This window comes from Magnetococcus sp. PR-3 (genome assembly GCF_036689865.1).
Taxonomy (GTDB): Bacteria; Pseudomonadota; Magnetococcia; order Magnetococcales; family Magnetococcaceae; genus Magnetococcus.
In genome coordinates this window covers 1-57671 of sequence record NZ_JBAHUQ010000036.1, presented here as the reverse complement: position 1 = coordinate 57671, position 57671 = coordinate 1, and the positions used below count along the sequence as shown (strand labels likewise).

The 57671-nt window shown below is 51.2% G+C and carries 37 protein-coding genes (1 of these 37 running past the window's edge); 28 read left to right on the top strand and 9 right to left on the bottom strand.

Annotation, left to right across the window (positions count from 1 at the left end; translation table 11 throughout):
- The 5 genes from V5T57_RS17380 to argS all read right to left on the bottom strand — a co-directional run.
- Positions 1 to 79, bottom strand: the 5' portion of a protein-coding gene (locus V5T57_RS17380) for a tetratricopeptide repeat protein (RefSeq protein ID WP_332892521.1). It extends 812 nt beyond the left edge of the window; only the first 79 of its 891 coding nucleotides appear in the window; it begins with the start codon at positions 77 to 79; the stop codon falls past the left edge of the window.
- A gap of 132 nt (positions 80 to 211) precedes the next feature.
- Complete coding sequence (locus V5T57_RS17375; protein WP_332892520.1) at positions 212 to 1660, bottom strand: glutamate synthase subunit beta; 1449 nt, start codon at positions 1658 to 1660, stop codon at positions 212 to 214.
- Entirely contained in the window at positions 1653 to 6191 is a 4539-nt protein-coding gene (gene gltB, locus V5T57_RS17370) for a glutamate synthase large subunit (protein ID WP_332892519.1), read from the bottom strand. The genes V5T57_RS17375 and gltB overlap by 8 nt, the downstream gene beginning before the upstream one ends.
- 860 nt (positions 6192 to 7051) lie before the next feature.
- The gene (locus V5T57_RS17365) at positions 7052 to 8113 is read right to left on the bottom strand and encodes an SPOR domain-containing protein (protein ID WP_332892518.1); all 1062 of its coding nucleotides are present in this window, start codon (positions 8111 to 8113) and stop codon (positions 7052 to 7054) included.
- Entirely contained in the window at positions 8110 to 9837 is a 1728-nt protein-coding gene (argS, locus tag V5T57_RS17360; RefSeq protein ID WP_332892517.1) for an arginine--tRNA ligase, read from the bottom strand. The genes V5T57_RS17365 and argS overlap by 4 nt, the downstream gene beginning before the upstream one ends.
- A 187-nt stretch (positions 9838 to 10024) precedes the next feature.
- On the opposite strand from argS, the gene V5T57_RS17355 reads away from it, so the two are divergent.
- Positions 10025 to 10651: a histidine phosphatase family protein gene (locus V5T57_RS17355; protein ID WP_332892516.1), complete on the top strand. Its 627-nt coding sequence runs from the start codon at positions 10025 to 10027 to the stop codon at positions 10649 to 10651.
- Positions 10652 to 10663: 12 nt separating this feature from the next.
- Here V5T57_RS17355 and V5T57_RS17350 read toward each other — a convergent pair whose 3' ends face one another.
- Positions 10664 to 13867 (bottom strand): PAS domain S-box protein, encoded by a 3204-nt coding sequence (locus V5T57_RS17350; RefSeq protein WP_332892515.1) that lies wholly within the window; start codon positions 13865 to 13867, stop codon positions 10664 to 10666.
- A 320-nt stretch (positions 13868 to 14187) separates the two neighbouring features.
- On the opposite strand from V5T57_RS17350, the gene metX reads away from it, so the two are divergent.
- The 17 genes from metX to V5T57_RS17265 all read left to right on the top strand — a co-directional run bounded on the left by metX (position 14188) and on the right by V5T57_RS17265 (position 37792).
- Positions 14188 to 15372, top strand: a complete 1185-nt coding sequence (gene metX, locus V5T57_RS17345; RefSeq protein WP_332892514.1) for a homoserine O-acetyltransferase MetX — start codon at positions 14188 to 14190, stop codon at positions 15370 to 15372.
- On the top strand, positions 15369 to 16001 hold the full coding sequence (metW, locus tag V5T57_RS17340; RefSeq protein ID WP_332892513.1) for a methionine biosynthesis protein MetW: 633 nt from the start codon (positions 15369 to 15371) through the stop codon (positions 15999 to 16001). The genes metX and metW overlap by 4 nt, the downstream gene beginning before the upstream one ends.
- A 3-nt stretch (positions 16002 to 16004) precedes the next feature.
- Positions 16005 to 16559 (top strand): hypoxanthine phosphoribosyltransferase, encoded by a 555-nt coding sequence (gene hpt / locus V5T57_RS17335; RefSeq protein ID WP_332892512.1) that lies wholly within the window; start codon positions 16005 to 16007, stop codon positions 16557 to 16559.
- Between the two features lie 29 nt (positions 16560 to 16588).
- On the top strand, positions 16589 to 17338 hold the full coding sequence (locus V5T57_RS17330; protein ID WP_332892511.1) for a phosphoglycolate phosphatase: 750 nt from the start codon (positions 16589 to 16591) through the stop codon (positions 17336 to 17338).
- A gap of 44 nt (positions 17339 to 17382) precedes the next feature.
- Positions 17383 to 18264 (top strand): ATP phosphoribosyltransferase, encoded by an 882-nt coding sequence (gene hisG, locus V5T57_RS17325; protein ID WP_332892510.1) that lies wholly within the window; start codon positions 17383 to 17385, stop codon positions 18262 to 18264.
- A 136-nt stretch (positions 18265 to 18400) separates the two neighbouring features.
- Positions 18401 to 18640: an OadG family protein gene (locus V5T57_RS17320; protein ID WP_332892509.1), complete on the top strand. Its 240-nt coding sequence runs from the start codon at positions 18401 to 18403 to the stop codon at positions 18638 to 18640.
- A gap of 150 nt (positions 18641 to 18790) precedes the next feature.
- A complete protein-coding gene (oadA, locus tag V5T57_RS17315) occupies positions 18791 to 20593 on the top strand; it encodes a sodium-extruding oxaloacetate decarboxylase subunit alpha (RefSeq protein WP_332892508.1) in 1803 nt (600 codons plus the stop codon).
- A 136-nt stretch (positions 20594 to 20729) separates the two neighbouring features.
- On the top strand, positions 20730 to 21863 hold the full coding sequence (locus tag V5T57_RS17310) for a sodium ion-translocating decarboxylase subunit beta (protein WP_332892528.1): 1134 nt from the start codon (positions 20730 to 20732) through the stop codon (positions 21861 to 21863).
- A gap of 28 nt (positions 21864 to 21891) precedes the next feature.
- A complete protein-coding gene (gene hpf, locus V5T57_RS17305) occupies positions 21892 to 22203 on the top strand; it encodes a ribosome hibernation-promoting factor, HPF/YfiA family (RefSeq protein WP_332892507.1) in 312 nt (103 codons plus the stop codon).
- A gap of 348 nt (positions 22204 to 22551) precedes the next feature.
- On the top strand, positions 22552 to 23382 hold the full coding sequence (locus V5T57_RS17300) for an SEL1-like repeat protein (protein WP_332892506.1): 831 nt from the start codon (positions 22552 to 22554) through the stop codon (positions 23380 to 23382).
- Between the two features lie 154 nt (positions 23383 to 23536).
- Positions 23537 to 24649 (top strand): permease, encoded by a 1113-nt coding sequence (locus V5T57_RS17295; RefSeq protein WP_332892505.1) that lies wholly within the window; start codon positions 23537 to 23539, stop codon positions 24647 to 24649.
- Positions 24646 to 25464, top strand: a complete 819-nt coding sequence (locus V5T57_RS17290; protein ID WP_332892504.1) for a TIGR03943 family putative permease subunit — start codon at positions 24646 to 24648, stop codon at positions 25462 to 25464. The genes V5T57_RS17295 and V5T57_RS17290 overlap by 4 nt, the downstream gene beginning before the upstream one ends.
- Before the next feature lie 126 nt (positions 25465 to 25590).
- A complete protein-coding gene (locus V5T57_RS17285) occupies positions 25591 to 30324 on the top strand; it encodes an alpha-2-macroglobulin family protein (protein ID WP_332892503.1) in 4734 nt (1577 codons plus the stop codon).
- 44 nt (positions 30325 to 30368) lie between these two features.
- A complete protein-coding gene (gene pbpC / locus V5T57_RS17280) occupies positions 30369 to 32651 on the top strand; it encodes a penicillin-binding protein 1C (RefSeq protein WP_332892502.1) in 2283 nt (760 codons plus the stop codon).
- A 187-nt stretch (positions 32652 to 32838) separates the two neighbouring features.
- Complete coding sequence (locus tag V5T57_RS17275; protein WP_332892501.1) at positions 32839 to 36594, top strand: methyl-accepting chemotaxis protein; 3756 nt, start codon at positions 32839 to 32841, stop codon at positions 36592 to 36594.
- Positions 36595 to 36851: 257 nt separating this feature from the next.
- A complete protein-coding gene (locus tag V5T57_RS17270; RefSeq protein WP_332892500.1) occupies positions 36852 to 37514 on the top strand; it encodes a Crp/Fnr family transcriptional regulator in 663 nt (220 codons plus the stop codon).
- Between the two features lie 86 nt (positions 37515 to 37600).
- Positions 37601 to 37792 carry a YgaP family membrane protein gene (locus V5T57_RS17265; protein ID WP_332892499.1) on the top strand — a complete coding sequence of 64 codons (192 nt, stop codon included), beginning with the start codon at positions 37601 to 37603 and terminating at the stop codon, positions 37790 to 37792.
- A gap of 123 nt (positions 37793 to 37915) precedes the next feature.
- On the opposite strand, the gene V5T57_RS17260 is transcribed toward V5T57_RS17265, so the two are convergent.
- Genes V5T57_RS17260 through nirB form a run of 3 tightly spaced genes read right to left on the bottom strand, consistent with a single transcriptional unit; the run spans position 37916 to position 43376 of the window.
- Entirely contained in the window at positions 37916 to 40603 is a 2688-nt protein-coding gene (locus V5T57_RS17260) for a nitrate reductase (RefSeq protein WP_332892498.1), read from the bottom strand.
- Positions 40600 to 40923, bottom strand: coding sequence for a nitrite reductase small subunit NirD (nirD, locus tag V5T57_RS17255; protein ID WP_332892497.1), 324 nt, complete (start codon positions 40921 to 40923; stop codon positions 40600 to 40602). The genes V5T57_RS17260 and nirD overlap by 4 nt, the downstream gene beginning before the upstream one ends.
- A complete protein-coding gene (nirB, locus tag V5T57_RS17250) occupies positions 40920 to 43376 on the bottom strand; it encodes a nitrite reductase large subunit NirB (RefSeq protein WP_332892496.1) in 2457 nt (818 codons plus the stop codon). Before nirB ends, nirD begins: the two co-directional genes overlap by 4 nt.
- A 990-nt stretch (positions 43377 to 44366) precedes the next feature.
- Here nirB and V5T57_RS17245 point away from each other — a divergent pair.
- The 10 genes from V5T57_RS17245 to V5T57_RS17200 all read left to right on the top strand — a co-directional run bounded on the left by V5T57_RS17245 (position 44367) and on the right by V5T57_RS17200 (position 57358).
- A complete protein-coding gene (locus V5T57_RS17245) occupies positions 44367 to 45707 on the top strand; it encodes a CmpA/NrtA family ABC transporter substrate-binding protein (RefSeq protein WP_442918236.1) in 1341 nt (446 codons plus the stop codon).
- Between the two features lie 83 nt (positions 45708 to 45790).
- Complete coding sequence (locus V5T57_RS17240) at positions 45791 to 46891, top strand: ABC transporter permease (protein ID WP_332892494.1); 1101 nt, start codon at positions 45791 to 45793, stop codon at positions 46889 to 46891.
- 77 nt (positions 46892 to 46968) lie between these two features.
- Positions 46969 to 48684 carry an ABC transporter ATP-binding protein gene (locus tag V5T57_RS17235; protein ID WP_332892493.1) on the top strand — a complete coding sequence of 572 codons (1716 nt, stop codon included), beginning with the start codon at positions 46969 to 46971 and terminating at the stop codon, positions 48682 to 48684.
- Positions 48685 to 48702: 18 nt separating this feature from the next.
- Positions 48703 to 49293, top strand: coding sequence for an ANTAR domain-containing response regulator (locus tag V5T57_RS17230; protein WP_332892492.1), 591 nt, complete (start codon positions 48703 to 48705; stop codon positions 49291 to 49293).
- Positions 49294 to 49297: 4 nt separating this feature from the next.
- The gene (locus V5T57_RS17225) at positions 49298 to 50473 is read left to right on the top strand and encodes a CmpA/NrtA family ABC transporter substrate-binding protein (RefSeq protein ID WP_332892491.1); all 1176 of its coding nucleotides are present in this window, start codon (positions 49298 to 49300) and stop codon (positions 50471 to 50473) included.
- Between the two features lie 167 nt (positions 50474 to 50640).
- Positions 50641 to 51135, top strand: coding sequence for a chemotaxis protein CheW (locus V5T57_RS17220; protein WP_332892490.1), 495 nt, complete (start codon positions 50641 to 50643; stop codon positions 51133 to 51135).
- A gap of 179 nt (positions 51136 to 51314) precedes the next feature.
- Positions 51315 to 52157, top strand: a complete 843-nt coding sequence (locus tag V5T57_RS17215) for a transglycosylase SLT domain-containing protein (protein ID WP_332892489.1) — start codon at positions 51315 to 51317, stop codon at positions 52155 to 52157.
- Between the two features lie 3 nt (positions 52158 to 52160).
- Complete coding sequence (locus V5T57_RS17210) at positions 52161 to 54917, top strand: ATP-binding protein (RefSeq protein ID WP_332892488.1); 2757 nt, start codon at positions 52161 to 52163, stop codon at positions 54915 to 54917.
- A 466-nt stretch (positions 54918 to 55383) separates the two neighbouring features.
- Positions 55384 to 56757: an HD domain-containing phosphohydrolase gene (locus V5T57_RS17205; RefSeq protein ID WP_332892487.1), complete on the top strand. Its 1374-nt coding sequence runs from the start codon at positions 55384 to 55386 to the stop codon at positions 56755 to 56757.
- A 328-nt stretch (positions 56758 to 57085) separates the two neighbouring features.
- The gene (locus tag V5T57_RS17200) at positions 57086 to 57358 is read left to right on the top strand and encodes a hypothetical protein (protein WP_332892486.1); all 273 of its coding nucleotides are present in this window, start codon (positions 57086 to 57088) and stop codon (positions 57356 to 57358) included.
- Positions 57359 to 57671 lie beyond the last annotated feature (313 nt).

Here is a 57671-nt window from a genome sequence, read left to right as displayed (position 1 = left end):
CATCGCGCATGGTGGTTACATTCGCGGCATGCAGTGCAGGGGATAAGAGCAACAGGAGTAAAAACAAAAATAGACGCACCAACATCCCCCCAAAAATGAGTACAATAAAAACTACCTTACTCTGTTTTGACCATATCCACCCTGTTTCTATTGCAAAAAAAACGGCCCACAAGGGGCCGTTTTTTTTTTAAAGATCACTTCTAATGGAAGATTAATCTTCCAAAATGGATTCCCCACCGCGTAAGAAAGCGTCCACGCTACGGGCCGCTTTACGGCCACCGGAAATACATCTGAGCACTAAGGATTGACCCGTTGCCATGTCACCAGCGGCAAAAACACCCGCCTCACTGGTCTGGAAATCTTCTCCAACTTTGACATTACCACGTGCATCCAGATCCACACCCAAGGCATCCACCAAGCCTGACTTTACCGGGCCAAGAAAACCCATGGCCAGCAAGACCAAGTCAGCTTCCAGTACAAATTCGCTGCCAGGGATCTCTTCCATCTGTGGGCGGCTGCCATCTTCCTGCTCAATCCAGCGCAGTTTGACGCAGTGCAAACGCTTAAGGTTACCCTCAGCATCCCCCTCAAACTTCTTGGTAAGGATCGACCACATGCGGTCACACCCCTCTTCATGAGAGGTTGAGGTACGCAGCATATGTGGCCAATTGGGCCAAGGCGTCTCATCCGCACGGTCACGAGGCGGCTTAGGGAGTAACTCCAACTGTGTCACACTTACCGCACCGTGGCGGTTTGAGGTACCCACACAGTCAGAACCGGTATCACCACCACCAATCACCACCACGCGTTTACCCGCGGCATGGATGACAGAATCGGCCTCAATGGAACGACCCGCAACACGACGGTTTTGCTGAGCCAAGAAATCCATCGCAAAATGGATCCCGTTAAGCTCCCGCCCTTCAATGGGAAGATTACGAGGTTGTTCAGCACCACCGGTGAGTACAACCGCGTCGTTCTCTTTACGCAGCTGCTCAACCGTCAGATCAACACCAACATTGACACCGGTTTTAATGGTCAGACCTTCCTCTTTCATCTGGCCGACGCGGCGTTCAACCACCTCTTTTTCCAGCTTGAAGTCAGGAATACCAAACCGCAACAATCCACCCACGGACTCATTTTTTTCATACAGAGTCACGTCATGACCAGCACGGGTAAGTTGTTGGGCACAGGCCATACCTGCAGGACCAGAACCAACAATTGAAACGGTTTTCCCAGTTTTAGCCAAAGGCTTAAGAGGTTTGATATACCCCTCTTCCCAACCTTTTTCTGAGATGGTCTTTTCAATTTCGCGGATGGCGACAGCTTCGCCATTAATACCCACTACGCAACTGGCTTCACACAGTGCAGGACAGATACGACCTGTAAACTCTGGGAAGTTATTGGTGCGGTGCATGGCATTACTGGCATCTTCCCAGCGACCTTGATAGACCGAATCATTCCAGTCGGGAATCAGGTTACACAGGGTGCAGCCGTTGTGGCAAAAAGGAATGCCACAATCCATGCAACGAGATGCCTGTGCACGCAAAGACGCTTCAGGAAAATCCTTATAAAGCTCTTTGCTGTCTTTAATACGTTCGGCAACGGGCCGCTTTTCGGGCAGCTCACGCTCGAACTCCATGAACCCTGAGATCTTACCCATTGGCCACTTTCTCCTGCTGCTGCTTCATCTCATTCAGTACACGCTTGTACTCATGGGGCATAACCTTAACAAACTTGCCCAACGCGTCAAACCAGTTGTCCAAAATGTTTTGGCCAACGGTACTTTGGGTGTACTTAACGTGGCTTTCAATCAACCCTTTGAGTTTGGCTTGATCTTCCACCGCTTCGACACTCTCCAACCCAACCATAGCGGGGTTGCACAGCTCAGTAAATTCACCTTTGGCATCGTAGACAAACGCCACACCACCGCTCATACCCGCCGCGAAGTTACGTCCTGTCTCACCCAGCACAACCACCGTACCACCGGTCATGTACTCACAACCGTGGTCTCCGGTACCTTCAACAACCGCTTCAGCACCAGAGTTCCGTACAGCAAAGCGCTCACCCACTTTACCACGGAAGTACGCTTCACCTTTGATGGCACCGTAGAGGATGGTATTGCCTGCAATGATGTTTTCTTCGGGCACAATATCTGACCCTGGGTGGGGTTTAACCACCACACGACCACCAGACATGCCCTTACAGACATAGTCATTGGCCGCACCTGTCAGATGCAACGAGACACCCGCAACATTAAAGACACCAAAGCTCTGCCCGGCTACACCGGTGAAGTGGCATTGAATGGTATCTTCTGGCAGACCTTCCGCTCCAAAACGCTTGGAGATCTCACCACCCAACATGGCACCGACCGTACGGTCGGTGTTGTGAATGGGCAAGTGGATCTGAATCGGCTCCCGCGTTTCAAATGCAATCTCAGCCAACTCCAGAAGCTTGTGATCCAAGACCTTATCAATGCCATGATCTTGAGCCTGAACGTAACGGGTTGCGATCCGTGAAGGCACATCAGGCTGCTTAAGGATATTGGAGAAATCCAACCCTTTAGCTTTGAAGTGGTCAATGGCATCACGGGCTTCCAAACGATCAACCCGGCCAATCATATCATCCAGCTTACGGAAGCCCATAGCCGCCATACGCTCACGAACTTCATTGGCAATAAAGAAGAAGTAGTTCACCACATGCTGGGGCTGACCAGAGAACTTCTTACGCAGCTCTAAATCTTGCGTGGCAATACCAACTGGGCAGGTACCCAGGTGGCATTTACGCATCATAATGCACCCTTCAACCACCAACGGGCCGGTGGCAAAGCCAAACTCTTCCGCACCCAAAAGGGCGCCGATGATGACATCACGGCCTGTGCGCAACTGACCATCGACCTGTAGACGCACACGGCCACGTAGATCATTGAGCACCAAAGTCTGCTGGGTCTCGGCCAAGCCAAGCTCCCAAGGCACACCCGCATGCTTGATGGAGCTCACAGGGCTAGCCCCGGTACCACCATCATGACCCGCAATAAGAATCATATCTGCATGACCCTTAGAGACACCGGCTGCAACGGTACCAACACCGACTTCAGAAACCAGTTTAACCGACACGCGCCCATCAGGATTGACATTTTTCAGATCAAAAATGAGCTGAGCCAAATCCTCAATAGAGTAGATGTCATGGTGAGGAGGTGGCGAAATCAAGGTCACACCAGGTGTGGTGTTCCGGGTTCGCGCAATCACCTCATTCACTTTATGACCAGGCAGCTGACCACCCTCACCAGGCTTAGCGCCCTGGGCGATCTTAATCTGCATTTCATCGGAGTTAACCAGATAGTGGCTGGACACACCAAAACGACCTGAAGCCACCTGTTTAATGGCGCTACGGGCATTGTCACCATTGGGGCGAGGTGAGAAACGCTCTGGATCTTCACCCCCTTCCCCTGTATTGGACATACCACCAATACGGTTCATGGCAATGGCCAGCGTTTCATGGGCCTCTTTAGAGATCGAACCGTAGGACATAGCCCCGGTAACAAAACGCTTAACGATCTCAGAAGCGGGCTCAACCTCATCCAAAGGTACAGGTTGGGCTGCTTTTTTCAGACGGAACAGGCCACGCAGGGTACACAGGCTTTTGGTTTGCTCATTAATGGTACGCGCAAAAGCCTTATAGGTCTCGTAGTTGTTCTCACGGGTTGAGTGCTGGAGCTTAGAGATATTCTCCGGCGTCCAGAGGTGGGCTTCCCCCCCATGACGGAACTTGTACTCACCGCCAACTTCCAACTGGTTGAGCGCGATGACATTGTCTGAATAAGCCAGACGATGCTTACGCATCACCTCTTCTTTGATGGCCACCATATCGGCGCCTTCAATACGAGAGACCGTACCGGTGAAGTAGCGACCAACCACAGACTTGGCCAGACCAACCGCTTCAAAGATCTGGGCTCCACTATAGCTTTGCAGAGTGGAGATACCCATCTTAGAAAAGATCTTCATCAAGCCTTTATCTACAGCTTTCACGAAGTTCTTAAAGGCAACATCAGGGGTGATCTCGGGTGGGAAGAGATCCTTCTCACACAAGTCAGCCAAGGTGCAGATGGCCAGATAGGGGTTCACCGCACTGGCGCCATAACCAACCAGCAGAGCAAAATGGAAGACTTCACGTACTTCCGCACTCTCAACGATGATACTTACCTTACTGCGGGTGCCTGCTCGGGTCAGGTGGTGATGCACACCAGCCGTCGCCAATAGGATCGGCAGTGGTGCAGAATCTTTACCAGCACCACGATCAGATAGGATAATCAGGTTCACCCCATCCTCAACTGCCGTGGAGACCTGATCAAATAGACGACTAAGGCTGTCATCCAAAGAGATATCGGCATCCACAGGGAACAGCGTGGAGAAGGTACGTGCATTCAGGTTTTTAACGTTGGCTGCACGAATTTTTTCCAGCTGTGTATTATCAATCACAGGCTGCATCAGCCGGATGCGGTTCACATGACTGGCTGACTCATCCAGCAGGTTACCCGCAGGTCCCAACTGGTTGTACAGACTCATTACCAACTCTTCACGAATCGGATCGATGGGAGGGTTGGTCACCTGTGCGAAGAGCTGTTTAAAGTAATTAAACAGTGGCTTATTCTGGCTGGATAGAACCGCCAGAGCCGCATCATTACCCATAGAGCCGGTCGGTTCTGCACCACCCAGCGCCATAGGGCCCATGAGCTGATGAAGATCCTCTTCGGTATACCCATAGACCTTATGCAGGGTGCCTAGCTTTTCAGACTCTTCTTTAGTCTCATCGCCAGCATCCATATCGTCCAGGTCAATCAAACCATCCTCAACCCACTGACGGTAAGATTTACCATCCAGGATTTGGCTCTTGACCTCATCATCTTCAATGATGCGTCCCTGCTCCAGATCGATGACAAACATACGGCCGGGTTGCAAACGGCCATTATACTCAATCTCTTCAGGGGGGAAGGTCACGGTACCAGCTTCAGAAGCCATGACACACAGGCCGCCTTTGGTGACCTGATAACGTGCAGGGCGCAAGCCATTGCGGTCCAGCGTGGCACCAATGGTACGACCATCGGTAAAGGCTACCGCAGCAGGTCCGTCCCAAGGCTCCATCATGGAGGCATGGTACTCATAGAACCCTTTAAGCTCTGGATCCATTTGTTGATGATTTTCCCACGCTTCGGGAATCAACATCATCATGGCCTGAGGCAAAGTACGGCCAGAGAGAACCAAGAACTCCAGCGCACGGTCAAAAGCTGCGGAGTCAGAGAGCCCCTCAGGAATAACCGGGAAGAGCTTTTTCAGATCGTCCCCAAAACTGGGGTGGCTCAGAGCCGCTTCACGGGCACGCATCCAGTTGATGTTGCCACGAACTGTGTTGATCTCACCATTATGGGCGATCATCCGGAAAGGCTGCGCCAAACCCCACGTGGGGAATGTGTTGGTCGAGTAACGCTGGTGGACCAACGAAAAAGCAGAGACCATAGCTGGATTTTTAAGGTCCAGATAGTAGTCCTCCACCTGGTCAGCCAGGAACATACCCTTATAGAGCAACGAGCGGCTGGAGAAACTTGGCACATCAAAAGAGCTCAGCTCTTCCATGCCATAGTCGCGCACGGTGTTTTCAATACGCTGACGAATGATATAGAGCTTACGCTCCAACCAATCGGGATCAGCATCAGCAGGCTTGTTACGTGCCGCCACAAAGACCTGACGGACCAGAGGCTCCGTCTCTTTGGCGGTATAGCCGATACGTGCACCCTTAGTAATAGGTACATCGCGCCAACCTAAAACCACCTGCTCCTCTTCCATAATCACTTTTTCAATGTGACGCTGGATCGATTCACGCAGTGAAGTCTCTTTAGGCAGGAAGACCATGCCCACACCGTACGCACCCACTTCGGGTAGGTCGATATTAAGATCAGGGCAGAGTTCACGCAGCATGGCGTCAGGCATCTGCACCAAGATACCTGCACCATCACCCGTCAGCGGGTCGGCCCCAGCTGCACCACGGTGGGTCAGGTTAACCAGGAGCTTAAGCCCCATGCTGACGATCTCATGAGATTGACGACCTTTAACATCCGCCACAAAACCAACGCCACAGGCGTCATGTTCGAAGCTTGGATCGTACAATCCTGTCTGTTTCGGCAAGCCGGATTGGATCATATTGTTTTCCCAACTTGATAGGTTTACACCTGACGCGGATCAAAGACCCACGGCCCCAGAAAAGGGAACATTAAGCTACCCTATACCCATCGTTTGAAACCTGGCCCCACAGCACAGGAATACAGCACCGAGACGGCTTCTTTTTCGATCCCGTTACTTACTTGGTCGGGTTTTCGATGGCGAATTCGGTACACAGGGTGGGCCTGTCATTTAACCAAAAGATGCAAACAGGCCATAAGGGACGGGCCACCCCGAAGGGATACCCCGAAAAGGAGAGGATTATGCGCATTTTTTACATTTTTGTCAATTTTATTTGCTATACCCACTAAACCCCAATGCTTTTAGGGTTTAGCGATTATTTTTTAGCGCTTTTTTAAGACAACACAGGGCTTCGCATAGAGCTTCTACAGCAGAGCAAGGCTCAAACTGTTACAAATACAGGAGCCTGACGACACGCTTCTTCTTAACCAAACAGCAGCTTATATAGAGAACCTATACAAAAACGGGCTTCCCTCCCCCCCCATGCGGCATCAGCCTCCCTCGGTCCATCTAAACCATGCCTACAGAATCGATCGGTGAACCACAGAAGCCAAAGCCCTTTTTTACAATCATCCCGCCTGCCCCTGCTACTATAGATACCCAACACGACCCGAACACCATAAGCCCTGAGCAAAGGGCCTCATCCAACCAGCAGGCCACCGGATAAAATAACCAGAGCTGGAACAGCCAGATGCCAGCATCCACACCATTTCTTTTCCCCCTAGGCCGAAAAGCCAAGAGAACCTCACTCACAACAGACACAACCCCACAAAAAAACCCTCTGAAAACAGAGGGCTTTTTTTACATTCTATTCATATCCATTAACCTGGCACATGCCGCGTGACCATGGCTGAGAGACCTTTCACCTGCCAGCGACGCGCCGTATTGTTGGCATCAGTACGTGTTCTAAAAGGACCGACCCGCACACGGTAGACAGGTGCACCATTAATTTTGCCCGGCAAAATACGCGCTTGCTCACCTTGACGCATCAAGCGGCCCAGAAGTTTTTGCGCCTGTTCATAACGGTTAAACGCTGCAACCTGAACCGCAAACATACCGCTGCGGGACATGACTGGCGTTGAGATCCTGGGACTTACTTTGCGCTGCGCAGCCTCATCATGACGCTTCAAATATCCCTGCACGGCCGCTGACGGACCCTGCCTAGCCCCCATAGCCATCGCCTGAAGGTTACGGGCATAACGTATGGATTTGGCGGGGCTCCACGCCTCAGCCGTACGATTTTGTGCTTCACTGCGGGGCTTAAACTTGCTCTTTTGACTCTTCTTATCAACAGGGCGCTTAGCTGCCACCGTTTTTAACACAGCGGATTGAATGGCGCTGAAATCTGGTACAGCATGATTGGCAGGCCGCTTGGAAAGCGCCGTCCGCATCCCTTTTTGCCCTTGATCACCCGGCAGCACCACACGGTGTTCAATCAACCCTTTATAAAACTGAAACTCAACATCCCGCTTACCGGGCTCAACATCCTCCTCGGACACGGAGACCAGCACTCTTTTAGCGTTGGGGTCCCGTTTAGCTGGGGCCGGTGAAGGCAGTGGTGCCGGTTCAGCATCCACCTCTTCGACAGGCTCTGGCTCTTTAGCGGTTTCAACCTTCAGCTCTGCTGGCGTCTGAACCGTGCGTACCACATCATCCTCCGCCTCAACCACAGCGGGCTCAACAGGGGGCACCTGCTTGGTCTCAGGCTGCTGAACAGGTTCTGCAACCTGGGCCTGTGGGGATTCCACAGAGGTTTCAGCTTTTGGCCAAACCAGCCAGCCAGCCACCAGTACACATACCCCCGCCATCAGCAAAACTGCTGGCTTAGGTACACTGGATTGGTGGCGACGGTAGCGCCGCGATGCAGGATAACGTGGGTTCACATCGACTCCGGTTGTGTAACACCCAGCAGATTCAGTCCATTAGCCAGGACCTGACGTACTGCTGTAATCAACACCAAACGGGCATCTCGAATGCCCGGCTCTATACCCATAATACGATGGCCGTTGTAGTAGGTATGAAAGGCCGCCGCTAGGTCCAACAAATAGTAAGGAATACGATGAGGCTCTTGATGCATAGCGGCTGACACCACCGCATCTGGGAATTGATCCATTTTCCGAATCAGATCCCACTCAGCCTCTTCTGTCAGTGTGGAAAGATCCACGTCTGATAAGGCACCTTCATCCAGTGTAACACCCTCATTTCGGGCTTTCTCCCATAATGAACAGATCCGCGCATGGGCATACTGAACATAATAGACGGGATTATCGTTACTCTGAGCTACGGCCAGATCCAAATCAAAATCTAAGCTGGCACCACTACCCCGGCTCATAAACCAAAAACGTACCGCATCAGAACTGGTGGCGTTCACCACCTCTTCCAGGGTAACAAAGGTCCCTGCCCGCTTGGACATTTTAACGGGCTCACCACCACGGGTAAGGTTAACCATCTGCACCAACAGCACATCCAGCAGATCTTTTTTATCCGTCAGGGCCCCCAACGCAGCCTGAACCCGCTTTATGTAACCACCATGGTCTGCCCCCCAAATATTCACCAAACGATCAAAGCCACGCTCAGCTTTGTTCAAGTGGTAGGCGACATCCGCAGCAAAGTAGGTATAGCTGCCATCACTCTTTTTCAGGGCACGGTCAACTTCGTCCCCAAAATCTGTTGCCTTAAAGAGCAACTGTGGGCGCGGCTCCCAATCATCCGGTTGTTTACCTTTGGGTGGTTCCAAAACCCCTTCATAGAGACAGTTTTTCTGATCCAGCACCTCTAGGGCGTGGTCAATACGCTTCTCTTCATGCAGCGCATACTCAGAAAACCAGTTGTCAAAATGAATATCCAATAAGGCCAAATCTGCACGGATCCAGGTCAGCACCTTATCCATCGCAAACTCAAGCATCTCACGGGGATATTCATCGGGCTCAGCTTTGGCAACCTCAAGCCATTTATCTTGATCTTTTTCCTTAAGTGCACGGGCGATATCGACGACGTACTCACCGGGGTAACACCCTTCAGGAATCGTCACCTCTTCACCAAACAGTCCGCGATAGCGCAACATAACCGAACGACCTAACACCTGAACCTGCACCCCAGCATCGTTCAAATAGTATTCACGCTCGACCGTATACCCTGCACATTCCAGAATGCGTGCCAAAACGTCGCCAGTCACTGCACCCCGCCCGTGGCCTACATGCATGGGACCTGTGGGGTTGGCGGAGACAAACTCTACCAGCATTTTTTGCCCAGCACCCACTGCCCCCCGGCCATAACTGCCGCCGATTTTCAGCACATCTGTAATCACCCCACGCAGACGCTGGGGGGTCACATAAAAATTGATAAAACCGGGACCCGCAATCTCATGCCGTTCAACAACACTTTGTTCCGCTGGCAGGGCATCCACCATTTTCTGGGCCAAGTCTCTCGGCTTCATACGGGCCTGCTTAGCCAGCACCATGGCTGCATTGATGGAAAAATCGCCATGGGTTTTATCCTTCGGGCGTTCCACCTTAATACCCCGTCTCGGACAGTCGGCGGGAAGTACGCCTTCAGCCTGTAGGGTGTTCAGTGCCTGTTCCATCAACTGTTCAATGCTCTGCCGCATGGCTTTTTCCACTCATTTAGGTACTTTAAAATGGCCCCATTCCACTCTATGATCAGCCCCGCAAGCGGGCAGATGTTCATAAACAGGAATCGAACCGCATAACTTACCTCTGTTGGCAACGAAGTTAAAGCCCAAAGCGGCCTGACTGCATGCTTTGAAGGGTCATTTAACGGATGAATGAACGATTATGAATAAATTGATGGATGGATACGGCCCGACCATTGACCTTATCCGCCATGGTGAGCCACAAGGCGGGGATCGCTACCGTGGGCGTTTGGATGACCCTTTAAGTGAAACGGGGTGGACTCAAATGCGCGCCGCCGTGGGCCCAGATGAACCTTGGGATCAGATCATCACCTCCCCCCTAAAACGCTGTTTGTATTTTGCCGAAGCGCTGGCCGAACAGAGAGAGCTCCCCCTCGCCATAGAACTTGGGCTGCAAGAACTTAGTTTTGGTTCCTGGGAAGGACGTACCGCCAAAGAGATCCTAAGCTCACCCGATGGACCAGCCCTTACGGCATTCTGGCGAGATCCTTGGAGCAACCCACCCCCAGATGGAGAGTCTCTGGCTAATTTTGAAAAACGGGTAACCACGACCCTGCTGCGCTTGATTAAGGCACACAAGGGCCAACATCTGTTAATTGTCGGTCATGGTGGTATCTTACGGCTGGTGACAGCCTGGGCTCTGGGCATGCCGATGAATAACCTATCCCGACTGGTCACCCCCTATGCATGCCGTATTCGCATTGCCATGGATCAGGTGGACGGACAACCGTTACCACGCCTGATACACCACATGCCCACAGGGGATTGAAGGCCGCTTTGCCTACTCCAACACTTCAGCCAGCACCGACAACAGCTTGGCTTTACGAATGGGCTTAGTCAGATGAATATCACACCCAACCTCTAAGATCTGCTGAGACTCCTCAGACAGCGCATGGGCCGTGAGCGCAACAATCGGGGTGTGACGGGCATTGGTCTGGCTCTCCCAGCCACGGATCTGCCGGGTTGCCTCATACCCGTCCATGATGGGCATTTGAATATCCATCAGCACCAAAGCAAAGCTATGCCGTTTAAAGGCCGCTACTGCTTCTGCACCATTTTCAGCCATCACCAATTGATACCGGGTTTTCTTTAAAAAGGCCTGCACCAACGTACGGTTGTCCTCAGCATCATCCACCACCAAAATGGGGTCATCATGATGTGCGAGAGATTCCATCCGCAATGTCGAGGCAACATCTGATAAGGTTTTGGGGGTACCCAAAAGATGTTGGGCGCCTTCCGGGGCCGTGGGCAGATCAAGGTTAAAGCGGAAAGCACTGCCTTTACCCAAAGCACTATGCAGTGAAATTTCACCCCCCATCAGGCCCACCAAACGCATGCAGATGGTTAAACCTAACCCTGTACCACCATGCTCCCGCGTAATAGAACTATCCGCCTGGGTAAAGGGCTGAAAAATCTTATTCTGGTGCTCAGGAGAGATCCCCACACCGGTATCACGCACTTCAAACTTAATCTGCCCCTTTTCACAAGGCAGCAAATTGACCGAGATCTCACCACGCTTGGTGAATTTGATGGCATTCCCCACCATATTCATCAAAATTTGGCGCAGTCGAATGGGGTCCCCTTCCACAAAGCGGGGAATCTCTGCGTCCATGTTATAACCCAAGGTCAAACCTTTATCTTGGGCCTCATAACTAAACAGCGCACAGATCTCTTCCACCGCTTGTGGCAGATCAAAAACCACCTTTTCCAAGGTCAGACGATTGGCCTCAATTTTGGAAAGATCCAGAACATCATTAATCAGTGTTAACAGGGTCTCACCCGAGCGGTTCAGCGTATCCACACACCAGTTTTGCCGATTGGTCAGCTCGGTCTCACGCAGCAGCTCCGCCATACCCAAAATGGCATTCATAGGCGTTCGGATCTCATGGCTCATCACCGCTAAAAAGGCACTTTTAGCACGGTTGGCAGATTCCGCCCGCTCTTTCTCCTGCTGTAGATCTAACTCCATCCGTTTTCTGGCACTAATATCCTGCACCAAGGCGACAAAGTAGTCGACACTGCCATCGGGCAAACGCAAACAGCTGGCTGAGATACTGGCATGGATGACCTGCCCATCCTGACGGATAAAGCGCTTATCCAACGTGTACCCGTCCGAGGCCCCGGTCATCACCTTATCCAACGCCACTAGATCAGCGCCTAAGTCATCCGGGTGCGTTAACTCACGCCAGGTCTTGGTCACCAAGAGATCTCGTTCATAACCTAAGATCTCACAAAGTCTATCGTTGACATGCACCCACCCCTTGCCAGGAGAGGTGGTTGCCATACCAATAAGGCCCAGCTCAAAATAACCACGCATGAGTGATTCACTCTGCCTGAGCTGTTCTAGCGCTTTTTTCTGTGCATCAATATTTAGGATTTGAGCAATAAAGTAATCGGGCTCCCCGTGCTCATTTCTAACCACAGAAGCACTCAACAGGCCCCAAACAGGGTGCCCATTACGGTGCATATAGCGTTTTTCCATCTCAAAGGCATGACTTTCGCCAGAGAGCAATTTTTGAACATTATGTAGATCAGCTTCCAGATCATCCGGGTGGGTTATTTGGGGGAATGTCATGGAACAGAGTTCAGAACGCCCATAGCCCAACATTTGGCAAAAGGCCTGATTGGTATCAATAAAGGTGCGATCCAGACCGGCCATGACCATGCCCACCACCGCCTGCTCAAAGAAAATACGAAATTTCTCTTCACTTTCCCGCAAGCGCCGCTCTTGAGCTTTACGTTCACTCATATCCACATGGGTACCTACCATACGGATGGCCTGCCCTTGAGGATCTCGCAGAACAAAGGCACGGGAGAGCACCGACACATCATGACCATTTCGGTGCAACATACGGTATTCAGATTGGTAGTGGTGCTGATCCCCAGCCAAGAATTGCTGAATTTCCTGTTCAACCTTCACCTGATCATCAGGATGAATATGACGACGCCATGAGGCAAAAGTATGGTCCATATCTTCGGCTTCAAAGCCAATCATCTCATACCAGCGTTGGGCATAAGTCAGCTCATTTTGCTCCAGATCCCAATCCCACAAACCATCATTACTTCCACGCATCGCCAGGGCAAAGCGCTCCTCGCTGCGTATATGCTTTTTTTCTGCCGCTTCTCGGGCGGCCATGCTTGATTGTAGCTCCCGGTTAAAACGGGCCATGGAGAGCATCCGAAAAAACAGCCCACCCATGAGCAGAATAACAACCAGAGCGGACATTAACCAAAACACCCGGTTGGCACTCCAATAAGGCTCAGGCGCCCCATACCAACGGGTATAGAGCTCACCATAAAGGGGAGAGGTCGTAATACTTTGTAAAGCGGAGGCTATATGGTCCCGCAACGCCGGATTATCGGGATGCAGCAAGTACCCCCGTTTAAGATCCATCAACGGCAGGCCAACCACCTTAATCCGATCCAGAACCCCAGCCTGACGCGCCTTCTTTTCCAAAATCGGGCGCGGGAATACAAAAGCATCCACTTGGCCCGAGAGCAACTGAAAGAGGCCGGAATCAATGGACTGATAGGTTGACAGCCGCATGTGGGGTTTTAACGAGAGCTTACTTAATGCCGCACTTTGGGCCATGACACCCACACTGTAACCACTCAGATCACTTAAAGAACGAATGGTGGTGTTTTGCCGGCGCACAAAGCAGGAAACAGGTACGGTTTCCATGGGGGGGGTAAAAAGAAACTCGGCCTGACGGGTGGGACTGATACCAATACCCGGGATGAGATCGGCCTCACCCTGCCGAATAAGGTCCATGGCCTGACCCCAATTTTTTACCACCCGGAAGGTAAGCTTCAATTGGGCTTTTCTGGCGACCTCCTGCAGCAGATCAATGGCCAGCCCTTGTGGGCGCCCTATATCATCCAAGCTATAAAGTGGTGGAAAATCGGTCAATACCGCGGCAGTAACCTCTATGGACCGGGCAGGCAACTGCGCAGCGGCAACAGAGGGCAGCAGCCACAGCAACATAATCCACACGCCTAACCTTATTCCCATTGTCCACCTTTGCAGCATCTTGTGGATTATTCGGTTAGCAACCATAGAGATACCTAGGCATACTGCATGAGTTTCTGGTGTTTTCCTACCCTTTTCTATGCCATACAGCCACATATACATCTGCCAGGGGTTATATTTTGGGGTTTCCCCTCATCTTTCCCTCTTTCGCCCCCTGCTTTAAGGCATCCCATATTGACCTTTGACCCACAATAGGGTATGAAGATCGTTTCCCTACCCGTTCGGAGGAGCCTTCGTTAGAAAGGGCTCCCGTAACAAGCGTGGACTTAAACAATATGACTCACGATTCCCAGACCGCTTCGGTTGGTATCGTTACCCCCCAGACGGTGCGGCTCTTTGATGCAGCCAACCCGCTGCAGTTGGATTGCGGCACGCCTCTGCCCGGCGTGGATGTATCCTACGAGACCTACGGCACCTTAAATGCAGATCGCTCCAATGCGGTGTTGGTCTGCCATGCCCTCTCTGGTAATGCCCATGCCGCCGGTTACCTCAGCGCTGAGGATAAACGCCCAGGCTGGTGGGACCATTACATTGGCCCAGGCAAACCTTTCGACACCAACCGTTATTTTGTGATCGCCAGCAATAATTTGGGCGGCTGCGATGGGACCACAGGACCCAGCAGCATCAACCCAGAGACAGGCATGCCCTATGGCCTAAACTTCCCCATGATCACCATTGGGGATATTGTAAGGCTACAACGGGCACTGGTTAACCATCTGGGCATTGACCGGTTAATGGCTGTGGCTGGCGGTTCCATGGGCGGCATGCAAGCCTTGCAGTGGGCCCTGGACTATCCTGAGATGGTTCCGGCCAGTGTGATTATTGCCGCAACACCGCGTTTAACCGCACAAAACATCGCTTTTAATGCGGTGGCCAGACAGGCCATTATGGCCGATCCCCACTTTAATGGTGGCGACTACTACACCATTGAGAGTGACAGCGGCGTTAAAGCCCGTCCTGAAAGCGGCCTTGCGTTGGCCCGCATGATGGCACACATCACCTACCTCTCTGAGCAGGGGTTGCATGAGAAGTTTGGCCGAAAACTGCAAGATCGGGAGTCCCTATCTTACGGGTTTGAGACCGATTTTGCGGTAGAGAGCTATCTAAGCTACCAGGGCTCCTCTTTTGTGAAGCGCTTTGACGCCAACTCTTATCTCTACATCACCAAAGCCATGGACTATTTTGACCCCTTCCCTGATGCCAAAACCACGGTGGAGCAACTAACCGGGGTTGAGAGTCGTTTTTTAGTGATGAGCTTTGATACCGATTGGCGTTTTGATACCAGCCGCTCCAAGGAGCTGGTCCGCATTCTTCACCGCAGCTTAAAAGATTGCACCTTTCAGGAGTTTGCCTCCCCCGCGGGACATGATGCCTTCTTGCTGCCCCATAGCAGCTATGAGAAGTCTCTAGGCGCCTTCATGTTGCGTATTTGGCAAGATGAGACCGGAGGCCAAGCATGATCTCATTACGCGTTGACCAAAGCACCATCGCCTCCATGATTGAGCCGGGGAGTCGGGTGTTGGATCTTGGCTGTGGTGATGGCCTGTTGATGCACCATCTCATTCATGGCAAGCAGTGCAAAGGGATTGGTGTCGAGATCTCACCCGAGGGTGTGCAGAGCTGTATTGCCCATGGTGTACCTGTCTATCAAGGCGACATGGATCAAGGGTTATCTGACCATTTTGACGCCACCTTTGATTATGTCCTGCTCTCCCACACACTCCAGGCCATTCACCGCCCAGCTTTTGTGTTGGACGAGATGTTACGGGTTGGCCGCCGGGGTATTGTCTCCTTCCCCAACTTTGGCCACTGGCGTTTTCGCTGGCAGCTACTGACGACCGGGCGGGTACCCCAGCGCGGTGTTCTACCCTACATGTGGTACGACACGCCAAACATCCGCATGTGTACCTTGCTGGACTTCCAGGATCTTTGCCATGAGTTAGGCATTCGTATCGTCAAGCAGATCCCTTTAGCAGCCAGTGGCGATGTAAAAGGCGGGCTACCTCTTCAGGTTTCCAAAGTGCCATGGATGCAATTTATGGCCAACTGGCTCTCCCCAATGGCCGTTTTTCTTCTTGAGAAGGAATAACCCATGCCCATGCATCCTCGAGATGTCACACCAACTCCACTCATTACAGAAGATAAAATTCAGCAGCGTGTGGAGAGCTTGGCCAAAGAGATTATTGCGCAAATGGGGCCAGAGCCACTGTTGGTGGCGTTACTTAAGGGATCTTTTCTGTTTGCCGCGGACCTGCTCCGCGAGATGGGTCGCCAAGGGGCCAGACCCAAACTGGATTTTCTGGCCGTCTCCTCGTATGGCCGTGGTACTGAGTCTTCCGGTCAGGTTGAGGTCACACTGGCGGTCAAGGAACCGCTGAAGGGGCGTCACGTACTGCTGGTTGATGATATCCTTGATACCGGTAATACCTTTATGCATGTTATGTCTCTCCTAAAAGAACAAGGCGCCCACGAAGTATTGACCTGCACCTTGCTCAATAAGCAGGCCCGACGCCAACAGCCTATTACCGCTGACTTTATCGGTTTTGAGGTGCCCGACGCTTTTGTGGTGGGGTATGGCATTGACTGGGACAACCATTTCCGTGAACTGCCCTATGTTGGGATTGTCCCGCCGGAAGCCTACAGTTAACGTCACAGCCTGAATGGGATGATACCTTCATGAGCAGTGCTAAAATTCTATCGTTTCCCAAGGAGGTCTCCGCCGGACTTCCTTCGCCCAGCCAGCCCGCACTCCCCCCTTGCCGCGCGTTGCTCTTTGACCTGGACGGTACACTGGTCCATACCGGCCCAGATTTAGCCGGTGCCATGAACCACGTTTTGAAGAGCCGCAACCTGGACACACTAGACCCGGATGAGGTGGAATATCTGGTTGGTAGTGGGGCTCGATCCCTGTTAGCCCGTGGTTTTTGGGGCATGGGTGCCGAACCTCCTGTTGAGGATGCCGATTTTGAAGCAGCCGTTGAACTGTTTTTAGACTATTATGCCGAGCACATTGCTGACGACTCCCACGCCTATGCGGGTGTAATCGAGACCTTAACAACCCTTCAAGAAGCAGGGTTTGCTATGGGGGTTGTCACCAACAAGCCAGAGTTTTTGGCCAAAAAACTGTTGGTAGAGCTAAAGATGGACCATTTTTTCAAGGTTGTGGTGGGGGGGGATAGTCTACCAACCCGTAAACCAGAGCCAGAGATGCTCTACCATGCCACCGTGCATATGGCTGTTGCTGTTGATGAGGCGGTCTTGATCGGTGACTCAGATAACGACATCCATGCGGCTCGGAATGCAGGTATTCCGGTTGTGGCCGTCACCTACGGCTATAACCGTCACGGTGATATCGCAGAGCTTGAACCCGACCGCCTTGTGGATCGCTTTGGGGAGATCACCCCCTTACTGGTATTGGATAACTAAGCGTCCAACGACGCAGAACTTGAGCTTAAGGAAAAGGACAGACCATGTCCCAGCAACTGAAACTGGGGATTCCCAAGGGAAGCCTACAGGACTCCACCATCGAACTGTTCAAGCAAGCGGGTTGGACCATCGTCAACCGCTCGCGCAACTACTTTCCCACCATCGATGATCCGGAGATCAAGCCTGCCCTGATCAAACCTCAGGAGATGGCGCCTTACTGTGCTGATGGTACGTTAGATGTCGGCTTGACCGGCTTTGACTGGATCCTGGAGCAAGAGTGCGAAGATAAAATTCATGAACTGGGTGTATTGGACTACTCCAAATCCTCCAGCCATGGATGCCGCTGGGTGGTTGCTGTTACCAAAGATTCCCCCGTTAAAAAACTGGAAGATCTTGACGGCAAAGTGGTCTCCACCGAGTTGATCAAAACCACCAAGCGCCTCTTTGAAGAGCGTGGCATTAAAGCCGACATTCGCTACTCGTGGGGAGCGACAGAGGCGAAAGTGGTTGAAGGTTTGGTCGATGCCGTCGTTGAGATCACCGAGACCGGCAGCACCATCCGTGCCCACGGCCTACGCATTGTTGAAGATCTGCTCTTCACCAATACCCGTATGATTGCCAACCCCGCCGCCATGGAAGACCCCTGGAAGCGCGCTAAGATTGAACAACTGTATATGATGCTCAACGCATCATTAAAAGCACACCACAAGTCGATGCTGAAGCTTAATGTGGCCGATGCAAACTTAGACGGCGTGTGCAATCTGCTGCCCAGCCTGCATGCGCCAACCGTCAATCCTTTAAAGGATAGTGGCTGGCATGCGGTGGAAACCGTGGTGGATCGAGATCAAATCCGTGACCTGATTCCTAAACTGGTTTTTGCAGGTGCGGAAGGAATTGTGGAATACGAACTAAAAAAAGTGGTATAAGTACTACTTTGGAACATAGCAGGCATGTTTGGGGCTGATAATCCGTTTTGATAATGACGGGTATAAGCCCTTTATGTTGTAGTGTTTTTGCAGACAAAAACGCACCACTCTTTATGCGAGGCATGTTGGTATGGAGATGAGCGAACTGCTCTCAGAAGGTCTAGGTTTAATGGTGCTGGGTATGGGCACCGTGTTTATCTTTTTGACCATGCTGGTCTTCCTGGTGGGACAGATGTCCCGATTAGCCATGTGGATTGAATCCAAACTGCCCCAGCCGCCAGCGGCACCTGCGGTAGCTTCTACACAAGGTATACCCCCGGATCATATTGCGGCCATCTCGGCAGCAGTACACCGGTATCGGGCGAACCGTCACTGAGATCCAGCGACATCGCCATTGTTTCAGCCACGGTCTACCATCCTGGGCCGTGCTGAGCCTGCACCGGTATAATCCGCCTCCAAACGACAAGGCTCCAACCGGTGTGGGAACGAGAAGATTCTCAACAACCTATCGAGGATTTGGAACGCCATGAACAAGCAGCCCCTCGGAATCACCGAACTGGCCCTGCGTGACGCCCATCAATCTCTGTTTGCCACCCGCATGCGCTTGGAGGATATGCTCCCCATCGCGCCTAAAATGGATGAAGTGGGCTTTTGGTCCATTGAAGCCTGGGGTGGTGCAACTTTTGATAGCTGTATCCGCTTTTTGGGCGAAGATCCTTGGGAGCGTCTGCGTGAGCTGAAAAAAGCCATGCCTAAGACCCCTTTGCAGATGCTATTCCGTGGTCAGAATATTTTGGGCTATCGCCACTATGCGGATGACGTGGTGGAAAAGTTTGTTGAGCGTTGTGCGGTAAATGGAATTGACGTTTTCCGTATCTTCGACGCCATGAACGATACCCGTAACCTTGAGACCGCCATTAAGGCGACCAAAAAGGTTGGCAAGCACGCACAGGGTACCTTGAGCTACACCATCAGCGACGTCCACACCATCGACATGTGGGTGGATATGGCCAAAAAGCTTGAGGATATGGGGTCTGACTCCATCTGCATCAAGGATATGGCTGGTCTGCTTAAGCCCTATGTGGCCACCGAGCTGGTCACCAAGCTGAAGGCCGCTGTTAATGTGCCGATTGCCATGCAGTGCCACGCCACAACGGGTCTCTCCACAGCGACCATCGTTAAAGCCGCTGAAGCGGGTATCGACATGGTGGACAGTGCCACCGCTTCCATGTCCATGACCTATGGCCACTCGGCTACCGAGTCTGTTGTCTCGATTATGGAAAACTCTCCACGTGATACAGGTCTTAACCTGATCGCACTGGAAGAGATCTCTGCTTACTTCCGTGAAGTTCGTAAAAAGTACGCCAAGTTTGAAGGCTCCCTGAAGGGTGTCGACTCCCGTATCCTGATCGCTCAGGTACCAGGTGGCATGCTGACCAACATGGAAAACCAGCTTAAGCAGCAGGGTGCTGCCGATAAACTGGATGCCGTGCTGGAAGAGATTCCCCGCGTACGTAAAGATCTGGGTACCATCGCTCTGGTGACCCCGACTTCTCAAATTGTTGGCTCCCAGGCTGTGTTCAATGTGTTGATGGGTGAGCGCTACAAGACCATTACCAAAGAGTCACGCGGTATTCTGCGTGGTGAATATGGTTCGACACCTGCTCCTGTCAACAAAGAGCTTCAAGCCCGCTGCCTGGATGAAGGTGAAGAGGCCATTACCTGCCGCCCAGCCGACCTTCTTAAGCCAGAAGTCGATGCCCTGACCAAGGAGCTTAAAGAGAAAGCTTCCGCCGATGGTATCGCCTTGGCTACGGACGCGATTGATGACGTTCTGACCTACGCCCTGTTCCCCGAAGTAGGTTTGAAATTCCTGAAAAACCGTAACAACCCAGATGCCTTCGAGCCCAAGCCTTGGGAAGAAGAAGAGCCTGCTCCGGCGGCTGCACCTGCTGCTGCACCCGCAGCTGGTGGTACCGAAGCTTATACTGTGGTTGTTAATGGCGCCTCTTATGACGTGCAGGTTGGTCCTCAGGGTCAAGTGGCCAACGTGGCGCCAGCTGCCGCTGCGGCTGCACCAGCGGCTGCGGCTGCTGCACCAGCGGCTGCGACCGGTACCGGTGAGCCTGTGAAGGCACCTTTGGCTGGTAATATCTTCAAAATCCAGGTCTCCGCTGGCCAGCAAGTTGCTGCTGGTGATGTTGTGATCATTATGGAAGCGATGAAGATGGAGACTGAGGTTCGTAGTCCGATTGCTGGTACGGTTAGTGCCATCAACTGCAAAGAGGGTGATGCTGTTGGTGTGGGCGATGTGTTGATCTCGCTCTAAAGATTGAACGCTCCGAGCCGAGGGGCGGTGCAGCGACACCGCCCCTTAGGCTTTGATGATGCTTACCATAACCCTGTACAGGGTTATGGGTGTTGAGTCATGGTAATGGCTCAACGCTATGGAGGTCACCATGTACATGGAAAAATTGGGCGTACTGGCGCAAAGCACTGGTCTAGCCCATCTGCAGTGGGACACGACGTTGATGATTCTCATCGGCGCCCTGCTGCTCTATCTTGCCATCGTCAAGGGGTTTGAGCCCCTGTTGCTGATTCCCATCGGGTTCGGCACGATACTCAGCAATATACCCCTGTCTGGACTAAATGAACCCGGCGGGATGCTCTACAGTGTCTATGAGATTGGTATTGGCTCCGGTGTATTCCCACTCCTCATCTTTTTAGGGGTTGGCGCACTGACGGATTTTGGGCCGCTTATCGCCCGACCCAGCACCATCTTTTTGGGCGCTGCTGCACAGTTTGGCATCTTTGTGACCCTAATCGGTGCTTTGGCGATGAACGCCTTACCCGGTTTTGAATTCTCACTGGCGGATGCCTCTGCCATTGGTATTATTGGTGGTGCCGATGGACCCACAGCCATCTTCCTCTCCTCCAAACTGGCGCCAGATCTCATGGGTGCCATTGCGGTTGCGGCTTACTCTTATATGGCACTGGTGCCCATTATCCAGCCGCCTATTATGAAAGCCCTAACCACTGAGGATGAGCGCAAGATTGAGATGACCCAGTTGCGTCCCGTCAGTAAAACCGAAAAGGTTTTCTTCCCGCTGCTGGTCTTACTTCTGTGCGCACTGTTCCTTCCTTCTGCCGCACCACTGATCGGTATGCTTACCTTTGGTAACCTGCTGCGTGAGTGTGGGGTTGTGGAACGTCTCTCTAAGACGGCTCAGAACGAACTGATCAACATTGTCACCATCTTCCTGGGGTTGGCTGTAGGCACCAAGCTCTCTGCCGATAAATTCCTGAGCATTGAAACACTGGGTATCCTGGCTCTGGGTATGATCGCATTTGGTATTGGTACAGCGACTGGGGTTCTCATGGGTAAACTGATGTGCCGTCTGACCAATGGAGAGGTCAACCCGCTCATCGGTGCTGCGGGGGTAAGTGCGGTTCCTATGGCGGCCAGGGTGGTAAATAAGGTAGGATTAGAATCAAACCATCATAACTTTCTGCTGATGCACGCCATGGGACCCAATGTGGCAGGTGTCATCGGCTCCGCCGTTGCAGCTGGTGTATTGCTGGCTATCGTTGGCGGATAATACAAACCCTTCGTAGAGGGAAGACACTATGGAACTCAAGCTTGAAGGCCGCCAAATGGATATCGGTAACGAGCTGCGCGATCGCATCACCACGCGGCTCCAGACCCTGGATCAGCGTTTTGGACCTATTACCCACGCCCGCGTGAGCATAGAGCGGAAGTCGCACAAAAATGCGCAACGTGCTGAGGTAAAGACGGTCATTAATGTACCGGGCAACACCATCTCCTCCACTAAAGAGGCAGCAACAGTTATTCCGGCGGTTAACGAAGCTTTGGACACCCTGACCCATGAGCTGCAAACGTGGGCCGAGAAGACCAAGAAGAGCCACGCCCGCGCTTAATGCATCTATAAGCACGAGCCCATAATTAAAACCCCGCCTTTGGCGGGGTTTTTTTGGGTTACAACCCTCGTTTCTGCTTAGCCTAATGATCTCTTTATCGTAAAATTCAAATACGAAACATTATTTGCACAGGGACTACGGCATAGAGGAACGCTTTTAATGATCTTTTTTCCTTTATTACCCCCAATATCATTGCCTCGGTTCTATAAACTTGGTTTTTCTGCCCTGCTGGTCACTCTGTTATTTGGCTGTGCGACTTCTAACCTACCCTATTCCCCCCCAGACAGAACACCCATTGCCCCCCCTCAATATACGGCAACGCCCCCCTTGTGGCTGCAAGAAGATATTATGGATGCCACTTTGGGGGATGCCAAAGCTCAGTTAAAGCTTGGGCAGATACATATGGTTCCATCATTTGGGCTTCAGGATTATAAAAAAGCCAAACAGTGGCTGACCATTGCCGCATGGCAAGGTGAAGCAGAGGCTCAATTTTACTTAGCAGGCATGCACGCTTTTGGCTTAGGCGGACCCAAACAAAAGGGCAGAGCTGTACATTGGATGCACCAAGCAGCACAAACCAAAATGCCCAAAGCACACTACTATTTAGGCATTTTTCGGCTTAAGGGCTATGGCCTAGAGCATATGGGCTCTGCCGAAAAATGGTTCCGACGGGCCGCCCGTGCCAACTATGTCCGCGCCATGGGTTATCTGGGCGCCATGTATTTAACAGGAACGGGCGTCAAGAAGGATCTTGAGCGGGGCAAACAGTGGTTTAAGCGTGCTGCCCAAAAAGGGGATTATTTTGCCAAGGGCATGTTGGCCCAATTGGCGGACCCGAGTTGGGTCCCTTCCCCCTTATTACGGCAAAGTGAAAAAGGGTGGATCCTTAGGGCCAGAAAGGACAACCCTCATGTCCTGTACTATATGGCCAAATCTTTTTTAGAAGATGAGTTCGCCACGACACATGAGATTGAACGCTCTATTCAGGGATTTCACCGGGCGGCAGGTTTGGGGCATATCCAAGCTCAATATGAGTTAGGCCTATGTTACCTGAAGGGTAAATATGGACTTAAGAGCAATCACCACACGGCACAAAAGTGGCTACAAGCCGCCGCCTATAAAGGCCATAAACAAGCACAGCATGCGCTACATACCCTTAACCGTGTACCTCATCCTTAATCATGCAGGATCCAGGGCAAGCCCCCTTCCCGACCATTTATCGTAAAAACAGAGATGAGATTAAACCCTTTCCATAAACCATAAGGTCGGAGTAGGATAGCGTTCTGCCACAATGTAATAATATTACATTATTCGCCCTAGCCTTTAGGTTCCCATGTCACACAGCCACTCAACCATCACCCAAGACAAACTTTTTTTAAGCCTACTTCTGGTAGGGTTTGTCGCGCTGTTTTTCAACCCTTGGCTGTCAACACTATTGGCACCTGACGCCGCAGAACAGATTCTCAGTGGCCAATCCAGCCAAGGAAACCGTTGGCGGGAAAACTTCTCCACCTACTTTATTGCCATCACCTTAGAGGCTGCACCCTTTATGATTATGGGTACTTTAGCCTCAGCACTGATTGAGCTTTTTGTACCGGCTGGTTTTTTACCCAATATGGCCAAACGTCTGGGTTTTTTAGGTATTCCTGCCGTCGTTTTGGCATCCCCTCTTTTTCCCATCTGCGAATGTGGTGTGGTGCCAGTAGCTAGGCGTCTTCTAAAAAAAGGGCTCCCCCTGCCCCATACCTTGGCCTACCTGCTGGCTGCACCGATCTTTAACCCCGTGGTCCTTATGGGCACATGGCTGGCCTTTTATAAAGACCCCATCTATCCCATGCTTCGGGGTTTGGGGGGGGTGATGGTCGCCATTGTGGTTGCCCTGCTTTTTTACCACTATGGCCGTCGTCGGGCACTGATCCATGCAGAGGCCTTTGAACCGGCACCAGCAACCCTTATTCCCATTGAGATCGCTCAGAAAAAACGGTCGTTACCTCAGCGCCTTGCTGGGATTTGGCGAGACTTGGCTTTTCATGTCCGTGAAGATTTTTTAGAGATTACCCCCTACTTCTTATTTGGTGTATTCCTGGCCAGTTGCATGAAAACATTCATCCCCCAAGAGAGTCTCTTCCAATGGGGGGGGGATCCTTTGGTGGGTCCCGCTATTATGATGGCGGCCGCTTTTGTCATGTCTTTGTGCTCAGAAGCCGATGCTTTTTTAGCGGCCAGTTTTGTGGAGTTTGATGTGGTCAGCCATATGGCCTTTTTGGTTTTAGGGCCCATGCTGGATATTAAACTGTTACTGATGTATAGCGCCCTATTTCGCGCCCGTTTTATCGTGCTCTTTAGCCTTGCCATTATTCTGGCGACCAGCCTTTTCCTACTCTTTATGGATAAGGTGCTATGGGGGCAGTTGGATCTGCTTATGGGTGGGGGGGCGATGTTATGAACCGTTTAATCCTACAATGGCAACTCTGGGCGCCGGTTTTTCAGATGAGCGGTTGGTTGATGTTTATGGGGTGGATTACCTTTGGGGGTTATGATACCGCCTACCTGGCCAGTTTACAGAGCACCCTGTTGCGTGCAGGCTGGTGGTTAATGCTCATAATTCTGATCACCCAAGCTTGGCAAAACCTCTCTCGTGGGGCTGAGGCATCGACCTGTCACCATCACGATCATGACCATCAACAAGGGCCACCTCAGCCGATTAAGCTACTGGCCGTTTCAGCGGTCCACTTTGTACCCTGGCTACTGTTTTGGATTACTGGCGTTACCACCCTGACTTTACAACAAGAGCAGAATTTAAGGTTTTCCACCATCCGAGTACAGGGTGCGGAACAGTCCAATATTCAAGGGTTTGATCCTGCCAGTTTGGCCTCCGGTCAGCGGGTTGATGTCAACCTGATCGATATCTATAGCCATGAAGCCTTAAAGTCAGGGGCCCATGTTAAGGTGGTTGGACGTTTAATGCGCCTAAATGCGCAACAGGTTCAACAGTATAAACCTGGGCACCAGGGTAATATGTCTCTTCTTTACCGCTATGCCATTGCGTGCTGTGCGGCAGATGCCTCACCCATTGGCTTACTTTTAGAAGATCCACAAGATATGCTTAAGGGGCTTGTAAAGGATGCTTGGCTGGAGATGGAAGGTACCACCAGCAATACCATTGAAGGGGAGGAGATCCTGGGTTTAACCGTCACCTCAGTTAAACCCACCTCAGCCCCCAAGCAACCCTACCTTTTTTGGCTAGCCGCCATTCCCTAACCCCCTATGGTTACGCTTTTTTGGTAACACACGCTTAGGGGGTGGGGTTAGCCTTGTGCTGTTTCCTGCCTTGCTCTACAGTTTTTAGAGATACTCCATTTTTAAAAGCTTAATAAGGATTCCCTTATGGTCATCCGTCTTTTAATCCTCTTTACACTGCTTCTCGGGGCATTTCCTCAGGTGCTATCTGCAGCGCCCTTTAAAATTATTCAGGCAGATGAACGCTTGTTGGATGGGCGCCCAGCCCTGATGTTACGTTTTTCCCATCCACTGGCCGAAGCAGATCAAAGCCAATGGAAGATCTCCGTTCTTCTCAAAGATAAACCGGTCAGTGGTCGCTGGGTAAAAAGCGAGGATGGGCAGCAACTCTATTTCCCATTCATACAACCTTCAACCCGCTATGAAATTGCGGTAGAACCGGGAGTTATCGCCAAGGGTGGCGAGCTTCTGCAATTGGGTAAGGTCTATAAGATCAAAACCCAAGCCCGCCCACCCGGCTTTAACTTTGCGGCCAATGGTTTGGTTATTCCGGCCCGTAAAGAGGTTGGCTTACCCATTACCACCGTTAATGTACCGGAAGTGATGGTGGAGTTTATTCGGGTAAAGGATGCAGCAGTCATCAAGTTTGGGGGGATCTTTACATCCCGTGGCCAGCGGGCGATAGAAGCTTGGGAGGCCAGTGATTGGGCAGGAGATGGTGAGAGTGTCTACAGTGGTCGCTACCGTACGGGGGGAGACCCCAACCAGACCCTGACCACCAACCTCCCCATTGGTGAGATACCGCAACTACAGCTACCCGGGCTATATGTTGCTGTCATGCGCCGCCCTGGTCAGTTCCATCAGTACGAAGCCAGCTATTTTTTTGTCACCGATATTGGTCTTCATCTACGCCGTTATGGGAAAAAACAAGCCGAGTTGTTTGCGGTTAGTTTGACCGATGGTCAACCCCTGGCCCATACCGAGATAACCCTGCACCGGGAGGATCTTAAACCCTTAGTGCTCAGAACCAATACACAAGGTCATGTGGCCCTGCGCAGTGACAAAGATCTGTCCGGTCTTATCCTAGCCAGACGCGGCAAACATTTTGCCATGCTTCCCTTGGATCGTAGTGAACTGGATCTCTCGGAATTTTCCATCCATGGGCCCAACCATCAACCGATTAAACCTTTTTTGTTTGGACCCCGTGATCTCTACCGGCCTGGTGAAACTGCTTTAGTTGAGGTACTACAACGGGATCATGATGGCGCGCCTATACCCAAGCGCACACTGTTTTACCAGATCTTCCGCCCCGATGGCCGTTTGGCCAAAAAAGATTGGGTTTTACCCGATGCCCAAGGCTATACCCGCATTATCTTTAAACTACCTGATGATGTTCAAACTGGGCAGTGGCGGGTACAGGTTGCAGCCGAACAAAAACGCCCCGCTGAAGGGGAGTATCGCTTTCAGGTCGAGCCTTTTTTACCCGAACGGTTAAAGCTTCAACTCAAGAATAATCCAACGGGGGCAACCCTAGAGAAGGGCTGGCAGGTTGGTTTACAGGGGGATTTTCTCTACGGCGCCCCTGCAGCTGGGTTACGTGCCGACGTTTTTGCCAGTTTGCATGAGGACACCCACCCGATACCGCAGTGGCCAGACTTTTTCTTTGGCAACAGCACCGCCTCTTCCCGCCTACACCAATGGTCAGAACAAAGCCTGACGCTGGACCAACATGGTCACCAGGTTTTTAACCTACCCCTCGCAGATTTTAAACTACAAGAACCTGCCCAACTTCGTCTAAGGGTGGATCTTAACGAAACCGGTGGTCGTGCGGTTACCCGTACCCTTCGTACTTCCCTATGGCCAGCCCAGCAACTGGTGGGTATACGCCCCCTCTATGACGGGGATTATGCCCCTCGGGACAAACCCACCTCGTTTGAGGTGATCCGTACCGATAAAAAGGGTGCCTTGCTTCAGGCGCAGAATCTACAGATCAAAGTGATCTATGAAGAGCGTAACTACAGTTGGGTCTATAGTGACAGTAGAGGGTGGCACCACAACATCACCAAGTCTGAGTATGCCATTCATGAACAGGATCTAAACCTGGTGCAGGGCAAAAAAGCTACAATCAGCTTTAATGCCCAATGGGGCGACCACCGCCTGGAGATACTCGATCCCTCAACAGGGCTCAAGAGCATTCACCGCTTTAAAGCGGGTTGGTCCCGTGGAGACAACACCCCCAGCGCCCGCCCGGATCGGGTCGCTATGACCTTAGACAAACCCCATTACAACCTTGGTGACACCGTTCAGCTAAGCCTGCGCCCACCCCATGCTGGTCGCACACTGGTGATGGTTGAGTCGGACCAGATGCTCTTTAAAAAATGGGTTGATACACCCGCCCAAGGGACCACGGTGGAGATTCCTGTTGGCCAAAGCTGGAACCGCCATGACCTGTACATATCCACGATGCATCTACGCCCACACGGCATGGATAGTATACGGACCCCCACACGTGCTGTCGGCATGTTGCACCTACCTCTCAACCGGCAGGACCGAAAACTGGCCCTTGAGATTGATGCCCCTACACTTGTAGAGCCGGAACAGACCGTTCAGGCCACCGTGCGTGTCACCGGCTCTCTTCCACCAAAAACCCATATACGACTGGTCGCGGTGGATGTTGGCGTGCTCAACATTACCCGTTTTAAAACCCCGGATCCGAATCGCTTCTTTTTTGAGAAACTGGCCTACAGTGGGCAGATGCATGATCTCTATCATCGGGTTATGGAAGCGAAGAAGGGGGATTGGGCCAAACGCCGCTTTGGGGGCGATATGGACGCTGCAGATCATGGTGGGCCACGGATTAAACCAACGGTCCAGATTGTGGCAATCACCCCTAAGCCTATTGAGCTTGGTGCAGATGGAACGGCTCAAGTGGCTCTAAAGCTGCCAGATTTTAACGGGACGTTACGGTTAATGGCCATAGCCTATACCGATCGTACCTTTGGTCATGCCGAACAAGAGATGGTGGTTCGTGCCCCTCTGGTTATGGAGGCATCAACCCCGCGTTTTATGGCACCCGGTGACCGTAGCCGCTTAAGTCTGGATCTCCATAATCACAGCGAGAAGGATCAAACCCTGATCCTGAGCCTTCAACAAAGCGGCTTGCTTGAGACCACACTGCCACAAAAAATGGTCACCCTAAGCAAAGGTGCGCGCACCACCCTGGTGCTACCCTTACAAGCCAAACCAGGCTTTGGCTCAGGTACCCTGACGATCCACGCCAAAGGGCAAGGGGTAGAGAAACAACGCCAATGGTCTATTGCGGTGCGCCCCCCCTATACCCCCACCACCGAAAGCTACACTCTGGCCCTTGAACCCGGCCAACATTGGGCGCTCTCGGATGACAATCTGAATCAATTGATCCCGGGCACAGCCACCCTGGGGGTGACACTCTCCAACCAACCCCCGATAGATGCAGGGGATGCCATCCGCAACCTTATAAGCTACCCCTATGGCTGCCTTGAACAGACCTCCAGCCGTATGTGGCCGCTGCTTTATGTGGACCCTGCCATGGCCAAGCGCTTTGGTATTAAAAAACCCATGGATCGTAGCACCCGGTTAAAAGCGGTTAAAGCGGGCTTTGAACGTATAGCGGGCATGCAAAAACAGAGTGGAGCCTTTGGTTTATGGAGTAGTCGCAACCCAGAGGAGGCTTGGCTCACCGCCTATGTGGTAGATTTAATGTTCCATGCCATTGAGCAAGGTTTTTCCATTCCCAAACCCCAACTCACTAAGGCTTTACGCTATCTGTTCAAACGCTACCAGCAGCCTGATCGTGGTTTGACCGATGAAGGTAACTTTGCCATCCGCTCCTATGCCGCCTTCCTGCTCTCGTATGCAAAAAAAGCAGCACCGGGTACCTTACGCCAGTTGTATGAAACACGCCCCAAGAAGATGCAGAGCCCCCTACCCTTTGTACACTTGGGGATCGCGATGTTACGCCAGGGCCAGAAACAACGGGGAAGAGAGCTGATCTTGCATGCGCTTAAGACCCCCCGTCAACAGGCCCCCAACGCTCTGTATGACTATGGTTCGACGGTACGGGATACAGCCTGGATCTATGCCCTGTTACATAAAGAGAAGATCGCTAACCTGGATTTAACCCCCTTACTGTTCTCCTTACAAACACAGATGCAAGGTCGCCAGTGGTACAGCACACAAGAGCGCTTTGCCCTATTCCAAGCCTATCGCATGACACGCAAAACCCAGGCAGAGGCTCCGACCTATCAGCTCATAACGATCGATCCAAGCCAAAAACCACGTATTGAAAACCACTCAAAAGAACGAAAATACCTGCGTGCAACCTTAAGTGGCTATGCCAAACAGGCCCCAACAGGTGCCATGCAGAACCTTCACATTCAACGCCGTTATTATACGCTTGAAGGGATAGACCTTGGGGAAGATCTCTCCCGCTTAAAAGTATCCAGTGGTCTGCGGCTTTTGGTCCGGTTAACCGTGCGTAAGGCCAACCGGCATGTCAAACAAGGCTTGATTGAGGATATGCTCCCGGCGGGGTTTGAGATCGAAAACCCCAGGCTTGATCCAAATTTGCAGCTGCCAGACGTGACGATTGATGGCATCAAGCTGCGCGCCAATCAAAGCAAACTGACCCATCAGGAGTTCTTGGAAGATCGCTATATGGCTGCGCTTACCTTTAACAAAGACGCACAAACGGATCTGTTCTACCGCGTTCGTCTGGTCACACCTGGGCGATATCTGGTACCCGGCGTTCGTGTGGAAGATATGTATGCACCCGAGTGGCAAGGCGTTATGCCAAGCAAAGATGTTCTTCATGTCTTGCCCAGGGGGAGTGGTGACCGCTGAAACCGCTGACACCATGGCTGTATAGCATACTGCTCCTCACGGGCGTGCTCTGGGGGCTGGACCATTACTATCCGGCCCCCATCCCGACCCACCATGGGGGTAGTCTGCTCATTACAGATCGCGAAGGCGAACCCCTACGGGCCTTTGCGGATAAACAAGGGGTTTGGCGTCACCCCCTAACCCCCAAACAGGTGGATGACCGCTATTTACAAGCGCTCCTACACTATGAAGATCGCTGGTTCTATCACCACCCAGGGGTCAACCCACTGGCCTTGCTACGGGCTATAGGTCAGTGGGTGCGTCATGGACGCCCCATCTCCGGGGGGTCCACCCTCACCATGCAGGTGGCCCGCATACTAGAGCCCCACCCTCGTACAATTGGGGGCAAAATACGGCAAATGCTCCGAGCCTTCCAACTGGAATGGCACCTCACTAAAGAGCAAATTCTAACGCTATACCTTAATCACACCCCCATGGGTGGCCCCTTGGCGGGGGTTGGCATGGCCAGCCGTACCTATCTGGGCAAACCCCCCATCGATTTAAGCCATGCCGAAGCCGCCCTATTGGCTATTTTGCCCCAAGCACCCAGTTACTTACGCCCAGACCGGCACCCCAAACGGGCGATCAAAGCCCGCAACAAATTGATCCAACGTATGAAAGGGGTATGGGCTGATCACATCTTGGCAGAAGCGCGCTCAGAGCCACTCTTTCCCTATTATGCCCAACAGAGACAATCCGCCCCCCTGCTGGCCCGTCGCTTAAAACCACAGGCAAACGCCACTAAACCTTTAGTCACCACCATTGATGGCACGCTTCAAGCCAGGGTTGAGGCGCGGCTCATCCAGAAAAAAGCCCACCTACCCAGCCGCGTATCCGCCGCTGTGCTGGTTGTAGAGAACGCGTCGCTTGAGGTTCTGGCCTATGCAGGATCGTTGGATTTTCATGACGCAGATCGCTTTGGACATGTCGATATGGTGCAAGGGTGGCGATCCCCAGGTTCGACCTTAAAACCCTTTCTCTACGCCCAGGCTCTGGAGCAAGGGCTTATTCATAGTCAATCCCTGTTGAGTGATGTCCCCATGGGGTTTGATGGCTACCGCCCAGCCAATTTTGATAACCGCTTTAACGGCCCCGTCAGCGCAACAGCCGCCCTGCGCCGCTCCCTGAATTTGCCTGCGGTGGACCTGCTACACCGTATAACCCCAACCACCTTTGTGACCACCCTGCGCCAGGGTGGGCTTACATTACGCCTGCCCCCCAACAGCCGTCCAAACCTCTCCATAATCTTGGGTGGGACGGCAACAACCCTAGAGGGACTAACCACCCACTACGCCCTGCTCGGACGAGAAGGCCGAGTCGGCCCTTTACGATTTTTGCCCACGACCCAGCTTAAGGATTACCCACAGCTCAACAGCCGCACAGCCTGGATCACACACCGGATGCTTAAACGCCCACCGACACAAGCCACAGGACGGAGCCACCAGCCAGGTCAGCCTTTGATCGCCTGGAAAACAGGAACAAGCTATGGCTATCGGGATGCATGGGCCTTAGGCGTAGGATCCTATCACACCGTCGGTGTTTGGTTAGGACGGCCAGATGGCGTACCCGTACCGGGTCAATATGGTGCCATCAGCGCGGCCCCCCTATTGTTTGAACTGTTTGATCTTTTACCTGATCTAAGTCATAAACCCACCCCTTTGACAGAAACCCCACCAAAAGGTGTGGCGCAAACCACAATCTGCTGGCCTTTGGGTTTAGAGCCTCTTAACAGCTCAGACCCTTTATGCCACCAACCACGTCAAGCTTGGGTCTTGTCAGGGACTATTCCACCAACCTTTGGGGATGACGGAGCGGGTCGCATTTACTACTGGCAAAGAGAAGGGGCTGCCCATGCAGAAGGGTGGCTCAATATGGCGTGTCATGCAGAAAAACGGGTTAAGCGCCAAAAAGCCCAATGGCCCATGCGTTTAACCCCCTGGTTGAGTCCTAAGCTCATACAGCGTAGTGCTCTCCCCAAAGCAGATACCAGTTGCCCACAGGGGGTTACCCCCCCATCGGATATCCTGCACTTTCAGGGTTTGGAAGAGGGCGTCATCTTAATGCCCGCAGGAGAAGAGGATAAAGCCCCCCTGATAAGCTTATCTCTACTGGGTGCCAACACGCCCGTTGCGTGGTTAATAAACGGTTACTTAAAACAACAATCTTCGCCTGAAATCCCCTTTAGCTACCGCTTTACTAAACCGGGGGAATACCGCATAACCGCACTGACAGAAGGCGGAGAAACGCTGAGCCGGAACCTGACCGTCCGAACACATAAACATGAATAACTTCTTAGCGTTACTTTTGCAGTATTTCTTCCGCAAATATGTCGGCGACACTTCATTCATACCACCAATAATATCTATCTAATTATTCATTTTGTTGAATAATTTTTCATCATTGTGCATATTCTATGGGCAAACTTGTAAGATTTTGCCCGATACCTACAATATTTAGTGAGGAAGGAAAGCCATTATGTTTGGCCCTCTTAAAGATCTGAAACTCAAATGGCAATTGATGATTCTTTTTCTTGCCGTGGGGCTAACTCCCCTTTTGATCAGTATCTTTACAGCCTCTCAATCTGCGACCTCTGCTTTGATGGACACCGCCTACAATCAGTTACAGTCGGTGCGTGAAATCAAAAAGGTTCAGATTGAAAAATATTTTAATGAACGCCAAGGGGATATGGGTGTTCTGGTAGAGACGGTAGAAACGCTAAGTGAAGAGGCGTTTGCCAAGCTTACAGCTGTTCGAGAGACCAAACGTTCTGCGGTAACCCGCTATTTGGAGACAGTTTCCAACCAAGCCTCCCTATTTGCACGCAACCCCTCCACTGTGGTCAACATGCGCCGCTTTCGTACAGAGATTGCGGATTATGAAGATCTGGAAGCCACCACAGGCCTGGATACCCAGGGTGTTAAAAAAAGTTTGGCCGATTACTATACCAACCACTTTGGCAAAACCTACCAAGCTAAACGTGGAACCGCCCCTACAAGTGATCTTTTAGAGCAGTTAGACACAACCGCCTTAGCCATGCAGTACCACTACATTGCCAACAATTCACACCCACTGGGTAACAAACATCAGTTAGACGCCGCCAGTGATGGTTCTACCTATAGCGAGCACCACCGCCAAGCCCACCCCTATATGCGTGATTTCCTAGAACGTTTTGGATATTACGATATCTTTTTGGCAGATATTGAGACAGGGCGCATTGTCTATTCTGTTTTTAAGGAGCTCGACTATGGGCTCTCTTTGAAACAGGGCTCCCTTGCCAAGACCAATTTTGCCCAGGCTTTTAAAGCAGCTGCGGCCTCGAACACACCCGGTAGTGTGCATGTGGTGGACTTTGCCCCCTATTGGCCCAGCTATGAGGCACCTGCAGGGTTTATTGCCTCCCCCATTTTTGATGGAGGGAAAAAAATTGGTGTGGCACTCTTCCAATTTCCCATTGATCGCCTAAACAGCATTATGTCTGAACGGGCTGGTATGGGTAAAAGTGGTGAGACCTATCTGGTTGGCCCTGACCAGTTGATGCGCTCTGACTCCTTTTTAGATCCAAAGCACCATACTGTGGAAGCTTCATTCCGCGATCCCGTTAAAGGCAAAGTGGATACCCTAGCCTCTCGTCATGCTATTGCAGGAAAAGCAGAAACCCGTGTGGTACAGGACTACAACAACAATCCGGTCCTCTCCTCCTACGCCCCCATCAAAGTGGGAGACATTACCTGGGGCTTGTTGGCTGAAATTGATGTGGCCGAGGCCTTTAGCCCTGTGGATAAAAAAGGGGAGGAGTTCTTTAAACGCTATATTGATATGTATGGCTATTATGATCTGTTCTTGATCAATCCGGATGGCTTTGTCTACTACACAGCAACCCGTGAGGCCGATTATCAAACCAACATGGTCAGTGGTCAATATAAGGACTCCAACCTGGGTAAGTTGGTACGCCAAGTTATTGAAACAAAAAAAATCGGTTTTGCTGACTTTGCCCCCTACGCCCCCAGTAATGGCGCCCCAGCCGCCTTTTTAGCCCAACCTTTGGTTGTGGATGGCCAAATTCTGACCATTATTGCGGTACAACTGCCTTTGGAAGGCATTAACGGCATCATGCAAGAACGTACGGGTATGGGGGAGACCGGCGAAACCTACCTGGTTGGCCCTGACAAACGCATGCGTTCAGACTCGTTCCTCGACAAACAAGGGCACTCTGTCAAAGCTTCATTTGCTGGCACCATTGCTAAAAATGGGGTGGATACAGAAGCCGTTAGGGAAGCTCAGGCTAACAAAGTGGATGCCCGGGTCATTGTTGACTATAACGGAAACCCCGTTCTATCCGCCTTTACCCCTGTCCAGGTGTTTGACCAAAAATGGAGCCTGTTGGCAGAAAAAGATGAAGCCGAGGTTCTGATCCCAGTCCACGCTCTACAGCAGTTTATGTACGCCGTTGCACTGGTTGCCGCCATTCTGGTAACCCTGGTCGCCATTATGGTTGCACGGGCACTGGCCAATAAACTGGGTATTGAGCTTAATGATCTGATCGAAATTTTCCGTCGTATCAGTATGGGTGACCTGACGGTGGAGCTGGGGGATGTGCCGAAGGACTCCGTCGCTTCCCACCTGAAAAAAATGCGCCAATGTCTGATCGGCTCGGTACGGACCCTGGCCTTGCAGTCCCACTCGCTTTCAGCTGTGGTTAGTGAACAGGATCTAACCAATACCAAGCTGCGCCAAGCCTCTCAGGAAAACCATACCATGGCCCGCTCTGTGGTGGCTGAGAATGATAAAATTGACTCTGAAATCAGTGATCTAGGGGATATCCTTAACACCTCAGATGTCAGTTTGGTCGCGTTAGGGGAAACCGCACAAACTCTGTCAGAAAATGTGAACACCATTGCTGCGGCCTCCGAAGAAGCAAGCCAGAATGTAAGCACCATGGCTTCGGCTGCTGAAGAGATGACCTCCAACATTGATCAGGTCAATACCAGCCTTAACTCAGTAGGTAGTGCCATTCAATCTGTGGTTGAAGCGGTGGAGGAGATGTCCTCTTTGACGGAGATTGTTTACGAGGGTGTTGAACGGGCAGAGAGCACCTCTAAAGAGGCCACCAGTAATACACAATCGACCCAAGAGATCATGAATGCCCTTTCACAATCCACCGATGAGATTGTCAAAGTGGTAGGAATGATCAAGAACATTGCAGATCAAACCAACATGCTGGCCCTCAATGCCTCTATTGAAGCCGCAGGTGCTGGTGAAGCGGGTAAGGGCTTTGCGGTGGTGGCCAATGAGGTCAAAGAGCTGGCACAACAGACAGCAGATGCGACGAAGCAGATCGATGATAAAACCTCAGAAATCCGGGAAAAAAGCCGTAGTGCACGGGATGCCACCCAGTACATTGGTGATCTCATCAATCAGCTTAATACCATCAATGATGACATCTCCAACGCCATGTCCAGCCAGGGGGAAGCGGTCGATCGCATTGTACAATCCATTGATCAGGTCGATCAGGATAACAAAGAGGTCATCCGCAATGCGGCTGAACTGAGCGAAGCCTCAAGTGAAGTGGCACGAGCAGCTCTGGAGGCCGCCACAGGTACCCAAGAGATTGCCCAATCCACCACCAATATCGCTTCTGGTGCAGAAGAGGTTGCTGAAAACACGGCTAAAGTACGGTCCAACCAAGAGCAGACCAAAGAGTTTACTAAACAGGTCTTCCACTCCTCTGCCCTGGTACAGAAGGTTATGTTGCAGAGTATGGATATGAGCGACCGGTTGGACGGTTACGTCGCTGGAGCGGTCAGCCTTTTGGATGTCGCTCTGGACAGCAGTAAATCACTGGATGAAGCACAAAAACGCTTCAATGCAGGTAAAGCGCTCTTTGATGTTGAAGCGATCAAACGGGACCAGCTGGCCTGGATTGAACAGCTCATTCAACAGCTGCGTGGACACCACCGTATTCAGGTAGAAAAAATCCCTGAAGAGAACCAAACGCCCTTTGGTCAGTGGTATCACAACCCTGTGACCCAACAGTTCCATAGTAGTGATGAGACTTTCCAATCCATGGGACCTTTACATAACAAGCTCTATGCGACCCTAACTGAGATTGTAGAACTGGCCCATGAACATAAAATGGACCAAGCCAATGCCCGCTTGGAAGATTTGCATGCCATGCGCAAAGATCTGTTTGAATCCCTGGATATTGTCTATATTGGGATTGACGCTTGTTAGAAGTGAAGCCTAGAAGCTGAATATCAAGGGCGTTTCCTTGCGGGAAACGCCCTTTTTATTCCTACCGAAACCCTGATTACTTTTTCCATGGCCTTCCAGCGCGCGCATAAACCAATCATTCATCGCTTAGCGCCATTTATGCCGCTCCTCTCTGAGTGGATATATCAGTGCATTAATTCATCCACAAGAATTAAAAACCAGAGTAGAATCTTGCAGAAGATCTACCCCGTACCGATTACTGTTGGGAGCTGAGCATTATGTCTATTGACCCGAACTTATTGGATCAGCATGCACCGTTGGCTCAGTTACCCCCCAAGGTTAAACAGCAAATCTGTACACAAGCCAAAGTGATATCCATACCGGCACAAACGTTGGTGTTTGATGAAGGCCACGCCTGCCAAGCCCTCCCCTTTCTCTTATCGGGCTCTATTCGTGTTTTTAAACAAGGGGAAAGTGGACGAGAGATCAGCCTATATCGGGTAAGCCCTGATGAGCTATGCATCATCACCTTAAGCTGTTTAATGGGGGCAAGCGCCTACCCCGCCACCGGTGTTACCGATACTGAGGTCACAGCGATTGCACTAGCCCGACCACTGTTTTTAGATCTTATCCGTCAAGAACCCTGTTTTCGTGATTTGGTTTTTGCCTCATACGGAAACCGGTTAAGTGAGTTGATGCAGTTGGTTGAAGCGGTAAGTTTTCAAAAGTTAGATCAACGCCTTGCCGCGCTCTTGGTACAAGGCCCAGATACGCTTGAAGGCTCCCACCAGCAACTGGCGGATGAGCTGGGCAGCGTCCGTGAAATGATTAGTCGTCTGTTAAAGCAGTTTGAGGCACGAGGCTGGATTACACTGGGCCGAAAACGCATCGATATTAAGGATCGTGCCGCATTAATCGCGTTTAAAGCCGGAGAAGTGTGACCAAAGTCACTGAGGATAAGAGGCAGCTGTTCTATAAAGGTGCTCAATGGATGGTGCTTTTGACTTTATAACACGGAGAACAGACCATGAATGCAAATGTTGGCGGTATTGACCGCATTTTACGTATCGTTGCCGGTATCGCCCTTATTGTCTGGGCTGTTGCCCTGGAAGGTCCCATTTGGGCCTGGATTGGTATTGTCCCTTTGGCTACCGGTGCCATCAAATTCTGCCCTCTCTACCCCATTTTTGGCATCAGCAGCTGCGCCAAACCTGAGTAAAATAAACCGAGGCCTCTCTTTAAAGGGGGGCCTCGTGTTACGCCCCCCCAAAAAAAACGCACCGGCAGAACCGGTGCGTAGAGCTAGGCAATACATGTTGTAGCTCATCGCTACATCTCTCACTTAAGCAGCACTACTCTGCCTGGCTTCCAGCATCTGTTTAATCTCTGGCAAACAACTACCGCAGTTACTACCCGCTTTTAGCTGTTGGGTCACCTCAGCAACGGTGGTTACCCCTTTGGCCATCAACCCTTCAATCGCCACGGTGTCCACCCCAAAGCAGGCACACACACCACGACCACGGGATTGATTACTACAGCTACGCACACTCTGCCCCATCATCAACTGCAGACGGTCCGCTGGTTGGCTGAAATCTTTGCTAAACAGTTGGGCATAATCCTCAGGCTGTGGGTAGAGCTGCTGAGCATCCATAAACAGAGCCCGTTGCAACAGACCATCCTTCAACACTGAAATGCGGAAACGGTGTCGCGCAGGATCAGCAAACTCCAACCATTCCCCAGAACCATCACACCCCAGCCAGCGTCTCAGATCTGTTTTCCAATCCTTCAATGCGGCCAGACCTTCCAGTCTATAGAGCCACAACCCTTCGGAAATCGGAATCCGGTACCAATGTAACCCTTTTTCCTGCAACGCTAAGGGTTCACGACTTAGCATCCACCCATACCAATGGGTCTCAACTGCGCAGAGCGCCACAGCACTCTGTTTAAGCTCAGGCTGACCAGAGTAAGGGTCTGTGACAGGTGCCATGAGACCATTCACCAGTGCTTCACTGGCAAAACCATCACTCCAATGCATGGGAAGATAGAGATCACCTTGTTTCTGATCTTCCGTAATCTGGGCACGCACCACCACCTGCCCGCGTGTGTTATAGAGTCGGCAGAGCCCACCATCCTCAACACCGACCGATTGGGCATCTTCAGGATGTATCGCCACCATAGGTTCTGGTATATGTGTCTGTAACGTTGGGGCCACACCTGAGCGGGTCATGGTATGCCACTGATCCCGAACTCGACCGGTATTTAATATAAAAGCGTGGGTATCCGATACAGAGGCCTGTGAACCACGGGGCTGGATCTCTAACAAATGAGCTCTGGAAGAGAGGGTGTGATAGCCCCCCTCACTGTAGAGCCGTTTGGTTCCCCCATGCCCCACACTAGGGACCGGCCATTGGATGGGCTGCATCTGCTCATACTGCGCATCACTCTGGTTGGCCAAGCCACTGATGTTAAAGGCGCGTTCCCCATCATTTTCAAAACCAGACAATGCCGCATGTTCACTAAAAATGGCGGCAGGGCCACTGTAGTGGAAGGCATCGTAATACCCCAAGTATTGAGCTACTTGCTGAATAATCCACCAATCGGGTTTGGCCTCACCTTGGGGGGAAGCAAAACTGCGTTGACGTGAAATACGACGCTCGGAATTGGTGACCGTGCCATCTTTTTCACCCCAGGTACAGGCTGGCAGCTTAACATGCGCATACTGTGCGGTATCACTGTTAGCCACAGCATCCGAAACAACAACCAGCTCACATTTTTCCAGCGCTTTTCTTACTTTATGTGTATCCGGCAAGCTCACCATGGGGTTGGTTGCCATAATCCACAATACTTTGATTTTACCCGCCTCAATGGCATCAAACAGATCCACAGCCATCAAACCAGGGGTTTCTGGAATGTGCTCCGCCCCCCAGAACCGTTTTAACCGGTCCCTATCCTCTGCGGAGCCCAATTCCAGATGAGCCGCTAACTGATTGGCCAAGGCCCCAACTTCACGCCCCCCCATGGCATTGGGTTGGCCCGTCAACGATAACGGCCCCATACCTGCCTTACCCAGGCGCCCAGTCAACAGGTGGCAGTTTAAGATCGCATTGACCTTATCACTCCCACTGCTGGACTGGTTAATACCCTGGGAATAGACAGAGACCGTCTTCTCTGTCTGCGCAAACCATTCAAAAAAGGTCTTCACATCCTGCTGTGCTAACCCACATTGACGGGCCACCACTTCCGCACCGGCGGAGTAGTGCATCGCCAGCTCAATGATCTGATTATCCACACGGACATGCTTATCCAGATAGCTCAGATCTGCTTTGTAGTTACGAATAAGATCATGGAAAAGCCCCATCCACAGGGTGCTATCCTTACCCCCATCAATGGCCAGATGCAGATCTGCCCCCGCTACCGTGGCCGTTTTACGGGGATCAATCACCACAATGCGCATCTCAGGACGTGCCTGTTTTGCCGCCATTAGCCGTTGATGCAACACCGGGTGACACCACGCCATATTGGAACCGGTGATCACTACGAGATCAGCCTCTTCCAGATCTTCATAGCAGGTTGGCACCACATCCGCCCCAAAAGCCCGCTTATGTCCCACCACAGAGCTGGCCATACAGAGCCTGGAGTTACTATCGATATTGGCACTACCGATGAATCCCTTCATCAGCTTATTGGCCACATAGTAATCCTCTGTGAGCAGTTGGCCCGACACATAGAACGCCACAGAATCTGGTCCATGTTCCAGCACACTTTGCTTAATACCCTCCGCCACCCGAGTGATGGCAGCATGCCAGTTGGCCTGCTGCCCATCCACAACCGGATGCAACAGCCGAGCATCCATCGACATGGTTTCATCCAGAGCCGCACCTTTAACACAGATACGACCTTGATTCGCCGGATGTCCGACATCACCCCGAATGGAGTTGATGCCTTCACCGGTTTCATTCATCTCCACCGTTAAGCCGCAGCCGGTGCCACAGTAAGGACAGGTGGTTTGGATGGCGCAGGGTTTACTCATGATGTTGGCTCGAGTTTAAGGAACAGTTCATCCCCCTCCATTTTGGTGGGAAAATGGCCTGCACACCCTTCATCAGGACCAACCGTACCACCCGTAGAGAGATCAAAAGTCCAGTTATGTAAAGGACATGTCACCTTGGCTCCATGCACAATCCCCTGGGCCAAAGGACCCTTTTTATGGGGGCACGTATTGGCCAGAGCATGGATCTCATCCTTCAGGGTCCGGAAGATGGCAATTTCACCATACGCTTCGGTTTTCACCACACGGGCACCCTGTTGAGGAATATCATTTAAACGACCGATTCGATGCCAAACGCTCATGCCACTTTCTCCTTACCACCTGTAATGTAGGTCAGCGGTTTAAACTCATAATCTTCCAGACCTTCGGCACGGGCCTTCCAGGGATCAGGTAGATCTTTTTGTACCTTACGGAAACGCTCTGCCAGCTCTTGACGGCGGGCATCGTTCTCCACCAGCTCTTGCTTGAGATATTCCACGCCAACACGCTCGACCCATGGGGCTGTACGCTCTAGATATTTGGCCTCTTCACGGTAGAGTTGCAGATAGGCGGCGTTATACTCCAACACCTCTTCTGCCGTCTCTACTTTGCAGAGCAGATCTGTCACACGAACCTTCAAACCACCATTACCACCCACATGCAGTTCCCAACCGGAATCCACAGCGACCACCCCAAAATCCTTAATGGTGGCTTCGGCACAATTTCGCGGACAACCAGAGACGGCAACTTTATATTTATGGGGGGTCCAACAGTTCCAGATCAGTTTTTCAATTTCGACACCCATGGTTTCGGAATCCTGCGTACCAAATCGGCACCAGTTACTACCCACACAGGTTTTCACTGTGCGCATGGATTTACCGTAGGCCCCACCGGAGACCATGTTATGAGCTGCCAAGCGAGACCACACCTCAGGGAGATCCTCTTTGCGCACACCCAACATGGTAATACGCTGACCACCGGTAATTTTCACCTCAGGCAGCTTAAACTCCTCCACGATATCTGCGATCACCCGCAGCTCTTGAGCCGCGGTAATACCACCCCAAATACGGGGGATAACGCTGTAGGTGCCATCTTTTTGGATATTGGCGTGCACACGTTCATTGATGAAGCGACTTTGGGGGGCATCTTCATGCTCATCAGGATGGTGCGCATGGATGTAGTAGTTGATGGCCTGACGACACATGGGGCAGCCATCTTCACTTTTCCAATCCAGTGTCTTCATGGCCATGGGGATAGAGGTCAACTTCTGATCCCGCACAGCTTGGCGGACACCATCACTGGTCAGATCCGTACAACCGCACAGAGATTTTTCAGTGGGCGCAATATAGTCCCCACCCAAAGTATCAGCCAAAACCTTTTCAACCAGACCCGTACAACCACCACAGGAGCCAGATGCCTTGGTGTGCAACTTAACTTCATCAATGGTCGTCAGCTTTTTTTCTAAAATCGCCGTAACCACCTGCCCCTTGGTAATACCGTTACAGCCACAGATCTCCTGACTGTCGGGAATGGAAGCCACACTCTGACCATGACCAGAATCACCCAAGTGCGCTTGACCAAACAGAATATGGTCACGCATGGCACTGATATCAGCCCCATCACGGATCATCTCCAGATACCAAGGTCCATCCATGGCATCACCCAGCAGTACAGCCCCAACCAGGGTATCCCCCCGGACCACCAGCTTTTTGTAGACACGCTGGTTGAAGTCCTGGAACAAAATTTCATCGGTCTGTTCATCCCCGAGGAAATCCCCAGCAGAGAACAGATCCACCCCAGTAACCTTTAAACGGGTTGAGGTGGTCGAACCAGTATAGGTTACAGGCTCTTCAACACCCGCAAGATGCTGTGCCAACACCTTGCCCTGCTCAAACAAAGGGGCCACCAGACCGTAGGTCATACCACGGTGCTCAACACACTCACCCACAGCATGGATGCTGACATCCGACGTCGTCATGTGGTCATTAACCACCACACCGCGGTTGGTTTCCAAACCGGTCTGTTTGGCCAGATCGGTATTGGGGCGAATACCCACCGCCATCACCACCAGGTCCGCCTCAATCTCTTCACCATCTTTAAAGCGCAGACCCGTTACCCGTTCTTGACCCAAAATGGCTTCGGTTTGGGCCCCCATACGGAACTTAAGGCCACGCCCTTCGAGCTCTTCCTTAAGCATGGCGGCAGAGACACCATCCAACTGGCGCTCCATGAGGATCTCCATCAGATGCACAACCGTCACATCCATACCCTGCTTCAGCAGACCAATCGCAGCTTCCAACCCCAACAATCCACCACCAATGACCACAGCCTTCTTATGGCTCTGGCTTACTTCAATCATGGACTCGACATCTTTAATGTCACGGAAGGAGACCACCCCATCCAGATCAATACCTGGAAAAGGGATCATGACCGGGTTGGATCCTGTTGCCATCAACAACTCATCATACCCATGCTGTTTACCATCTGCCGCAGTCACCAACTTGGCCGCAGCATCAATGGAAACCACCGGGTTGTCCGTATTCAGAGTAATACCGTTCTCTTCATACCAGTTGCGATCATGGGTAATGATATCCGCCACTGTTTTTTCACCCGCCAAAACAGATGAAAGCAGGATCCGATTATAGTTACCGTGGGGCTCAGCACCAAAAACGGTGATCTCATAGCTTTCAGGAGCCAGGGTTAACAGCTCTTCCAGGGTGCGGGTACCGGCCATGCCGTTACCGATAACCACCAGGCGCTTGCGCGGTGCGTTCATGTGGGAACCTCTCCGTGGGTTTAGCGGTGCCCTGTTCGCGTTCAACACGCCCCAGGGCAGAAAAAAACCATAAAAAAACGCCCGCACAAGCACCTCCTGGTTCCATATGTATAAAGGAACAGGTAAGCGTTATACGGACGTCGTTATCCACACAGCCCCTCAGTGGGCTGCTATATATTCAATTGTTGTCCACTTCTTTGCAGACACCCCAAACTATTACAAACACCGTGCCACACTCTATATCATGGATTCATAATATTAATATCCTATTGTATAATTTGGGATTTTTATGCACACCACCCAAACAAACCCACATAATCTCTCTTTTTTAATCATTGTCATGAGATAAATTGCTTCTTTTTGCATCACACATCCACAAGCACAGGCCAACAGGGTACATTCTTCTTATTTTTTCTTATACTTAGACTGAAACAAAAACCATCCCTATCCAGACATAAGTTTCTTCTTGTATTGATTTATACCTAGAAATTCACCTTCACTTTCATAGCGTTGCCAGCTCCCCCCAAAGCCGTTTAAAAGCTGCCTAAATTGTGTGCATTGTGATCGCTTTTGGAGCAGTCTTTATCATAGGGTTCACACCTATATTTTGTGCTGCAAAATAGCTAATACTCAATTATTTATGCTTACTTACAGCAACTTACAAAGACAAGCAAATCATTATAATCGATATTGGCACACTCCTTGAGATAGGGAAGCAGGTACCAACGCTGGTACCTCGATACAACAAGATTGATTCAACTCCACCGTTTGGAGTTTTCAGGCAACGCCGCCTCTCACGAACACATATGAAGATATATGTGTCCGTAGGAGGCGGCGTTTTTTGTTTTTATAGATCTTTTAGACGGTCCATGCGCCCCAACGGTGCGGCACATGGACTAACTAACAAAAGGAAGCATCATGATAAACCGTTGGTTTGATCAGAAAAGCATCTCCCGCCGTACTGTGATGGGTGCTGTAGGTGCCGTGGCCATGATGGGCCTGCTGGGTAGCAAACCTGTACTGGCTGAAGAGTTACCGGTTGAGAAGGATGAACTGAAGCTGGGTTTCATTAAACTGACCGATATGGCGCCACTGGCCATTGCCTATGAAAAAGGCTTTTTTGAAGATGAGGGGCTCTACGTCACTCTGGAACCCCAAGCCAACTGGAAAGTTCTGTTGGATCGCGTGATTTCAGGGGAGCTGGATGGTGCCCATATGCTGGCGGGGCAACCCCTAGGTGCCACCATCGGTTTTGGTACCAAGTCAGAAGTCATCACCGCATTTTCTATGGATCTGAACGGAAACGGCATTACGGTTTCCAATGAGATCTGGAAAGAGATGAAGAAGCACGTCCCTAAGGGTTCCGACGGCAAGCCCGTACACCCGATTAAAGCGGACGCCCTGAAACCGGTGGTGGATGCCTACCGGGCCGAAGGTAAACCATTCAACATGGGTATGGTCTTCCCGGTTTCCACCCACAACTATGAGTTGCGTTACTGGCTTGCTGCTGGTGGCATTCACCCTGGTTTTTACTCTAAAACCGACACCTCAGGGCAGATCGGTGCGGAAGCTCTGTTGTCGGTTACCCCCCCACCCCAGATGCCTGCAACCATGGAAGCTGGCACCATTTACGGCTACTGCGTGGGTGAACCCTGGAACCAGCAGGCTGTGTTTAAAGGCATTGGCGTCCCTGTGGTTACCGATTACGAAATCTGGAAAAACAACCCAGAAAAAGTATTTGGTGTGAGCCGCAAATGGGCCGATGCCAACCCCAACTCTCACCTAGCCCTGGTTAAAGCATTGATCCGTGCAGCCATTTGGTTGGATGAAAACCAAAATGCCAACCGTCCTGAAGCGGTGAAAATCCTGTCGAAATCCGAATACGTGGGTGCCGACAGTGAGGTTATTGCCAACTCCATGACCGGTACCTTTGAGTATGAAAAAGGCGACAAGCGTGATGTGCCTGATTTCAACGTCTTCTTCCGCTACTTTGCCACATACCCCTACTATTCTGATGCCATTTGGTACCTGACCCAAATGCGTCGCTGGGGCCAGATCACCGATGAGAAGCCAGACAGCTGGTTCCATGAAGTTGCCAAAAAGGTCTACCGCCCTGAGATCTACCTAAAAGCTGCTGAGCTGCTGATTGCCGAAGGTAAAGCCAACAAAGCGGACTTCCCTTTTGGGACGGATGGCTACCGCGCTCCACAAAAGCACTTCATTGACAACATTGTCTATGATGGCCACCAACCCAACCAATACCTTGGTAAGTTCCCCATCGGTCTCAAAGGTAAACAGACCGCTGAGCAAGCCATAACCGCCAGCCGTTAATACACGCCCACCCTCCGATCTTTTTATAAAGATCGGAGGGTCTTAAAAGACTTTTATCCAACCTGATCCGGGGGATCAAAATCATGTCTGAAGCCGCGACGCTCACGGGAGAGCAAGCGCCCGAAACCAAAGAGCAACAGCGCGAGGCGCGCCGTTCCCGCTTTCACGCCCGTATCAACCGGGCAACGCCCTACCTGAATGTCACGGGCCTAGGCTGGATTGTACCTTTGATGAAGATCATTGGTGGTGAAAGCCCCAAGGCTCAGCTGGGGGAATTCTGGCGTTTATTGATTGTACCTCTTCTGGCCATCGGTCTTTTTTTGGCCACTTGGGGCGCCCTGGCTCCACAGATTCAAACCAGCCTTGGTGAGATCCCCGGACCCGCCTTGGTGGGCCAACAGGTTGTTAATCTCTACGATGAACACGTCGAAGAACGGCTTAAGGCCGAAGCCTTTTATGAAAGGCAAGAAAAACGTAACGCCCGCAAATTGGCCAAAAACCCAGATGCCAAAACCAAATGGCGCCAATATACCGGCAAACCGACCTATTTTGATCAGATTGTCACCTCTCTTATCACGGTCTTTACCGGGTTTTTAATTGGCTCTCTGGTCGCCATACCACTCGGGGTTGTCTGTGGACTTTCTAAAACCCTTAATGCGGCGTTCAATCCACTGATCCAAATTTTCAAACCGGTTTCTCCCCTGGCGTGGCTACCCCTGGTTACCATGGTTGTCAGCGCACTCTATGTCAGTGATGATCCCATGTTTGAAAAAGCCTTTCTCACTTCAGCCATCACAGTGACCCTCTGTTCACTGTGGCCCACGCTGATTAATACTGCTGTTGGTGTGGCCTCTATTGATAAAGACCTTATGAATGTGGGTCGGGTACTACAACTGACATGGTGGACCCGTATTACCAAACTGGTGATGCCCTCCTCCTTGCCTTACATCTTTACCGGGCTTCGTCTCTCTTTGGGTGTGGGCTGGATGGTATTGATTGCCGCTGAGATGCTGGCACAAAACCCTGGCTTGGGGAAATTTGTGTGGGATGAGTTCCAGAACGGCTCTTCCCAGTCACTGGCTAAAATTATGGTGGCGGTCTTTACCATTGGCATCATCGGCTTTGTACTAGACCGGGTTATGTTGGCCATGCAAGCCATGGTTAGCCACGGCGAAGTACGTTAATCCAACCGACCAAACCATGCCTGGGGGGCACTATGCCCCCCAGGTTTATCAATAGAGACACAATTGGGAGAATCCCCATGGCTTTCCTGGAATTTACCAACGTCAGCAAATCTTTCGGTGATGGCAGTGAGCGTAATGAAGTACTGAAAGATCTCAATCTTCAGATTGAAGAGGGCGAGTTTGTTGCGATTTTGGGATTCTCTGGCTCCGGCAAGAGCACCTTAATTAATCTCATTGCCGGTTTAAACGAGCCCGACAGTGGTACCATTACCCTGAGGGGGGCACCTATTAAAGGGCCAGGGCCTGACCGTGGTTTGGTCTTCCAAAGTTATTCGTTAATGCCTTGGCTCACGGTACAAGGTAATATTGCCCTGGCCGTAGACAGTGTACATAAAGAAAAAAGCCTGGAAGAGCGCACAGCCCTGACCCAAAAGTATATTGATATGGTTGGGTTAAGCCATGCGGGGGATCGACGCCCTTCTGAGCTATCAGGCGGGATGCGCCAACGGGTATCTGTGGCACGCGCCCTGGCCATGAACCCTGAGATGTTGCTGCTGGATGAGCCCCTATCCGCCCTGGATGCTTTGACCCGAGCCAAGCTTCAAGATGAAATTGAGATGATCTGGGAGCAAGACCGCAAAACGGTTATTTTGATCACCAATGATGTGGATGAAGCACTTTTACTGGCGGACCGGGTTATTCCACTTAATCCAGGCCCCAATGCGGATTTAGGCCCCTCTTTTAAAGTGGACCTGCCCCGCCCAAGAGATCGTACAACCATTAATAACAATGAAGATTTTAAGCGCTTACGCAAATCCATTACCGGTTATATGATGGATGCTGCCAAAAGCAAAGCCGCCTCCTTGGAAAGCAATGTTACTTTACCGGATGTGCAGCCTATTCTACCCGGTGGACAGTTGCCCAAAGCTTATAAAGATGTTGCCAGCACCCCCACACTGCGTGTGGACCGCTATGTTGAATTTTATCAGGTACAAAAGACTTACCCCACCCCCAAGGGGCCACTTACAGTGGTTGAAGACTTTACCTTGAACATGAAAAAAGGGGAGTTTGTTACCCTCATTGGCCACTCTGGCTGTGGCAAATCTACCGTGCTCTCCATGGTTGCAGGTCTTAACGAGATCAGTGATGGCGGTATTATCCTGGATGATAAAGAGGTCTATACAGCGGGCCCTGATCGGGCGGTTGTCTTCCAATCCCCCAGCCTATTTCCCTGGCTGAGCGCCCGTGAGAATGTGCGTCTGGGTGTAGAGCGTGTCTACCCCCACGCCTCACAGGCTGAACGTCATGATATTGTAGACTACTATTTAAGCCGGGTTGGTTTGGGAGACGCCATGGACCGCCGGGCTGAAGATCTGTCCAACGGCATGAAGCAACGCGTGGGCATTGCCCGGGCATTTGCACTGTCACCCAAACTACTGCTCCTTGACGAACCCTTCGGCATGCTGGACTCTCTAACCCGATGGGAGCTACAAGATGTGCTTATGGAGGTCTGGTCTCGCACCCAAGTCACCGCCGTGTGTGTCACCCACGATGTGGATGAAGCCATTTTGCTGGCGGACCGGGTTGTGATGATGACCAATGGCCCCAAAGCCCGTATCGGCAATATTATGGAAGTTGATATGCCGCGCCCCCGTACCCGTAAGGCTCTGCTTAGCCACCCAGACTATTACAAATACCGTGAGGAACTACTCACCTTCCTGGAAGAGTATGAGCGTGGTTCGGTAAAAAAAGATAAAAAAGCCGAGGCTAAACCCAAACAGCAAGCGGCTTAAACCAACGATTGAGAGCCCATGTCTGACGATTGCCCCATCAACATCTTGGTTATCGACGAAGACCCGGACCGTGCTGCCATTTTGGAACAAGGGTTGGTAGAGGGCGACTATGCCCGCGTCATGTTGATCCACAACTTGACCAATTTGGAAGGGCGAATTGCCGCACTGGAACCTGATGTCATCCTTATTAATTTAGAAAACCCGGACCGGGATACTTTAGAGAACATGTATCAAGTCTCCCGGTCCGTGGCACGTCCCATCGCCATGTTTGTAGATCAATATGAACCTGGGCGTATGGAGGAGGCGATCGAGGCCGGTGTTTCGGCCTATGTGGTCGACGGACTAAAAAAAGAGCGGGTAGGCCCCATTGTTGAGATGGCCATTTCACGGTTCCGCATGTTTGACCGCTTGCGCAAAGAGCGGGACGATGCCCGAAATGCCCTACAAGAGCGTAAACGGATTGAACGGGCCAAAGGGCTTTTAATGGAGAGAAAAGGAATCTCCGAAGAGCAGGCCTACCATGCCATGCGCAAAGCCGCCATGCAGGAAAATCGTAAACTGGTGGAGATTGCTGACAGCCTTATCACCGCTCTACAGATGGATATCTAACGCTATGTCACCGCACCCTACTCTACCAAGTAAGCGCACACCGATCCGAGTTGGTTTTGTCCCTTTGCTGGACTGTGCCAGCTTGATCGTAGCCCAAGAAAAAGGCTTTGCTCATGCCCACGGGGTTGATTTAAAGCTGGAAAAAGTCGGTGCTTGGGCGGCCATTCGAGATAAAATAGCCTGCGGTAGTTTAGATTGTGCCCATATGCTCGCAGGTATGACCCTTGCGCTACATATGGGGTTACAGAGCATCTCTACCCCCATGCTTGCCCCCATGAGCCTTGGCCAGGGTGGTAACGCCATTACCTTAGCCCCCTGGCTTATGCGCGCCATGCAAGTGGCCGACCCCAAAGCCATGGCCGGCCCACCTGCTTGGCGAAACCAAGCATTGGCCAAGGTCATACATACCCGCAAACAGTTGGGCGAACCCCCTTTAAAATTTGCGGTGGTCTACCCCTTTTCCAGTCACAATTATGAACTGCGTTACTGGCTCGCTGCCGCTGGGATTGATCCGGATGAAGATGTTGAGATCCGAGTGACCCCACCCCCGCGCATGGTCAAGAGTTTGCGCAGTGATGGCATTAGCGGCTTCTGCGTGGGCGAGCCGTGGAACCAACTGGCCGTTGACGAGGGACTGGGGCAGATCTGTGTCACCAAACAGGATATCTGGCCTGCCAGCCCTGAGAAAGTACTCGGATTACGGCAAAGCTGGGGGGAACAAAACCCGGAAGCACTTAACGGATTGATGGCCGCTTTGGTTGAAGCAGGTATATGGGCAGATGACCTCAATAACCGAGATGAACTGGTGGAGCTGCTCGCGGCTCCTGATGTTATTGGTATTGAGCCAACCATTATTGCCGCCAGTTTGGCAGGGGATCCAGCGCCTATTCTGTTCCAACGGCATCTGGCTCAATTTCCATGGATATCCCAAGCCCAATGGTTACTGGAGCAAATGCAACGTTGGGGGCAGCTCCCTGAGCATGTCAACACGACAGAAATCGCGCAGAACGTCTACCAACCGGAACGCTACAACCAAATCTTAGACGCTCAAAATCTACCCTACCCTCAGAGCGCCACCAAACAAGAGGGGCAACATGACAGCCCTTATACCATTCCTGCCAGTGATGGCCGCCTGATTACACTGCCGCCTGATCAGCTGTTTGATCAGGTTTCCATATAAAAAAACACCGGCCAAACAGTCCTATAATTCTCTAAAATTTGTGGCTTTTTCTACTAAGAGCTTGATTTTTCTCTCCACAAAACCGACAAAGTGTGTGTGGTGGTTGTAATTCTTTGCTGGATGGATACAATAGTGACAACTGGAAACGACACTTCCCGGAGTGACTGATGGTTCTTTGTAGCTTTACTGTAGGCGATCTTCTGTTGGGCATCGATATTATGTTGGTGCGTGAAATCCGCCGAGCGACCCCGTGTACCCAAGTTCCTGGAGCACCAGATTTTTTCATGGGCTTGGTGAACATCCGTGGTCAGGTGGCCACCATTGCAGACCTGCGAACCCGTTTGGGTTGGGAACAGGGCGGCAATACTCAGGATAACAGTGGTTATTTCATCATCATGAAAACCAAGCCTGAAGTGAAGGATTGGTATAAGGATGATGTGGATAAGCACTGCCCTTGGGAAGACCGCTTTGGTTTAAGGGTTGATAAACTAGGGGTTGTTCAAGACTTTGGGAATGAGGGCTTCCAGCCTCGCCCAGCCAACCTTGAGGGTATCTCTGCCCACTTTGCCCAGGGGGTTATTGAGCTCGACCGCAAGCTTTTGGTTGTGCTTAATCTGCCTGCACTTATGGGTTTTGGTGACCTAGAAACCCCAGAAGAGTAAGCCGCCTATATATCGGAAGCTTACCGGATACATACTGTAAAAAGCGCCCGCATTGTGCCGGGCGCTTTTTTTGTCTTCCTTATGGTGGCCTTGCCCCCTCTGTTAATGACAATTTACGACAAATAGGGGATACTAACCCTAATCGTTATTGTCTCATTGGCGGTAGGTGGGGAGTAGGTATGGGGTGGTCAATACGTCTGACCATACTGACGGTGTTGTCGCTGATAGCAATGCTGTCCAGTGCTCAGGCCCGAACTTTAAGCGAAATTATTCGCAGTGGAGAACTGCGCCTTTGTGTGGCAGGCTCTAACTATAAGCTCTATAGCGCCACTGGACGTACCTTTGCCCGTTATCTGGGTGTTAACCCCCGCATCACACACCTCTCATCCTGGGATCAACAGTTTCAAGATCATCACGGTGTAACCCATAAACCGCTTGCCTATACCCCTGCACTGTTGGCGGATGGTCTGTGCGACCTGTACCCCAATGATCTGGTTATGGTTCCGTGGCGACTCAATAAAATGGTCATTACCCCTCTGTATGCCACCCGAATGACCGTGGTCGTACCCCAGGCGACGGTACAAGGGATCCATACCCTCAATGATTTGGCCGGTAAAACAGCAGCGTTGATGAAAGGGACCATCTACCACACATGGCTGGAGAAACAGAACAACACCCGTTTTATTGAAAACCCAGTGGTCTTGAAATTTCTCTCGACCAATGAGGCCATTGCAGCATTAAGCCGTGGAGATGTGGATTTTTCCTTACTGGGTGCCGATGGTGCATTTAAACAGACCCAAAAGCATAAAATGGCCATCTCTGTCGCTTTCCCTGTCGGTCCGATGCGGGAGGTTGGCTGGGCAACGCATATGGAGCATCATCAATTACGCAGTAAAATTAGTACTTTTTTTACGCTCCAACACATGACCAGCTCCCCATTTGATCATTTATGGGAACAGTATGTCGGCATTCCGTTAACTTCGTTTAACCTGTTTATCACCTCCACAGCAGGGGGGAGGTGATCGGTGTCTCTACTGAAGCGTCTACGCCTCAGCCCTATTCGTTTAAAACTGTTTCTCATTGCCTCACTCCTTATGGCTCTGGTCGTTGGTCTTTTTACCACCTTTTCTGCACTTTTAACGGGTGAGGCCATCCGTATCCATCTGGATCAAACGCTACAACAGCGCACCTTGCTGGCCCTACAGACCACCACCCGTTTTTTAGAAAGCCAGCGCTTAAACCTTGCCTTATTAGGCAGTTCACCCACGGTACGCATCTACCTCCAGAACCCAGCAATGATGTCCATGTCGCGGCCTGGATTAAATACCCATTTTAAGCAGGAGCTGGAGAACAAACCGTGGCTCTCTTCCATCATGTTATTACATGGGGACCTGGTGGTTTATCGCTACAGCCAACCGACCCTAAACCCCGAAGATGGTTTAGAAGGGTTTGGGCTTTCTGAACAAGCGATCACCACGCTGGAGAACGACACCCACCGTGGCCAACTGATACTACGTGTTCCTTTGATCCTTCCTCAACGAGAAGGTGAACCGTACGCCATTGCAGCACGGATTAATCCAGAACAGCTTCAAATGCAGCTCTTTCATACAGGCAGTAATGAAGGAACTGGCTCTATTTTGTTTATGCCTCTGGACCGCAGTAACCGTCCACTGTTTAGTCAAGAGAACCAAACCGATGAAAGCTGGCAAAGCCTGAGCAAAGAGGGCATTCCCCAGTGGGGGTGGCATAATCAACGCCCAACCCAGACCAATGGTTACTACCTGCATGGTCGTCGGCACCCCATCTATCCTTTTTCTGTGTTTGGATGTGAGGCGGTGCGCATCAAACAAAACATCATCACCCAACAAATTGTTGTCCTGGTGATTGTGGGCGCGGCTCTATTGGGGGTTGGCTTGATTGGTGTCTCACGTATGGCAGGGCAAATCACCGCACCTATTTCTGATCTTGCCAACGATGCTTACCAACGGGTTGCCCACGCGCTACCCAATTTGGATATTGACCGTAAGGTACGCCGTCAAAACCGCAACAATCAGGATGAAGTGGTCACTCTGGGCACCTTGCTGGACCTTCTGCTCAATGAGCTTCTACGCCACACCGAAGATCTCACCAGTCGGGTGCAAGCCCAAACCAGAGATCTTATTGATGCCAACAATCGTATGTGGGAAGAGATTGAACAACGCCGCTCCGCAGAAGAGGAGCTGAGAGAACATCAAGAGCTGCTGCACGATATTCTGGAAACCAGTGTCGATGGCTTTTTAGTGGTCGATAAAGAGGGGCACGTCACCCATACCAATGTGCGTTTTGCACAGATGTGGAAAATTCCAGAAGAGGTGATCAGTAGTCGAAACGATAAAAAACTGATGGAACATGCCCTACCCCAACTGACTGACCCAGATGGCTTTATCAATAAGGTCAAAGATCTCTATGGGGCTGACCAGTTCAGCCTGGATGAAATCCCTTTTATAGATGGGCGGGTTTTTGAACGCCACAGCCGACCGCTGTACCACAATGGTGAAATTGTAGGGCGCCTTTGGCAGTTCCGTGACATTACCCGGGAGAGAGAGCAGCAGAGCCAACTCCAGCAGGCAAAAGAACGTGCCGAAAGCGCCAACGCCGCTAAAAGTGAGTTTTTGGCGACCATGAGCCATGAGATCCGCACTCCGCTTAATGGTATTATTGGTATGCTGGAGCACTTGGGACAGGAGCCCCTGGACCAAACCCTGCGTGAACGCTTTAATATGATCTGCAGCTCTTCTGAGGTCCTGTTGGATCTGCTCAATAACATCTTAGATTTTTCAAAAATTGAGGCTGATCAACTTCGGTTTGAACATATCCCCTATAATCCACACCAGCTCATCCGCGATGTGGTGCAGCTACACCATATACGAGCGGAAGAAAAAGGTGTGGATCTGAGCTGCAACTGCCAGCGCAATTTACCAGAGTGCAGTATGGGTGACCCCACCCGTATTCGCCAAGTGTTGATCAACCTTGTCAGTAATGCCCTTAAATTTACCGAGTCCGGATTTGTTCAAGTTACAGCGGCGCTTCAATCAGGCAACCCAAAAACCGTATCTATTGAAGTATTAGACAGCGGTAGTGGCATCTCAGAGAGCCAGCTGGATCAACTTTTCACCCCGTTCTCCCAAGCTGATGGTTCCATTAGCCGCCGCCATGGTGGAACGGGCTTGGGGTTGGCCATCTCCAAACGACTGATCGACGCAATGTCCGGCCAAATTTCAGTGCGCAGCCGCATTGGTGAGGGATCAACTTTTCACATCACCATACCTTTTGTTGACCCGCCCATTGATCACCATTTAGACCATACTCATGAAGATGAACCTCAAAGCGTTGGCCCACTAAATATACTTTTGGTAGAAGATGATCCCATCAACCAAGTGGTTGCACGGGGTTTATTACAAGGGGAAGGCCATAGCGTCACATTAGCCCAGGACGGACTAGAAGGGCTGGAGGCCTTTCAACCAGAACGGTTTGATTTGATTTTAATGGATATTCGCATGCCTCGTCTGAATGGCCTTGATACCACACGACGTATACGTGCGATGGAACACAAACTAGGCATTACTCAGGAAATTCCCATTATTGGCTTAACGGCAGATGTGCTTAAAGAGACCCTGGCAGAAGGAAATGAGGTTGGTATGCTTGAGATTATTACCAAACCAGTCCGGCTAGAGACCCTGAAATCAGCCATTGTGCGCGCCATGCTTACAAAACATCACAACCACGCACTCCAAAAAGTTTAAGCCATATCCACTCACGCTTTTTTAGCACCATGTTGCGTGACATGCATGGCCCCTAAAAGGGTTCGGCTACCCTTTTATTCCAGTATTTCATGGTCCATACCGCCTGAGTATCTCTGTTCATAGATCCCCCCCCTCCCCTAAACAGTATGGGCGTTTGCCATTTTAGGCCTCGCCCCACCTCCACACCAAATGCCGGACCTTAAAATACATAGCCTGTTTTTTACTGATACAGAGAAGAGAAAAGATAAAGGGCATTTCTCACGAACCATCATCTACCAAACCTAACCAGACCTTTGATAACACAACCTATTTAAAATTGTGACACAACCTTATACCTTGGCTAAGAGGGCACAAGCTTGATCGCAAGCTATACATACCTTAGAGGTTAACCCTACCCAACCTAGTCATCCTATGGGATGCTGGGAAAAACCTGTTTATCCATCAGAAACGATATGATAGCTGAGCTATGCTGACACGACGCCTAAACCTGACCATCAAACTACTGGTCTTCATTGTATTGGTTTCCCTGATCAACGCCCTTCTTCTGATGTACCATACGGAAGAACAGTTGGAAGTGGCGATCCTAGATCAGGTCAAAAAACAGGCGATACACCTTCTGGATGAGACCGCACACTCATTTGAACAAAGTACGGTTCCGCTCAACCACCCATCCATCGCCCAATCCTTACACAGCATACAGCGCAGCACACTCAGCAAGGCCTTGGATTTTCAACTCCGTAGCCTCTATATCTACGACAAGGCGGGCAAAGTACTGGCCCATAGTCAACCGGGTCCCCATAAAGACAAACCACTCAACAGTAAATATGGGCAGGTACTCCATCAAGACACCCCTTTTGTGGGGCAGAAGATGGAAAAAGAGACCGATAATCAAGGCCAAACACACTACGTGCTGGATATTATTCTACCACTCCACAAACACGGTGAAGTCGTTGCAGGACTAGAAGCTGAACTAGACATGGCCACCACCATGGCACGCATCAGTGAAATGGACGACAAGTATGAAATCGCTTTATTAAAAATCCAAACGGTTCATACGGTAATCTTTGCCTTGATCTTTTGGTATGTGGTTAACCGTATGCTCATACGGCCAATTAAGCGTGTGGATCGCGTCACAAACGCCATTGCAGAAGGGCACCTGGAAAAACGCATTCCTATGCCTGTACCCAAGGATGAAGTTGGGCGGTTAAGCCGCTCGGTTAACCATATGGGTAAAAATATTCAAGACTTGGTGCAGGCCCAAGAAGAAGCCTATCTGCAAACCCTTCGCTCCCTGATGCAGGCTCTGGAAGTTAAAGATGCCTATACAGCTGGGCACTCAGCCAGGGTCGCCAAATATTCGGTCTGGCTTGGTCAAGAGTTAGGGTTGGATAAACACCATCTTGACCTCCTAAAAAAGGGGGCTTTGATGCATGATTTAGGGAAAATTGGTGTCGCGGATGCCATTCTCAACAAACCCAGCCCACTCACCGATGCTGAATACCAAGAGATGCAAGCCCACCCTGGCCAAACCGCCGAGATCATGCGGCCACTTAAGCGCTTTAAGGCCTTTGCTGAAATAGCCGCCTGGCACCATGAACGCTGGGATGGAAAAGGGTACCCTGATGGCTTAAAAGGGGAGGAAGTGCCACTCCTGGCACGCATTGTATCCATTGCCGATACCTGGGATGCCATGACAGGAGATCGTGTCTACCGTAAAGGCATGCCCAAAGAAAAAGCCCTTTCCATTCTCGAGGCTGAGCAACATAGCGGTCAATGGGACCCCCAACTGTTAGGGCAATTTATAACGATGGTTAAACAACAAGAAAAACAAGGCCATTAGTATTTCGCAGAAAGAATGATGAATAGCTTTATATTTTAACTGACTTATAAGTGTATCATTCCACCCTTTTTACAGACATTTTGACATGTTATTGGACCGTAAAAGCATATTTGACCAGATATTACCAAAACCTGTTCAAAAAAAACGAACAACCTGATGAATTATAAGTGACAGCCTTAATAAAACGATGCTAAGAACGTATCATTAAAAGAAGGTGTAGTGTTAACACACCCTCTTTTGTTATCCTGAATCAAGTTCACAAGCCCGTTCTATTGGCTTGAAGGTTAAGAATCAGGTTCTTTAGGGCTTCTACACCGAGAGGTGATACTTGAAATACGATATCAAACAAAATGGCGCTTCCTTGGCTATTGATATTCAAACCGATGCCAGCGAAGAAAAAGCGGCATTGCTGCAACAGTTTCAGGCCTGCCAGTCCGGTCAATGCACTTGCCCGTCTGATGCCTATAACCAGCTTGATAAAATGGATGTTCAACAGGTTAATGGACATATTAAAATTGAGATGACGGCCAAAGAAGGTATGCAGCTAAAAGCCGGTGAAGTGGCCCGATGCATTGCTTTTACGGGCAAGACCATTAAATAAGTCGGTCACGTCGTTTTTTCCAGAATTATAATCTTCAATACAGCGCCTCCCTTTTAAAGGGTGCCTCTAAGCATCCAAAGCATCCTTGTTGATACATCCGCCCCCCTACGGATGAGTAGGCGCTACCGCCCCCTCCTGAACAGCCCCCACACCGTCTGTACGTGTGCTTCTGTGTTGGATCGCCCTATCGTATATTCCACACGACGACCTATGCTTTTCCACAACCCCCCGGCTTGTACAACTGTTGCTTCTTAACAAGGCAAGCTTGTGCGCCCCCCCCACAGGCCGGACATACCCTTGCTTCCTAACTGTT

What these genes read in the sequence shown, in the direction of transcription:
- V5T57_RS17275 (WP_332892501.1), top strand. Translation starts at nt 32,839, where the DNA reads ATGTTTGGCCCTCTTAAAGATCTGAAACTCAAATGGCAATTGATGATT.
- argS (WP_332892517.1), bottom strand. Translation starts at nt 9,837, where the DNA reads ATGCGGCAGAGCATTGAACAGTTGATGGAACAGGCACTGAACACCCTA.
- V5T57_RS17270 (WP_332892500.1), top strand. Translation starts at nt 36,852, where the DNA reads ATGTCTATTGACCCGAACTTATTGGATCAGCATGCACCGTTGGCTCAG.
- V5T57_RS17330 (WP_332892511.1), top strand. Translation starts at nt 16,589, where the DNA reads ATGAGCAGTGCTAAAATTCTATCGTTTCCCAAGGAGGTCTCCGCCGGA.
- V5T57_RS17350 (WP_332892515.1), bottom strand. Translation starts at nt 13,867, where the DNA reads ATGTTGCTGTGGCTGCTGCCCTCTGTTGCCGCTGCGCAGTTGCCTGCC.
- hpf (WP_332892507.1), top strand. Translation starts at nt 21,892, where the DNA reads ATGGAACTCAAGCTTGAAGGCCGCCAAATGGATATCGGTAACGAGCTG.
- hpt (WP_332892512.1), top strand. Translation starts at nt 16,005, where the DNA reads ATGCCCATGCATCCTCGAGATGTCACACCAACTCCACTCATTACAGAA.
- gltB (WP_332892519.1), bottom strand. Translation starts at nt 6,191, where the DNA reads ATGATCCAATCCGGCTTGCCGAAACAGACAGGATTGTACGATCCAAGC.
- V5T57_RS17240 (WP_332892494.1), top strand. Translation starts at nt 45,791, where the DNA reads ATGTCTGAAGCCGCGACGCTCACGGGAGAGCAAGCGCCCGAAACCAAA.
- oadA (WP_332892508.1), top strand. Translation starts at nt 18,791, where the DNA reads ATGAACAAGCAGCCCCTCGGAATCACCGAACTGGCCCTGCGTGACGCC.
- nirD (WP_332892497.1), bottom strand. Translation starts at nt 40,923, where the DNA reads ATGAGCGTTTGGCATCGAATCGGTCGTTTAAATGATATTCCTCAACAG.
- metX (WP_332892514.1), top strand. Translation starts at nt 14,188, where the DNA reads ATGACTCACGATTCCCAGACCGCTTCGGTTGGTATCGTTACCCCCCAG.
- V5T57_RS17235 (WP_332892493.1), top strand. Translation starts at nt 46,969, where the DNA reads ATGGCTTTCCTGGAATTTACCAACGTCAGCAAATCTTTCGGTGATGGC.
- V5T57_RS17220 (WP_332892490.1), top strand. Translation starts at nt 50,641, where the DNA reads ATGGTTCTTTGTAGCTTTACTGTAGGCGATCTTCTGTTGGGCATCGAT.
- nirB (WP_332892496.1), bottom strand. Translation starts at nt 43,376, where the DNA reads ATGAACGCACCGCGCAAGCGCCTGGTGGTTATCGGTAACGGCATGGCC.
- V5T57_RS17215 (WP_332892489.1), top strand. Translation starts at nt 51,315, where the DNA reads ATGGGGTGGTCAATACGTCTGACCATACTGACGGTGTTGTCGCTGATA.
- V5T57_RS17290 (WP_332892504.1), top strand. Translation starts at nt 24,646, where the DNA reads ATGAACCGTTTAATCCTACAATGGCAACTCTGGGCGCCGGTTTTTCAG.
- hisG (WP_332892510.1), top strand. Translation starts at nt 17,383, where the DNA reads ATGTCCCAGCAACTGAAACTGGGGATTCCCAAGGGAAGCCTACAGGAC.
- V5T57_RS17355 (WP_332892516.1), top strand. Translation starts at nt 10,025, where the DNA reads ATGAATAAATTGATGGATGGATACGGCCCGACCATTGACCTTATCCGC.
- V5T57_RS17205 (WP_332892487.1), top strand. Translation starts at nt 55,384, where the DNA reads ATGCTGACACGACGCCTAAACCTGACCATCAAACTACTGGTCTTCATT.
- V5T57_RS17230 (WP_332892492.1), top strand. Translation starts at nt 48,703, where the DNA reads ATGTCTGACGATTGCCCCATCAACATCTTGGTTATCGACGAAGACCCG.
- V5T57_RS17300 (WP_332892506.1), top strand. Translation starts at nt 22,552, where the DNA reads ATGGATGCCACTTTGGGGGATGCCAAAGCTCAGTTAAAGCTTGGGCAG.
- V5T57_RS17295 (WP_332892505.1), top strand. Translation starts at nt 23,537, where the DNA reads ATGTCACACAGCCACTCAACCATCACCCAAGACAAACTTTTTTTAAGC.
- V5T57_RS17375 (WP_332892520.1), bottom strand. Translation starts at nt 1,660, where the DNA reads ATGGGTAAGATCTCAGGGTTCATGGAGTTCGAGCGTGAGCTGCCCGAA.
- metW (WP_332892513.1), top strand. Translation starts at nt 15,369, where the DNA reads ATGATCTCATTACGCGTTGACCAAAGCACCATCGCCTCCATGATTGAG.
- V5T57_RS17245 (WP_442918236.1), top strand. Translation starts at nt 44,367, where the DNA reads ATGATGGGCCTGCTGGGTAGCAAACCTGTACTGGCTGAAGAGTTACCG.
- V5T57_RS17310 (WP_332892528.1), top strand. Translation starts at nt 20,730, where the DNA reads ATGGAAAAATTGGGCGTACTGGCGCAAAGCACTGGTCTAGCCCATCTG.
- V5T57_RS17285 (WP_332892503.1), top strand. Translation starts at nt 25,591, where the DNA reads ATGGTCATCCGTCTTTTAATCCTCTTTACACTGCTTCTCGGGGCATTT.
- V5T57_RS17265 (WP_332892499.1), top strand. Translation starts at nt 37,601, where the DNA reads ATGAATGCAAATGTTGGCGGTATTGACCGCATTTTACGTATCGTTGCC.
- V5T57_RS17260 (WP_332892498.1), bottom strand. Translation starts at nt 40,603, where the DNA reads ATGAGTAAACCCTGCGCCATCCAAACCACCTGTCCTTACTGTGGCACC.
- V5T57_RS17225 (WP_332892491.1), top strand. Translation starts at nt 49,298, where the DNA reads ATGTCACCGCACCCTACTCTACCAAGTAAGCGCACACCGATCCGAGTT.
- V5T57_RS17320 (WP_332892509.1), top strand. Translation starts at nt 18,401, where the DNA reads ATGAGCGAACTGCTCTCAGAAGGTCTAGGTTTAATGGTGCTGGGTATG.